The organism is Xenorhabdus hominickii, assembly GCF_002632725.1.
Classification (GTDB): domain Bacteria; phylum Pseudomonadota; class Gammaproteobacteria; order Enterobacterales; family Enterobacteriaceae; genus Xenorhabdus; species Xenorhabdus hominickii.
On the sequence record NZ_NJAI01000008.1, the window covers coordinates 59,981 to 117,651 of the forward strand.

Genomic DNA, 57,671 nt, shown 5'->3' on the forward strand with positions numbered 1-57,671 from the left:
AGAGAGAACGAATTTAACTCAGCGTACTCGAGTAAAAAGACTGAATAGAAAAACTATCAGTTATTCAAAATCCGAAGAAATGCACGATAAGGTGATAGGAACTTTTATTGAGCGTGAGTACTATTTTTGATATTCAATCTAACTATTTAATACATGACCTTTAAATCTGAAGTTTTAGTGCTGGCTGCCGTCTGTAACGAGCAAGGCACTGTTCTGATCCAGCCAGAGAAAAGCGTGAACTTAGGAACGCGAATGCTGTAATTTTTTAAACTAATAAAATATTAAGATATATCATGAGAGCACAAAAAAGATGTATGGGTTACGTTGCTATCGTTGTGGACGATTACGATAAGGCAATTGATTACTACATTAATAAATTAGGATTCACGTTGGTAGAAGATACCCCACAACCGGGTAAAAGATGGGTTGTCGTGACACCGAACCCTGAAAGCGATTGTCACTTATTACTTGCAAGGGCATCTGACGAAAGACAGAAAACATTTATTGGTAATCAGTGTGGCGGTAGAGTATTCCTATTCCTTCACACAGACGACTTTTGGCGTGATTACCATAAAATGAAAGAAAATGGTGTCCATTTTTGTGAAGAGCCACGCCAGGAAGAATATGGCATGGTGGTGGTTTTTAAAGACATTTATGGAAATCGCTGGGACTTGTACCAAAACGTCATCGCGTAATAAACAATAGTTAAAATATGGTCTGATAGTTACTGTTTTTTGGTAATTATTAGATCATTGTCAGTAAGCTTTTTTGACCAAATCTGGTAACAAATTCAAATTATGACTCTTCATGCTACTCTCTGAATGGTACATTTATTGAACGAACACCATCGCTATAACACTTATCTATTGCCGATCAGAAATATTAGTCGTCTGATATAAAGGGTCATACCTGTCAAACCTCCGCTTGTGGCAGTGTAGGCTATACTGCAACTGACAATCTATTGGATATATGATTGCCCAGTTCCTTAACCTAAAGAATATCTGGCTAAGAAACTGGCCATCATAAGTTCAAAAAACAAACTAATATTACCCTGGTGTTGGGCGAGTAAAAATTATTATTCAAAATAATGAAAATAATTTGTCTGCGTAAGGGAACATATCGCCCTGATCTCACATCCAGACAAAATATGAATTTTACCTTATATTTTATGGCCTAAATTAATACACCAGGTAAATGTTAAAATCAACATACAAAAACTCAAATGATGATTTTAATGGTTAATACATGTGTCATTATTTGATATACTATATATAAAAAACAAACCATTAAACACATAATTAATTGATATAAATGATTATTTTTTAATGGGAGCAATGTGTCCATACTCTACATAAAAATAAAAACTGAATCATTTATATACCTTATAAATAGTAAGGTTGTATGCCAGCAAATTGAATAAAAATTCATATAAACCTAATGGGTTTCAAAGTACAACGCGACGGCAAGAGAACAAAATCCCCAGGAGCGTAGGCAACTATGCGACTGGAGTGAGTGAACGTAGCCAACAAAGCTACAACTTGAAAGACGACGGGTATAATTATTTATTGTGATAATTACATTTATCATAAGTAAATATAGGGAATAATATAGAAGATAACTAAGCTATAAAAAATGAAGCAGGCTTTAGTAAAGAGGTGGCATGAGGGAAATTCCCTCATGCGGTTCATTAGTTTGCTGTTTTAACAATCCACCGGTTAAATAAATAACGTGAACCGTAAGCTGGAAAGACATTAAAAAATGCAAAGAAAATCTTAATTAATATTTGCACTACCATCATTGCAACGATTTGATTTACGGGCAGCTTTCCATAAAATGTGACAAAACAGAAAACAAAACTATCAATCACTGATGCAATAAATGTACTGAAAAATATTCTTAATGCCAAAAATCGAGAATTGGTCATATCCTTCAATTTGCACAAAATATAAGAATTGACAAGTTCAGAAACTAAAAATGACAGTGAAGAAGCAAAGATAGCCGACAGAATATGATTCATTAGAGCATTGTACTGATCATTCAAATCCCAACTTGGCATAGCGGGTAAATTTGTTGAAAGACTCAACAAAGATACAATGATCAAGTTAGAAACCAATGACATGTATATTGCTTTTCTTGCTAACCTGAATCCATAGAATTCACTAAGTAAATCAATGACTAAAAATGAAAAAGGGTAAATGAAAGTACCAGGAGTAACGATAATATCAAGGTATTCAATATAAACAGGCTTAGCTGCTGCTATGTTGCTGAATGTATAGAAAATTGTCAATAATAATGCGAGAAATGAATAAACAACCCAAGATTTTTCATTACGCTCTTCAATTTCATAAACTGAGGGGGTATTTGGAAAACTGGAATATAACTTTCTATAAAGCGACTTTATCTCATGATTGTCGAGATCATCAGCTATTTCACTCTTCTCAAGCTCCTTTATGTTTATTTTTAATACTTTTCCGGTTGATGAAATTAATACATTAGCTGTATTATCCTGGCTATTGAATCCCAGTAATTTATATTTTTTTCCCATATCCAAACCGTTCTTCCATTATATCCCCAATCACCATCAAACTATTAGAACATTCTCTATTAAATTCTTTGATATGATACTGCTGTTGTGTTGGATCGAAACATAACTTTGGATTGTTATTCTGGTAGTTACCTCTCTTAATTATTAGTAAATCTCCTGCATTATATTTACCCGGAAAATCATTTTCAAGTAAAACACCAACAACATTAGGCCCCGTTCCAAAATAATAAGTGAGTTTCCGCTCAACAATTAGAGAGCCTATTTTAATATCAAAAAACTCAGGAATAATGCATTCAGATTGCATAAATAATGGGACAGCACAGGGATTCATATTTCCTTCATAAGAGACGACAGCATCCAAACGCTCTTTTTCTTCAATATCCGTTGCTTCTATTTCACTATATGATACACCGAAGAAATTGGAGACTTTCTGTATCGTAGAAGAGTGAACGCTTTGAACTCTGCCATCCAAAATATTGTAGATAGTTGTGCGATTAAGTCCTGTTCTATCACAGATAGATACTCTTGTTTCTCCTCTGGAATCGAGCAAGTATTGCAAATTTTTTCTCAGGTGTTCCATTTTTTGTTTTTTATACATACTAACGCCTAGAAAAATATATAACTGAATAATTTATATGACATTTTAGATTAAACACTTTTTATCAGAACAATAAAGGGTGAAAAACACTCTTGTCATCAAGCAGTAAAAGTGATAACAGTTCTGCCTTGAATGGGATTATTTAATAATACAACAAAATTATTTTATCTGAAAAATATTAATTTAATAAGTTATATTTTTACGGAAATTTGGCTTTGAGAGATATGAGGTTAGAGAAGACAACGACATAAATACAAACGTTATTATTTATAATATAAAATTTAACACATATGAATTACATGAGAAAAAGATGAGTTTATCCTATAAAAATAATGAACTCTATTTAAAGGGGCTAATCGCTATGATGGAGCATCTCAGCGATCCTTGGGGAATTAAGGATTTAGAGTCCCGGCATATCTATATGAATAAAGCAGCTTACCTTTACACCAACACACCAGAAAATTTTGACGTAGAAGGTAAGTTAGACTGTGAATTCCCGACTGATTGGTCTGATGACCAGTTTTCACAAGGCCTCAAAGAACATGACCGTAGAACGGAGGAATCAAAAGATAGGGTTTCGATAATCGAAACCCATTATTGGTATGGAAAAAACAGTTTAGCGCCTTTCATCAGTGAAAAATTTCCCGTGTATAACGATGAAAAAGAATGCATTGGGATCGTCTGGAACGCTAAGCCATTGAGTAGCCTTTCTCCTTTAAAATACATTAACCGCCAAAAACCCAGCGTTCTCACTACAGAAGCAGCCACAGATCTGTTTACTCAAGGTGAGCTTGATATCATCTTCTTAATGCTGCAAAGGCGATCAAATAAGGAAATAGCCCAAATATACAATGTTAGCCATAAAACGATAGAAAATAGAGTTTATAACATCTATCAGAAGGCTGATGTCCATTCAATCCAACAATTTGAGGAATTTTGCCGTTATTTACAACTAGATAGCTATATTCCAGAACGGCTAATTGAAAAAGGTGTCCTTTTTATCTAAGAAAATCAAAGTAATAATGTAACAAATTGGAGAATATCCACGATTAATTCATTATTGATCGCTGGCATAGCATATGGGCTATTTAAGTTAGCCTGTAGACGCCTCTAAATATGGTTCATCCATGATATTGCTCCCTAAATAAGGGAGCAATATCATCTCCAATAGATTTCGAGTTACATCCTTGTTGGATGGTTTGTTAGCGGGCATGTTTTGCCACATATTCCTCACTATTAATCCATTGATGATCTTTTTCCCATGTAAATAACCACCTACGCGTTGGGCCAGCCATCACATTCAAGTAATAACTGTCATATCCCGCTAGAGTTGCTACGGGATGATACCCTTTTGGCACCATCACTACATCTTTATTATAAACCGCCATGGTTTCATCCAGAGAACGATCATCGGTATAGACCCGCTGTACACAAAAACCTTGTGATGAATTCAATCGATGGTAATAAATCTCTTCCAAATAAGTTTCCTGTGGCTCATTGTCAGTATCATGCTTGTGACTAGGATAAGAGCTGGTGCACCCTTCATCGGTATAGACTTCAACGACCAGTAAGCTATCCGCAGGTTGATCATCAGGCAGGATATTGTGGACATAACGCCGATTATTGCCATGGCCCCGCTGTTCAGCACCAATATCCAAAGGGGTAATGAGACGGGTTGAATAATTTCCTTTACTTTTTGCCTGGCATACGGCCAATTCAAGATGAGTTTCTGCAATGATTTCCATCCCTTCATTAGGAGCAATATAGACACCATAAGGCTTTTTGCGCTCAAATGGATTCATGCGATCCCCAATCTGCTCAAACCGTTGCTGAGGTGTGTTCACTGTTGCTTTCCCTGCCACCAGCACTAAGCAGGTTTCATTTTCTGACGCAGGCAATCTGATGGATTCTCCTACACTTAGTTCATAAACAGAAAAGTGGACATATCTCCAGTTTGCCGTTTCCAGTGTAATATGTTGAGTTCGTTTATCTTGGTCAGGTTCGTGGTATCTTGATAGTAATTTCGACATATAACTCACCTAATGAGAAAATTTTTTAATAGCTAAATCAAATTCGCTTCTTTGGCAAATCTTTGCAAATTACGATATCCCATCGTGGCATACGTCAACGGATGGGCAATGGCGGGGTCTTGTTCTGCTTCAACGACCAACCAGCCATCATAATGATTCACTTTCAATACTTCGAAAATAGCCGAATAATTAACACAACCATCGCCCGGAACGGTAAATACCCCGTTTAATACAGCATCAAGGAAACTGGTTTTACGGTTTTTGACATCCTTTAGTACATCTGGACGTATATCTTTGCAATGCACATGGTTGATACGCTTGCACCAACGGTTTGTCACCACCAATAGGTCATCCCCCGCAAAGGTCAGATGCCCTGTATCTAAAAGAAGGCCGACTTCTGCGCCTGTATGCTCCATCAGGTTATCTATGTCTTCTGCGCTTTCAATTACAGTTCCCATATGATGATGATAAGCAATCTGTACGCCCTGCGACTGAGTATAACGAGCGAATTCCGTCAATTTTTCCCCATATTCTTGCCAACGATCTACCGGAAATAATGGACGAAAATGTACTGGTTTGCCCTGATTGCCATGAATACAGTGTGTCACTTCGGCGAAAACCATCACGGAAGCACCCAATTCACGCAACAAGGTCAAATGCGGCTGCACGGCTACAATTTCTTCTTCGATACTACGGATTAGCAATTCACCGGAATACCAGCCAGATACCAATTTCAAATCATGAGCCGCTAAAATAGGCCCTAAAATCTGCGCCTGACGGGGAAATTTATTACCCAGTTCAAAACCTGTAAATCCCGCTAATCGTCCTTCTGTCAGGCAAGTTTCCAACGATGTTTCAGCACCCAAAGAAGGCAAATCATCATTAGTCCATGTCAAGGGATTGATGCCAAGTTGAACAGCCATGAAGGTTCTCCTGTTAGTTGAAGAATAGGTGATACTTTATTCGCTTTGTGATCCACGTTGACGCCAATAGCTAATCAAATTGTGGTAGTTAGTTTTGATTTGTAAGATAAGGCTTTCGTCATCAATTTCTTCCGCTAGCCATTTCAATGAAGGCTGACCAAATAACGTCCTTCCGACAGCAAAACCTTTGACGATTTTTTTACCCGCTGCCGCATTAAAACTTGCTTTCAAGATTGTCTCTGGCGCATCAAGACCGAGGATCACTACCCCACGGCAATAAGGGTCACGCTGTTCAATCAATGTCGCGATTTGATCCCAACTGGCTGATTGCATTGGTGGTAATTTCCACCAATCGGGTTTAATCCCAAGGTTATAGAAACGCTGAAGGGCACGTAGGTAAAGTTCATCAGAATGAGGCATGTCTACTGGCAAGATCACTTCCAGCAACAATTCATGGCCGGAATGGCAGCAAGCTGAATAAACTTCCTGTACGGTTTTTTCCTGCTCCAGACGCAAAGGATGATGATCTTCAGGATGAAAGAACACCAAACATTTCACAATATGTTCCTGAGGCCAACTAATAAGCTGAGAACCAATATCACCGTGCTCAAGACAAAGCGGGCGAGAACCCGGCAGCTCAATGGGACGTCCAATCCATAACCCCTGCCCTGTTGCAGAATTCAATACATCTTGACCAAAGCTACTGTCACATAATATTCCCGCCTGTCCTTCCAAATGAGCTTCTGTGCTAACTTCCTGACTGGCACGGAACAACAATTTTTTCAGTTGTGGTATCCGCTCAAGTTTGGCATTAACCTTACGTGCCATTTCAACAAACTGAATGCGGTGATCAAATGCCATAACACACAGTTCATCCCATTGTTTGTGTCGGCTACTAATACGGTGTAAATGGTTAAGGTGAAGATCTAAATCAGGACGCGCTATTTGTACGGTACGAACAAGATAATTATCCAGTTCAGTTTTATCTGGCATGGCTGGTGAGCAGCCATGACGAGAAACTACCAGAGCACCACAAGCATTAGCATAGGTACAAGCCTGTTCCCAACTTTCGTTATTAAGATAACCACGCAACAAGCCAGACATAAAGGCATCTCCTGCCCCTAAGACATTCAAAACTTCTACCTTGACACCTTGTACAGTGATCCCCTCATCCAAAGTGCCGGGTATACCGTCAGTAAATACAGAACATCCCAATGCTCCCCGTTTACAAACCAAGGTCGCAGCAGTCAGTTCCCGTACTCTACACAAGGCTTCAACTGTATCTGTAGAGCCACCAGCAATATGAAATTCTTCTTCTGTTCCGACAATCAGGTCAAACTGGGAAAGCACTTCCTGCAATTGTGTTGTCACTTGTTCTGAGGCGATATAGCGAGTTTCACCGTCACCAAGAGAAGTCAGTCCCCACAATACCGGACGATAATCGATATCAATGACAGTTCTGACTCCGTTACTGCGGGCATATTGCAATGCGGTCAGTACAGCATCACGGGTTTTTGGATGAGAAAGGTGAGTTCCGGTGATTGCCAAACAACGAGCAGAGGCAATGTAGTCTTCACTAAAATCATCATGCGTGAGGGCCATATCAGCACAATTATCGCGGTAAAAGATCAGCGGGAAGGTTTCGTGATCTTTAATGCCGAGCAAAACTAATGCCGTCAGACGCTCTTTGTCGGTAATTAAATGGCTGGTATCACACCCAGCCCACTCTAATTCTTCACGCAGAAAACGCCCCATGTGTTCATCACCGACTCTTGCCAGCATTGAAGACTTCAATCCCTGACGCACCGTACCGTAGGCCACATTTCCCGAAGATCCACCCAGATATTTTGCAAAACTTCCCATGTCCTCTAGGCGGGCTCCAATTTGCTGACCATACAGATCAACCGCGATACGTCCCATGCAGATAACATCAAACTTTCTATGCCGATCCATTAATTCACCTCTTACCGAATGCGGTATTTTGCTGAGCTCTTGATTTTTATGAACCCCAGATTATTTTGAGTATTGGATATCACTGTCAGCATTTAATTAATTTCAGTGACATTTACCCAACGTTTTTCTTGGTGAGAACAGAGAATCGCATCCAGAATACGTGAAACTTTCCAGCCTTCAGTAAAATCAGGCCACATGTCTTGCCCTAATGCGATGCCATCAACCAAGTCTCTGACTTCTACTGTTTTTTGATCGTTAAAACCTATGCCGTGCCCTGCGCCATTACAGAAAGGGGCATAGTCGGGATGCTCCGGCCCGACCAAAATGGTCTTGAATCCTTGACGGTTTACCGGCTCATCATGGAGATAAAGTTTCAGTTCTGCCATCCGCTCTTGTGTGAAACTCAGTGTGCCTTTAGTCCCTGTGACGACATAATTCAGCCCCATTTTACGGCCACAAGCGATACGGGATGCTTCAATGATTCCCATTGCTCCGGTATTGAAACGCACCATCACATGGGCTTGATCTTCATTTTCAACGGGGATCAAAATAGAAGAACCTGATTTCTCAGGACGCGCCTTCACGACCGTTGTCATATCGCCACAAACGGTCATGATTTCACCCACCAGATATTGCGCCATATTGATGATGTGGACAGCCAGATCACCCAATGCCCCGAATCCCGCCTGATCTTTAAAGCAGTGCCAGTGAATCGGACTCAAAGCATCAGCCATATAATCCTCGTTGTGAGTGCCATAAAAATGCACAATCTCACCAATTTCTCCATTCGCAATAATTTCTTTCGCCAGTTGTGCCGTGGGGTTTTTCATGTAATTAAAGCCGACTAACGTCTTAACGTCTGCTCGTGCCACAGCTTCTACCATCTGTTTTGCATCGTGAGAATTCAGCGCCAATGGTTTTTCACAATAGACATGCTTACCGTATTTGATGGCTTCCAGTGCCATTTCTTTATGCAGGAAATTAGGAGTACAAATATCGACAACATCGATATTCGGATCAGCAACTAATTCACGCCAATCACCTGTCGAACGTCGAAAACCCAGTGCTTTTGCCTGAACATGAGCCTGTTCCGCGCTCATATCAGCCACCATTTCACGTATCAACCGGCCCTTCAATGGGAATACTGTAGGTGCCTGTGCGTAAGCTATGGCATGGGTACGGCCGATATAACCAGTACCAATCAATCCGACTCGAATTTCTTTCATGTTCTTATTCCAGAGTGTGTCATTAGAACTCTATATTTCTCTTGCCTTTTAAATGAAATATATATTTCATTTTTTATGTTTAAAGAAACACTAATTCAATTTGTGAACCCGAAAAAGTTTGTTCTCTCATTCCACTGGGTTGGGATTACGTATCTTTTGTTGTACTTACCGTCACTGCTTTTTAAAGAGTGCCTTACCCATCAGATAGAAGACATAGCCCAGAATGCCGACAGCAAATACATAGTAAAATGCCATTACATAAGCGGGTACATTATGAGCGAGGAAGACATACATGGAGATCGCAGACAGTGTGATTAACCATCCCATCGGTTTTGCCATTGACCACGGAGTAATATCTACCTGCTCTGTATACACTTCTTGATACGATTCTGCGGGAAAAAAATAACCAATCGTCAACATGAAAATGATATTCAGGACAAACAATATGCCAACCAAATGGAAGAAGTGAATGTTGATGTTCAGAATAAAGTTACAAATGATGTAAGCCGACATGCCAAACAACAACCCTAGTTTTGCCGCAATCGGGGGAACACGTTTTGTCAACAGCCCAACCAATACTACGCTGAGGATCGGTGCATTAAAGATCCCCTGTAACTGCTGAATCAGGTAGAACAGGCCATCAGGGGCATTCGCAACCAGTGGCGCAATAATCATGGTTGCCAACGCTAACCCGATCCCCAGATATTTACCCACAGCCACAGCTTGTATTTCTGTCGCATGAGGGTTAATCCGGGGTTTGTAGATATTGACTATAAATAACGTGACGGAAGAATTCAGCCCCCCACTAAATGTTGAAAATACTGCTCCCACAACGACTGCTGCAAAGAAACCGACAAGAAATTTGGGTAGTACTAATTGAACTAATGCAGGGTAAGCGTTATCAGGATTATCTAACTGACCATTAAAGATATGGAATGCTATTACTCCCGGCAAAATAATAATGGAAGGAATAAGGAGCTTAAATATGGCACACAGCATGACGCCTTTTTGCCCTTCCGCTAAGTTCTTGGCGCCCAATGATTTCTGCACAATCGATTGATTGGTACACCAAAAGAACATATTAGAGATAATCAGCCCGGTAAATAGAGTTGAAAAAGGAACAAGGGAATCTTCACTACCAATGGAATTGAATTTCTCTGGATGAGCTTGATAGACCTCAGCCAAACCTTCCCATGCACTACCATCCCCAACATACAAAAGGGCAAAAATGGTTACCATTAATCCACCCAAAATCAAGCCAATCCCATTAATGGTATCCGAAACGGCAATGGCCTTGATGCCGCCGAAGATTGCGTAAATTGCCCCAAGTCCACCAACACCCCAAACCATGATCCAGAGTGCCGTGGTTTTATCGACATGAAGAACTTGAGACACCTGAAACAGACTTTCCAGTGCAATGGCTCCGGTATATAACACGATAGGTAATAGCGAAATCACATACATCGCCAAAAATAAAACCGATGTAATCAGCAACGTATTTTTATCAAACCGACGTTCGAGATATTCCGGGATCGTAGAAATGCCGAGTTTCAGATATTTTGGTAGGAAATAGATAGCAAATAAAACAATCGTTAGTGCAGCGATGACTTCCCAAGCCATAACAATAAAACCAGTTCTGAATGCCAAACCATTCAAACCGACTAAATGCTCTGTGGACAAGTTCATTAATAACATGGAGCTACCGATATATACACCAGTCAGAGAACGCCCACCAAGAAAATAGCCTTCTGTCGAATTGCTTAACTGTTTATTTCTCGTTTTGTAATAAGCAAACGCTGCTACCAATAAAGTGAAACCAATAAAAGAAAGAAAATCTGCCATATACTCCTCCCTCCTGATCAACTACTTTCAGGTAATAGTGTTTTTATCGTTATAATTTTATTTCCTTACCGGAACGTAGAGATTCAAGTGCCTTATCTGCGAGGTACAAGGCCTTTTCACCATCGATACCGCGGGTTTCAGGCATAGCCCTGCCAGCCATGACATCGACAAAATGATCCCATTCTGCGATATAGGCTTCACGATAGCGTTGTAAAAAGAAATGTTCAGGCTTAGCAGCAAGGCAACCTTGTTCACCCCAAAATTCAACGCTGTTTTCCTTAATATTTCCGGCTGTAAGCAAACCGTTCTCACCATGTAGCTCAAGGCGCTGATCATAGCCATAACCTGAACGGCGGCTATTAGTGATGGTCGCCATTGCCCCCGAAGGAAATTTCATAACAATAAACGCTGTATCAATATCTCCGGCTAAACCAATGGCGGGATCAACGAGATTACTGCCTTGTGCATAAATAGCACACGGCTCTTCACCCATGATGAAGCGAGCCATGTCAAAATCATGGATGGTCATATCCCGGAACATGCCGCCAGATACCTGAACGTATTCAGCGGGTGGAGGGGATGGATCACGAGAGGTAATAAGCAAAGATTCCGCTTTACCCACTGACCCCGCATCAAACAGGTTTTTCAGACGACGGAATTGAGGATCATAGCGACGGTTAAAACCAATAAACAAAGGAACCTGAAATGCTTTTACCGTAGCAAGGCATTGACGAACTCTTTCAAGATTAAGATGAACCGGCTTTTCACAGAAAATGGTTTTATTGTGACGAGCAGCCAGTTCAATCAGATCTACATGAGTATCTGTTGCTGATGCGATCAAGACGCCATGAACATCAGGATCAGCCATCGCTTCTTCGGTAGTCTGTATTTTTGTTTGATATTTCTGCGCCACCATTTCAGCACTTGCTATATGTGGATCTATCACAGAATAGAGGTGCGTTTCTTTGTGGTTAACAATGTTAACAGCGTGAACCAGCCCAATTCGTCCAGCGCCAAATAATGCAATATTGAACATGAATGCTCCTTGGATACCTTAGTATCTGCTTTGGTGTGGATAAAAATATATCAATCAAAATATTTATTTCAATTTCATATTATTTGAAAATTTTATTTTTTAGAGGTGGTTAGCATTTTGTGATGTAAAAGGAAGTTTTAGTGTTAAATTTGTCACGAAAACAGAATAATTACTAAATAAATTTTAAATTATTTTCTTTAAAAACAAAAAGTAATGAAAAACCCTCTTACAGGAGATTTGCTCAAATAACGATATAAAATAAGAAATAATCAGCAGCGCCGGATATGGAATTTTTATTTCATACCCGGCAAGCCGCTATTAAAATAGTGGGTTTTCCAGACTGAGAAGAATGATCAGACTGGGTTTAACAACAGGATCAATTCAATATTGGCGTGTTTTTTTCTCCACATAGTCCCTGATGTTTTCCGCCGCAGCAGTAATGGCAGCGTTATCAGCGATTTTTGCAGTACCTGTTCTCCACCATGATTCATAATCATGGGTCATGGTTTTTGGCAACACTTTGATATCAATTAAAGTTGCACATGACTGTGTTTGTGCATCCTGCAACGCAGCAATCAATTGCTGTTCGTTATGTACACGATAACTCTTACAGCCATAACTCTCTGCGTTTTTAGCGAAATCCACCTTGAGTAGCTTGCCATCTAACCTACCGTTAGATTGATTGCGATATCGATTTTCCGTCGCAAAACTTCCCATGCCTTGGCTCATCTGTAAGTTGTTAATGCAGCCAAACCCGGCATTATCAAACAATAACACGGTGATCTTAATATTTTCCTGAATGGCCGTTTGTAATTCGCTATTTAGCATCAAGTACGAACCATCACCTACCATCGCGTAGACCGGTTGTTCTGGGCAAGCGAGTTTTACTCCCAATGATGCCGCAATTTCATATCCCATGCAGGAGTAACCATATTCGAGATGATAAGTATCAGGTACTTTCGGTTGCCAAACTCGCTGCAAATCTCCCGGCAAAGAGCCAGACGCCCCAACAATGACGGCATTCGGTTCCAAATACTGAGCCATCAAACCAAGTACGCGGGTTTGAGTCAGATTGGTTTGCAATGTTTCACTGTACTCACCCAGTTTTTCATCTAAATGCCCCGCGATTTCCGGTATGAAATCGGCCTGATATTGAATGGAAAACAATCGATCTAACTCCTGCTGCCAAGCGACCTTGGCTTGCAAAATTTTTTGCTGCCATTCCGCATACCATGTCGTTTTTGCCAGCTCTTGTGCAATGGCATTCAACCCTTCACGGGCATCCGCCAATACGCCGACAGCATCCAGCTTACACGCGTCAAATTCCGCCACATTGATGGAAATAAATTCTACTTCTGGGTGTTGAAATAATGATTTTGAGGCGGTCGTAAAATCGGTAAAACGGGTGCCTACGCCAATGATTAAATCAGCTTCTTTAGCGAGTAGATTCGCGGCTAAACAACCAGTCGTGCCGATTCCACCACAATTCAGTGAATGTGCTGCCACAATCGCACTTTTCCCTGCCTGAGTTTCGGCAAAAGGAATATTGAATGTCTCAGCGAATTGGCGAAATGCCTCATGAGCTTCTGAATAACGCACACCACCACCACAAATCAGCAGTGGCTTTTTCTTACGCTGAATTAGTGCAACCGCTTCCTGAATTCGCGCCTGAGAAACGGGACGGCGTTCAATCTGATGAACTCGTTTTTGGAAAAAGTAATTAGGGTAATCCCACACTTCCCCCTGAACATCTTGCGGAAGAGAAATAGTGACTGCGCCAGTGTCTGCCGGATCGGTCAATACTCGCATCGCGTGGATCATGGCTGTCATCAATTGTTCTGGTCTGGAAATACGATCCCAATAGCGGGATACTGGACGGAAACAATCATTGGTACTGATCGTGCCATCACCATATTGTTCTACTTGCTGTAAAACCGGATCAGGCTGGCGACAAGCAAAAGTATCTCCCGGTAATAACAGCAGTGGAATACGGTTTGCTGTCGCTGTTGCGGCAGCCGTTACCATATTGGCTGCCCCCGGCCCGATAGAAGACGTGACAGCAAAAATTTGCTGGCGTTTCTTCTGCTTGGCAAACCCCGTAGCAATATGCGCCATACCTTGTTCATTACAACCTTGATAAATACGAAGGTGCCCCGGCGCTTGCTCCAATGCTTGCCCTAATCCCACTACGTTACCGTGACCAAATATCGTAAAAACGCCTCGAATAAAAGGGTATTCCTCCCCATCGACATGGATATATTGCTGATTAAGAAATTTGACTAAGGCCTGAGCCATTGTCATTTTTTTCGTCTTCATGGGTGTATTATTCATAGAAATAGCTACTCCATCGTTGGCATCACAAAATGGCTATCGTGATGTTCGAGACGCACACTTGCAGGCCAGCGGCTAGTGACCGTTTTCATACGAGTATAGAAGCGAACCCCATCATTGCCATGCACGTTCAGCGGCCCGAAAATAGAACGTTTCCAACCACCAAAGCTATGGAATGCCATCGGCACAGGAATGGGAATATTGACGCCGATCATACCAGCCAGAACATCTTCACTGAATTGACGAGCGGTTTCGCCATCACAGGTAAAGATAGCCGCCCCATTGCCATATTCGTGATGATTAACCAATTTCAGTGCGGTGTCATAATCCGGTACGCGAACGATGGCAAGTACGGGGCCAAAAATCTCTTCTTTATAGATTTTCATGTCAGGCGTAACGTAATCAAACAGGGTCGGCCCCACGAAATAGCCACTTTCATAACCAGCAACCTGATATCCACGCCCATCCACCAATAATTCAGCGCCCTGTTCTGCACCACTGTTGATGTAATCACAGATTTTCGCTTTATGTTGTTCTGAAATCACAGGTCCCATGTCGTTTTCTTTCCCTTCGGTAATACCGATACCTACTGACATTTGACTGATTTTTTGCCGAAGTTGTTCTACCAATTTATCCGCAATCTGATCCCCAACCGCCAAGACAACGGACAGCGCCATGCAGCGCTCTCCTGCCGCGCCAAAGGCTGCCCCCATAATGGCATTCGTAGCCACATCCATATCCGCATCCGGCATCAAAATACTGTGGTTTTTTGCTCCTCCCAATGCCTGGCAGCGCTTGCCATGGGCCGAAGCCGTGGTATAAACATATTCCGCAATCGGTGTTGAACCGACAAAACTCACGGCATGGATACGCGGGTCGGTGAGCAACACATCAACCGCTTCTTTATCTCCCTGCACGACATTAAATACCCCATCTGGCAAACCGGCCTGCTGTAATAATTTAGCCAGTTCAATCGAGAGAGACGGATCTTTTTCGGATGGTTTCAGGACAAAAGTGTTACCCGTTGCCAGTGCAATCGGGAACATCCACATCGGCACCATTGCTGGAAAGTTAAAAGGAGTAATGCCCGCACAGACACCCAGCGGTTGCATCAGAGAATGACTGTCAACCCCCATTCCCACATTAGCAGAGTGTTCCCCTTTTTGCAGATGTGGAATGCCACAGGCAAATTCCACTACTTCAAGACCGCGGGTCAATTCACCCATGGCATCAGAATAAATTTTGCCATGTTCTTCAGAAATCAGCCGAGCCAACCTATCGCCGTTTTCTTCAAGCAATGACTTGAATTTGAACAGGATCCGGGCACGTTTCAGCGGGGAGGTTTTTGACCACACTTTAAAGGCCAGATGGGCAGATTCAATGGCATACTTAGTCTCATTAACGGTGCTCAAAGCAACCTGCCTGATTTTTTGCCCTGTCGCCGGATTAAAGATAAATGACATGCGTTCACTTTGACTATCAATGAGTTGACCGCCAATAAAATTTTTAATCTGTTCCATTCTGAGCCTCTCTAAAGACAATTACGATTGAATCATTCAAGGTTAAGTCACGGTGCTACAGATATATGAAATATATGTTTCATTTTCAATGAGAATTGAAATACACTTTAATTAATGTGATCAAAACGCTATTTTTATGCAATAGCGTGATTACTCAGTGGCAACTAGAAAGACGAAGGGTATATATTTCATTACAATTTTTTATGGGGGCATTATGTCTGCTGCGTCTAACCTGAACGAACTTCAAGAACAAATACGCTCACGTTATGGTGACTTAAGTAAACGGTTGCAGCAAGTTGCAAGGTATGTGCTGGATAATACGAACAGTGTCGCATTTGATACTGTTGCCGTTATCGCAAAAGAGGCTGATGTTCCACCTTCCACGTTGATCCGCTTTGCCAATGCTTTCAATTTCAGTGGATTTAATGAAATGAAACAACTCTTCCGTATGAATCTGGTGGAAGAAACGGCCAATTATACCGATCGGGCGCGGCTGTTCAAAGAGTTGGATGGTGACCATCAATTACCGGAAGATCCGCAACACATTTTACAGGAGTTCGCCCATTCCAATGCTCAGGCCATGCAACAACTCGCAGCCCGCACTCCCGCGGAGGATTTAAATAAGGCAGTAAATTTACTGGCGAATGCGCACAATATTTACATTATCGGGCTGCGTCGTTCTTTTAGTGTCGCATCATACTTTGCTTATGCCCTGAGCCATCTGGAATGTCGTCCTCTGCTGGTGGATGGTTTAGGTGGTATGTTCCGCGAGCAAATAAGTATGATTGGCCCGAAAGATGTTGTGGTATCCATCAGTTTCACTCCGTATGCTGAAGAGACAGTCATGGTGAGCGAAAAATCAGCACAGGCAGGCGCGAAACAAATTGTCATTACCGATAGCCAAATCAGCCCACTAGCCAGTTTCAGTGACGTTTGTTTTGTAGTGAAAGAAGCACAGGTAGATGCGTTCCGCTCTCAATCCGCAACGTTGTGTCTGACGCAATCATTAGCCGTAGCATTGGCTTATCGGCAGGGAAATACCAAGTAATTGTTTATTTTTAATCAGTAATAATTTGTTTAAAATATAACAATTCGCTCAGAATCAAAAATAATTGCTTTTGAGCGAATCTCTTCCATCAGAATACTTTCTACGATTTAAATTAAAAAATATCGATATGGTGCTATGGCATCACTAATTTATCCCCCAGCTCTGAACCTGCTGCTGCAACTGTCATAATTTATGGTAAAAACCCTACTGTTATGCGTCCCTTCTTCAACAATACTGCCCTGATCCATCACCACAATTTTATCTGCATATTGGATGGAGGATAATTTATGTGCAATGACCAACATGGTTTTGTGCCGGATTAATATTGCAGATAAATCGGAGCATCACTTGGGTGATATAGAAAACTATATTCTTCTACTGTCAGAAAACAGGGCATAGCTTTTGCGCTTCACAAAATAAGTGACTATTATTTAAATAGACAGCTACTTTAAATTTACTCTTTTATGTTTTAAATTGAAGATAATAGAATTGAAATTTAAAATTTATTTATTGAATATAAGTGTATTATTGAAATTTAATATTCATATTAACGCTAAAGTTAACGCCTTTTCCAGTACGGGCATACCATCATCCATTTAATGGCATGGATAACATATTTTTGATTGAGAGCATTTTTGACTCACAATTTCCCTGCATAATCATTTGCTTCATACCCTACATCAAGATCCAGAAAATGAATTAAATGGAATAGAGATTAAAACGACTAAACTTACAATACCTCGGTTAAATATCATCATAATGATATTTTTATTATCTAAAGCAGTAGATTGAAAAAATGATTATCATTCTCAATAGGTATTAGTTTTCTTGTAGGTAATATCCAATAGATTTGGAGCTGAAACAAATAGTAAAGAATTTTTTATGATATTTGTAATACTTAAATTTTCCTACTAACAATAGCTTTTCATTTAGATTTTTATAAAAGAAAAATTTGTAATAAAAATAGAAAAACCGCCGCAATATACTGCATCAATATCTTTATGCAATTCATTACGGCGGTCTTTATACAACTAATGATAAATTACTTAATTAATACATTAATAAAGTATATATCCTTCATCTTTCAAATTACCTCTTTGTTGGCTACATTATTTCCTTATTGCCTCGATGTAATTCAAAATATGGCGGGTTTATTCAACTTACATTTCGCTTTCTTCATCCAAATCGGCTTGAGAATGATTCCCGATAGCAATAAATTCATCCAGCAACCTTAAAAGTTGAGTTAACTTTTCTGGAGAAAAGGCTTCTTCAATCGCCTTATACCCCTCATCAATCAGCCCTTTGGCCTGCTCATAGAGTTCTTGGCCTGCCGGTGTCAAAGACACATACAGCTTACGCTGATCATTCATAGGCTTCAGACGGAAAATAAGCCCATCACGCTCCATGCGCGTTAGAATGCCCGTTAGACTTGGGCGCAGGATGCAGGTGAGGCAAGCCAGATCATGAAAATCAATCGAACGGCTACTCGCAAGTACTCGAATAATACGCCATTGTTGCTCAGTTAAATTATAGCTCTTCAGAATAGGCCGAAAAAAACCCATCGCGGTTTCGCGCGCTTGAAGTAATGCAATTGTCAAGGATTCATGCATAAGTAAAGGGGACTCTTTAGTTAATAGTTAACCATTCTCTATAAATTTTAACGCGTACGTTATTTATTATAGATAACATAAACAACAAAAAGACTAACACGCTCATAATCATCCACAAAGAAAAAATATTTCAACATTAACAAATAAATAAAATTATTCCGCCATGAAAAGTTAATATAAAGTTAAACTTAAAGCCAAATGACCTCACTTAAAAATATAACAATCTGATATTTATGTAGTAAAAATAACCTCTGGCAGCCTCATGTTACATAGATCACAATTAAACTTAACAATTACGTTAACATATTGAAGATTTGCACCATATGATTTATTAATATATTAATAAACACCCAGCGATATGTCATTCAGGTTTCAAGGAGTTGTCAATGAAAGGCACTGTCTTTGCCGTTGCTCTCAACCATACTAGCCAAGTCAAACTCTGGCATGAAAAGTTTCACGAATCACCTTATAAAACACCACCTAAAACTCCAATTTGGTTTATCAAACCCCGCAATACCGTGGTGGGTTCAGGTGATGTGATCCCTTATCCTCTCGGGGAAACAGTACAAAGTGGCGCAACTCTGGCACTTGTGATAGGAAAAACCGCACGCAAAGTTTCTGCTCAAGATGCGGTTCACTACATTGCAGGCTACGCATTAGCCAATGAAATCAGCCTGCCAGAAACATCATTTTACCGCCCCGCCATTAAAGAAAAATGCCGGGATGGCTTTTGTCCGATAGGCCAAATGGTCAAGGCCAGTTCTGTGGAATCACTCGATATCGTCACTGAACTCAACGGTCAAGAAGTGGACCGCTGGTCAACCAACGATCTTATCCTTTCAGCATCAAAGCTACTGGCTGCATTAAGTGAATTTGCCACATTAAAAGCAGGCGATGCCATTCTGCTGGGAACCCCTCACCGGCGCGTGACTCTCCACCCTACCGATCACGTCACCATCAAGGCTGAAGGCTTTCCGGATTTGGAGAACACGGTTGAACTGACAGAAGGTCATCTATGAAACATGCCAAAATTCGCTATCTGGACCAAGATTTGGATGTCACGGTTGATGAGCAAGAAAATATCCTTCTGCCTGATGGCAGTACCGTAAGCAGTGACGCTATGGTATGGCTTCCACCTGCCAACGGAACCTTGTTTGCATTGGGGCTGAATTATGCTGATCATGCAACAGAGCTGGAGTTTAAGCCACCAGAAGAGCCTCTGGTATTCATCAAAGCTGCCAATAGCTTAACGGGCCACCGTCAAGTTTCCATCCGCCCTGATAATGCGGAATACATGCATTATGAAGCTGAATTAGTTGTGGTGATTGGTAAACCCGCCCACAAAATTTCCCAAGAAAATGCAATGGATTATGTTGCTGGCTATACCATTTGTAACGATTACGCAGTCCGTGATTATTTAGAGAATTACTATCGCCCCAACTTGCGTGTAAAAAGCCGCGATACGCTTACCCCGATTGGGCCGTGGATCATGGATAAAAATCACATCACCGATCCCCATAACTTGACTCTAAGAACATGGGTGAATGGTGAGTTGCGTCAGCAAGGTACAACCGCCGATTTGATCTTCAACATTCCTTTCCTGATCACCTATCTCAGCGATTTCATGACATTACAACCGGGTGACATGATTGCCACGGGAACGCCCAAAGGGCTATCTAATGTTGTTGTGGGGGACGAAGTCATTGTCGAAGTCGAAGGGATTGGGCGTCTGGTGAATCACATTATCAGCCAGCAAGAATATGAGGAGCGTTTGTCATGACCACGATTAATCATTGGATCAACGGCAAGAACGTTGGCAGTAAAAATTACTTCGAAACGATTAACCCCGCAACGGGTGACGTGCTGGCTGAAGTGGCTTCCGGCGGGCAGGAAGAGATTGATCAAGCTGTTGCTGCCGCTAAAGACGCTTTTCCAAAATGGGCAAATACTCCCATGAAAGAACGTGCTCGTCTGATGTGCCGTTTGGGAGAGTTGATCGACCAGAATGTTCCTGATATTTCAGCGATGGAAACCAAGGATACCGGCCTCCCCATTCACCAGACACAAAATGTACTGATCCCACGCGCATCACAAAACTTCAATTTCTTTGCTGAAATTTGCCAGCAAATGAACGGGCGCACTTATCCCGTCGATGACAAGATGCTCAACTATACACTGATCCAGCCTGTCGGGGTTTGTGCGTTGATCTCTCCGTGGAATGTGCCTTTTATGACAGCAACGTGGAAAGTTGCACCTTGTCTCGCACTGGGCAATACAGCTGTTTTGAAGATGTCCGAACTTTCCCCACTGACAGCCAACCGTCTGGGAGAATTGGCACTGGAAGCGGGTATTCCCTCTGGGGTGCTGAATGTGGTACAGGGCTACGGTAACACGGCGGGGGATGCGCTGGTAAGACATCATGATGTCCGCGCCATCTCTTTCACGGGGGGAACAGCGACAGGTCGCCTGATCATGCAAAATGCCGGCCTAAAAAAATATTCTATGGAGCTGGGCGGAAAATCCCCTGTCCTGATTTTTGAAGATGCAGATATTGAACGCGCCTTGGATGCTGCTCTTTTCACTATTTTCTCCCTTAATGGCGAACGCTGCACAGCAGGTTCCCGTATTTTCATTCAAGAAAGTATCTATCCCGAATTCGTCAAACGCTTTGCCGAACGCGCTAACCGGTTGCGGGTCGGCGATCCCCAAGATCCCAATACTCAAGTGGGTAGTTTGATCAGTCAACAACACTGGGAAAAAGTCTCCAATTATATCCGTCTGGGGATTGAGGAAGGGGCAACATTGCTGGCGGGAGGCCCAAATAAACCAGCCGATTTGCCTGCTCATGTGAAAAATGGTCACTTCCTGCGTCCTACCGTGATGGCCGATGTCGATAACCATATGCGTGTGGCACAAGAAGAAATTTTCGGCCCCGTTGCTTGTCTGTTGCCGTTCAAAACCGAAGAAAACGGGCTGCGTATGGCCAATGATGTGGAATATGGTCTGGCCTCCTATATCTGGACACAAGATGTCAGCAAAGTTTTGCGCCTGGCACGCGGTATTGAAGCCGGCATGGTATTCGTTAACTCCCAGAATGTTCGCGATCTTCGCCAGCCATTCGGTGGCGTAAAAGCCTCTGGTGTAGGACGTGAAGGCGGGGAATACAGTTTTGACGTATTTGCCGAAGTGAAAAACGTCTGTATCTCAATGGGAGATCACCCTATTCCTCGTTGGGGTGTCTAGGAGAATTTATGGGAAAGTTAGCGTTAGCAGCGAAAATTACACACGTCCCCTCTATGTACCTGTCCGAATTACCGGGCAAGCATCACGGTTGCCGACAAAGCGCTATTGATGGACACAAAGAAATCAGTCGTCGTTGCCGTGAAATGGGCGTCGATACGATCATTGTGTTCGATACCCATTGGCTGGTTAACAGTGCCTATCATATTAACTGTACGGACCATTTCTCCGGCATCTATACCAGTAATGAATTGCCGCATTTTATCCGCGATATGACCTACGAATACGACGGTAATCCTGAACTTGGCCGGATGATTGCAGAAGAAGCTCGCCAGATGAGTGTTCGGGCACAATCACACGAGATCCAAAGCCTGAAACTGGAATATGGCACACTGGTGCCAATGCGCTATATGAATAGCGACCGCCATTTCAAGGTGATTTCAATTTCTGCTTTTTGCACTGTCCACGCGTTTGAAGACAGCCGCAAACTGGGAGAGGCGATTTTACGGGCGATTGAGAAATACGATGGCACAGTTGCAGTGTTGGCAAGTGGTTCGCTATCCCACAGTTTTATTGAGGATCAACGCGCTGAAGGGGGGATGAACAGTTATACCCGTGAGTTTGATGAACAGATGGATCGCCGTGTCGTGCAGCTTTGGAAAGAAGGCCAATTTAAGGAATTTTGCAAGATGCTGCCTGAATATGCGCAATATTGCCGTGGTGAAGGCAATATGCACGATACCGTGATGCTGCTTGGCCTGCTCGGCTGGGACAAATATGACGGTAAAGTGGAGTTTCTGACGGAGCTGTTCGCCAGCTCAGGAACAGGGCAAGTTAACGCGGTTTTCCCATTACCAGACCATGCTGTTTACAAATGAATCCCGTACCTGACAGGAAAAAACCATGCCACACTTTTATACTGAATGTACCGAAAATATCCGTGAATCCGCCAAGTTGCCGGAATTATTTGCCAAAGTGAATCAGGCGCTGGCCGATACGGGCATTTTCCCTCTGGGCGGTATCCGCAGCCGTGCCATTTGGTTAGATACGTGGCAAATGGCTGATGGTCAACAAGATTACGCGTTTGTCCATATGACATTGAAAATCGGTGCCGGGCGTAGCCTCGAAGATAGACAAAAAGTCGGAGAAATGTTGTTTGCTTTAATTAAGGCACATTTTACCGATTTGATGGCTCAGCGTTATCTGGGGCTTTCCTTCACCATGGAAGAGCTCGATCCTACGCTGAATTACAAATCCAATAACGTGCATGACCTGTTTAAGACAAAAGAATAACGACTATAGATGGCATAATTAGGCACATTGCAGTTCACCTTTTTGTTAAGTAAAGAGGAAATCATGACAAATCATCTGGATACATCACTACTGCGCCAACAGGCTTATATCAATGGTCAGTGGGTTGATGCAAAAAATAAGGCGACTTTTGCAGTCACTAATCCCGCCAACGGTGAAATAATTGTCAATGTCAGTGATGTCGGCGCCGAAGAGACACAATATGCCATTGAAGCTGCCCACAATGCCCTTCCTGCATGGAAAGCACTGACCTCCAAACAACGCAGCCAAAAACTCAAGCAGTGGTTTCACCTGATTATGGAAAACCAAACTGCTTTAGCTGAAATTATGAGTGCTGAACAAGGCAAATCACACCAAGAAGCAATGGGAGAAATCGCTTATGGTGCTAGCTTTATCGAATGGTTTGCGGAAGAAGCCAAACGTATTTATGGCGAAACCATTCCTTCTCCAATGCCGGGTCGTCGCCTCTCCACTATCAAACAACCGATTGGTGTCGTTGCTGCGATCACACCGTGGAATTTTCCTAATGCGATGATCACCCGTAAAGTTGGTCCTGCTCTGGCTGCGGGTTGTACTGTGGTACTGAAACCTGCGGCTGAAACGCCTCTCTCTGCGCTGGCTCTGGCCGTATTAGCAGAACAAGCGGGCATTCCGGCGGGCGTTTTGAACATCGTAACCGGAGTGGATGCCAAAACGATTGGCAAAGTTCTGACTTCAAGCCCTATCGTACGCAAACTTTCGTTTACGGGGTCGACTCGTATTGGCAAATTATTAATGGCACAAAGCGCGGATACCGTAAAAAAACTCTCCCTCGAATTGGGAGGCAACGCGCCCTTTATCGTGTTTGATGATGCTGACCTTGATGCCGCCGTGGAAGGAGCTATGAGCGCTAAGTTCCGTAATAGCGGGCAAACTTGTGTTTGTGCCAACCGTATTCTGGTACAGGAAGGTATTTATGACGCTTTCGCGGAACGTCTGGTACACGCGGTTAAACAACTTAAAGTCGGGCCTGCCAGTGACAGGGCATCACAACAAGGGCCACTGATTAATCAGGCGGCAGTGGAGAAAGTGCAAGCGCATATCAGTGATGCAGTTTCCAACGGTGCTCGTATTCTGGCTGGCGGTAAATCTCATGCACTCGGTGGCCAATTCTTTGAGCCAACGGTATTGGCGGATGTTACTGAATCCATGCTTGTTGCCCACGAAGAAACATTCGGCCCATTGGCGCCGCTGCTCAAATTCCGTGATGAAGAAGAAGCGATTCGTATTGCTAATAACACGGAATTTGGTCTGGCTGCTTATTTCTATTCCCGCGATATTGGCCGGATTTACCGTGTAGCGGAAGCGTTGGAAAGCGGTATGGTAGGCATCAATGAAGGGATAATTTCCAACGAAGTTGTTCCATTTGGTGGTATCAAACAATCGGGGCTGGGGCGCGAAGGTTCACGTTACGGGATCGAAGATTATCTGGAAGTGAAATACCTCTGTTTCGGAGGATTAGAAGCTAAAGGAGCTTAACTCTCTATGCTACAGCAAGACGTCGTATCACAGCTTGCACGCCGTTTACATCAGGCAGAAAAAAATCGTGAGCAAATCCGTCAAATCTCATTGGACTATCCAGAGATAACGATTGAAGATGCTTACGCCATTCAGCGTGAATGGGTAAATTTAAAAATCACGGAAGGTCGGGTTCTCAAGGGACATAAAATCGGCCTGACGTCTAAGGCCATGCAAGCCAGTTCGCAAATCGATGAACCGGATTATGGTGCCCTGTTGGATGATATGTTTTTTCAAGATGGCAGTGACATTTCTTGCGAACGCTTTATCGTGCCGCGTATTGAGGTTGAGCTGGCCTTCGTACTGGCAAAACCGCTGAGTGGCCCAAACTGCACGTTATTTGATGTATATAACGCGACAGATTATGTCATTCCGGCACTGGAGTTGATCGATGCTCGCTGTCATAACATTGATCCCGACACCCAGCGGCCGCGTAAGGTGTTCGATACAATTTCTGATAATGCCGCCAATGGCGGTGTCATTATGGGAGGAAGGCCGATCAGACCGGATGAACTGGATCTGCGTTGGGTCAGTGCTCTGCTCTATCGCAATGGTGTGATTGAAGAGTCCGGCGTAGCGGCTGCGGTTCTCAATCATCCCGCCAATGGTGTGGCGTGGCTTGCCAATAAACTGGCACCACATGGTGTACAACTTGAAGCGGGTCAGATCATTCTGGCAGGTTCTTTCACCCGGCCAGTTCCTGCCCGCAAAGGTGATACCTTTCATGTGGATTATGGTGTCTTAGGCTCTATTAGTTGCCGTTTTGTTTAGAGTCCGCGGTCTTAAAGAAGTCGTCATGTAACAACAGGAAAAATAAGCCGGAAATAAGGTGAAACCATGGATCTGTTAACAAATAGATTTAAACAAGCACTGAAAGCTGGGCATCCACAAATCGGGTTATGGCTTGGTCTATGCAGTGGATACAGCGCAGAAATTTTAGCAGGTACGGGATTTGATTGGCTATTGATTGATGGTGAACATGCCCCCAATGATATCCCCACTATTCTTGCCCAGCTACAGGGCATTGCCCCCTATCCAAGCCAGCCTGTTGTTCGTCCCGCCTGGAATGATCCCGTAATGATCAAACAGTTGTTGGATATTGGTGCCCAAACATTGTTGATCCCGATGGTTCAGAATGCGGAACAAGCACACCAAGCTGTTCGGGCAACGCGCTATCCACCTGCGGGTATTCGTGGCATCGGCAGTTCGCTGGCGAGGGCTTCACGCTGGAACCGTATTCCTGATTATCTGTCCCGTGCTAATGACGAAATATGTGTGTTAGTACAGGTAGAAACACGCGAAGCACTGCAAAATCTGCCAGAAATAGCGGCAGTGGAAGGTGTTGATGGCGTGTTTATCGGCCCCGCCGATCTCAGTGCCGATATGGGACATACAGGCAATCCGCAACATCCTGACGTTAAAGCCGCGATTGAACAGGCCATAGGTCAGATCAAAGCAGCGGGCAAAGCAGCGGGTATTTTAATGACTCATATTGATTCGGCGGAGCACTATCTCAATCTGGGTGCATCGTTTGTTGCCGTAGGTGTTGATACGACTTTGCTCATCACGGCAGCTAACACGTTAGCCGCGCATTTTGGCAAAAATCAGGGGCAAGGCACATCATCCCCCAACGTTTATTAAGCACTCATTACTGACCAAGCACTACGGCCTATTACCCTATATCCGCCCTCTTTCGAGGGCGGATATATAGTGCAAATATTGAACGTGATATCTGCCATTACAGTTGAATTTTCTAATAATGCATTTCCTAATAACGTATCTCCTAATAACTATAAAAAAAGGGAACGACAATGAGCATTTCACCTGACACAAATTCACAATCAGACAATCCGCCCGCCTCCCCCAAAAAACTTACCGTTCAGCAACAAAGTGTCATCAATAAATTATTTCGACGCCTGATTTTATTTCTATTTGTTTTGTTTGTGTTCTCTTTTCTCGACCGCATCAATATTGGTTTTGCTGGTTTGACGATGGGAAAAGATCTCGGCTTAACATCCACAATGTTTGGTCTGGCAGCCACGCTATTTTATGCCACTTACGTGATTTTCGGCATTCCCAGCAATGTGATGCTGGGTATTGTGGGTGCCCGCCGCTGGATTGCCACTATTATGGTGTTGTGGGGCATTGCCTCGACGGCCACCATGTTTGCCACTGGCCCTACGAGCTTATATATCCTGCGTATGCTAGTCGGGATCGCGGAAGCTGGCTTTTTACCGGGTATTTTGGTCTACCTGACTTATTGGTTTCCGGCCTACTATCGCGCTCGTGCTAATGCGCTGTTTATGATCGCCATGCCCGTAACAATGGCCTTTGGCTCACTGATCTCCGGTTATATTCTGGAAATGGACGGCATCTGGAATCTGCATGGCTGGCAATGGCTGTTCTTGCTGGAAGGCTTTCCTTCCGTACTGCTCGGTTTTGTTGTCTGGTTCTATCTGGATGATTCGCCAGAAAAAGCCAAGTGGCTGACTCAAGAAGATAAGCAATGCCTTCAGGAAATGATGGAGAGCGATAAGCTTTCGCAAATACAACCCAATGAGAATACCCGACAACAAACCAGCTTATGGCGCGAGGTATTTACTCCCATTGTGCTGATGTATACCTTCGCTTATTTCTGCCTTACCAATACCCTCAGCGCCATTAATATCTGGACGCCCCAAATTATGCAGAGTTTCAATCAGGGAAGCAGCCATGTTGTCATCGGCATTCTAACTGCTATTCCACAATTCTGTACGATTTTGGGCATGATTTACTGGAGCCGCCGTTCAGATCGTCTGCAAGAACGAAAAATTCACACTACCCTACCTTATTTATTCGCCGCTACAGGCTGGATTTTAACTTCCCTGACCGATAACAGCATGGTGCAACTGCTGGGGATCATTATGGCGTCTACCGGATCGTTTACAGCCATGACCATATTCTGGACAACACCGGATCAATCCATCAGCTTGCGCGCCCGTGCAGTGGGGATCGCCGTGATCAATGCCACGGGAAATGTGGGTTCGGCTGTCAGCCCGTTGCTGATTGGCTGGCTGAAAGACCAAACCGGCAGTTTCAACGCGGGGCTTTATTTCGTCGCTGGATTACTGATCATCGGTGCATTAATGGTATTACTGATCCCGATGAAATATGCAAAACCACAATGGAGTGAAAAAAATGACAGCCGCTCATAATACCAGCAGAGCTATCATTGCCAATATCGACATCAGTAAGAACTATGATGAAACACAGGGTTCGGATGATGTTCACTACCAAACTTTTGGCCGTATGGCTGCTTTCTTTGGCCGTGATATGCAAGCACATCGCCATGATGGTTTTTTCCAACTGCATTATCTGGTCACGGGGCGGATTGAACTACAACTGGATGAGCTACGTTATTCTGTACAGGCACCTTTGTTTATTTTGACTCCACCTTCCGTTCCTCACGCTTTTTTTACACAAGAAGATACCGATGGTTATGTGCTGACAGTACGCCAAGAATTGATTACTCCACTACTCAGTTCGCTCTATCCGACTCATCGTGAACTGGTTGATATTCCTGCCATCTGCCTTTCTGTCGCGGATAAACCCGAAGAACTGGAAACATTCAATCACTATTGGGCATTGATCGGACGCGAATCTGCCAATCAATTTGCCGGACGTGAACAATCGCTGGCATTTTTGGCTCAGTCATTGTTTACTTTTCTTCTGCGCAGCATTCCCCTTGATGACCACCGTTCCGGTGGTGTTAGGGGTGAACTAAAACTATTTCAGCGTTTTAACCAGTTGGTTGATCAACATTACCATCAACATCTTGCCGTACCGAAATATGCTGAACAATTGGGGGTTACGGAATCTCGTTTGAAAGATATGTGTCGGCGGTTTGCCAACCGACCACCAAAAAGATTAATCTTTGATCGGCTGTTACGAGAGGCTAAACGGCTATTGCTGTTTAGTGACAGTCCGGTGTTCGAAATAGCCTATCAGCTTGGGTTTAAAGACCCGGCTTACTTTGCCCGATTTTTTAATCGCTTGGTGGGGTGTTCGCCAAGTGTTTGGCGGGAAAGGAATGGGGTTAGGGAAAATAAATAATCTGTATGCCATTTATAAATAATTAATACTGCACTAACGTAAGCTTTAAGATAAGAAAAATTGCACTTGTTTAATAAAATAGGAGCGTGATTATATCTATATTAACGCTTCATTATCTCATTTTGGTTAAAAAATCCATTTAAGGGGAAATTGATTTTACACTATCGTTATGGAGGTAATACTCCCAGACGTGGTTGCACTATTTTATAACTGATTTATAGCTGAGCCACAGTTTATAGCTGAGTCATAGCTGGAATAGTTGTTTCGTAACCATTTCCTGCCTGCATAGTCAGGCATAAAAACAATTATTATCAAAACACAAAGCCCATCACATTTACGCAATAAATCATCTGCTTTTACCGAAAAGTACCCGCAAACCTTCCGAAAATCTCTTCAAGAGAAACGATTTAATCGCTTCAATCAAACAGTACAAGAAACATAAAATTAACACCTAATCCCCATATGGATAACAAATCAAAATAAGGGGATTTTTCGGAGCATGAGGTAGCCATGAAAATAGAAGATTTGCGTACCGATCATAAACGCCCGTTTACCAGCAAAGAATATTTGAATTCGCTTCAGGATGGCCGTGAAATTTATATCTACGGTGAACGTGTTAAAGATGTCACAACGCATCCGGCTTTTCGTAATGCCGCTGCTTCGGTTGGCCAACTGTATGATGCCCTTCATGCACCAGAAACCCACAATACCCTCTGTTGGGATACCGATACTGGCAATGATGGCTACACACACAAATTTTTCCGTTTTGCTACCAGCGCCGATGATATCCGTCAACAACGTGATGCCATTGCTGAATGGTCGCGCCAAAACTACGGCTGGATGGGGCGCTCACCTGATTATAAAGCTGCATTTTGCTGCACATTGGGCGCTTATCCTGAGTACTATGGACAATTCGCTGACAATGCACGCAGTTGGTATAAACGGATTCAAGAGAGCTGCATCTATTTCAATCATGCGATAGTTAACCCCCCCATTGATCGTCATAAGCCAGCAGATCAGGTCAAAGATGTTTTTATCCAAATTGAAAAAGAAACTGATGCAGGGATTATCGTCAGTGGTGCCAAAGTCGTCGCAACGAATTCGGCACTGACCCACTATAATTTTATCGGTTTTGGCTCTGCACAGGTTATTGGAGATAATCCCGATTTTGCCTTAATGTTTGTAGCTCCAATGGATGCCAATGGCGTTAAATTAATCTCTCGCGCCTCTTATGAACTGGTCGCTGGCGCTACCGGTACGCCTTTCGATTACCCTCTTTCCAGTCGGTTTGATGAAAATGACGCGATATTGGTGATGGATAAGGTGTTAATTCCGTGGGAAAACGTGTTAATTTATCGTGATTTTGATCGCGCCCGAAATTGGGCAGTACAAAGCGGATTTGCCCGACTGTTTCCCATGCAAGCCTGCGTGCGCCTTGCCGTTAAACTGGATTTCATCACGGCACTGCTGCAAAAAAGCCTTGAATGCACAGGTGTAGTAGATTTCCGGGGTGTTCAGGCCGATTTAGGAGAAGTCGTCGCATGGCGCAATCTGTTCTGGTCATTGACAGATGCGATGTGGGCTGAATCCAAGCCGTGGGAAAATGGCGCTTATCTGCCAGATACTCAAGCGATTCAAACTTATCGCGTTATGGCACCTATGGCATACACAAAAATCAAAAATATCATTGAAAGTAATGTCACTAGTGGCTTGATTTATTTGCCATCTAGTGTACGTGATATGAACAACCCTGAGATCAATAAATATCTTGAAAAGTATGTCCGTGGCTCTAATGGTATTGACCATATAGAGAGAATTAAAATTTTGAAATTAATGTGGGATGCCATTGGCAGTGAGTTCGGCGGTCGCCATGAATTATATGAAATCAATTATGCTGGCAGTCAAGACGAAATTCGCCTGCAATGTCTGCGCCATGCCTATGGCTCCGGTAATATGAAGAGAATGACAGAATTGGTGGATCGCTGTCTCTCTGACTATGATCTTAATGGCTGGACTACCCCCCATTTACACAATAACCATGATATTAACTTGTTAGATAAGCTGCTGAAATAAATCAGTAGCAGGAGGCCTATTATGTCTATAGAAAATGAACATCGCTTACGTTTTAGAGATGCGATGGCAAGCCTTTCCGCTGCGGTGAATATCATCACCACGGATGGCCCGGCAGGGCGCTGCGGTATGACTGCAACGGCGGTGTGCTCGGTGACAGATACACCTCCGACTCTGATGATATGTATAAATCGTAATAGTGCTATGAACCCGGTTTTTCAAGAGAATGGTCAGTTGTGTGTCAATATCCTGAACCATGAACAGGAGTTGCTGGCCCGCCATTTCGCTGGCATGACCAAAGCCAGTATGGAAGAGCGTTTTGGCTGGGATATTTGGCAAAGTGGTTTATTGGGGCAACCAATGTTAAAAGGAACACTTGCCAATCTGGAAGGAAGTATCCAACAAGTACAGGAAGTCGGTACACATTATGTTTATTTAGTAGAAATAAAACAGATTATGGTCAGGGAAGACGGCCACGGTTTGATTTATTTTAAGCGTGATTTTCATCAAGTGATGGATAAAATCCTAGCTGTGGCGGTTTAATCCCCCTCATAAAAATTCAATTTCTCAATAATGAAGGCTCGATAACAACGAGTCTTCATTGCCATCTATCTCCGTCGTCTTTCAGGTTAACTATATCGGATTATCTATGCTTCTGGAGTTTCGTTCCCACGCCATAAGCGCTGCCTCTTGAAATCCATTGGGTATATTCCCAATTGCTTATAAATACTGCACTGTTGATAAATCAATCACAAATAATTAATTTTATTCATTCACAATTAAAAAACCTCAATTTGCAACACAAACTTACAACACAAAACAAAAGAGACAACCACCAAGAACGAATTTTTTTGCGGCTACAATGCAATTCTAATCCTGTTAGGTACATAATTAACTGATAAATATTTAATCAACAAAAAGCTAATTAAAGTAAGTCAAATTTATACAGCCTTTATTATAAAATAAAAATTTAATATATAGATAGAGCTGATGAAATGCGATAAACACATTGTTCCCTCTACAGCCCCACCAACAAATAACACGCCATTTTGATTCAATACCAACCACATTGATTTATTTACGAACACTTAACACATACATTAATAATTTTTGATATTAATTCAGTGAATATTTTGTCACATTTGACGTTATTTTTGGTGTTAGTGTGATCAACCATTGAGAAGATATCAAATCAGTATATTAACCTTCCTTCCTTTACGATCACCTGAATAAATAAACAAAAGCACAACATATACAATACATTACATCACAAATATGTTAACAGAAATATAGTCATCTGGATGTATTGTCCATCAAAATGAGAACTAACAGAGGCATTCACTATGAATAAAACCACTCCGGTCGGTTTATGGGATCAACCAAAACCCTTTTTTATGATCTTTTTTGTGGAACTATGGGAACGGTTTGGTTTCTACGGCGTTCAAGGCATTCTTGCCGTTTATTTCGTTCACCAACTCGGTTTTTCAGAAGCACAAGCTTTTATCACTTTTGGGGCATTTACTGCACTGGTTTACGGCCTGATTTCTATCGGTGGTTATGTTGGTGATCACTTACTAGGAACAAAACGCACCATTATTCTGGGTGCCATTGTAATGGCAATCGGCTATTTCATGATTGGCCTGTCTATCATGCATCCTGACCTGATTTTTTATGCATTGGGAACCGTCTCTGTCGGTAATGGCCTTTTCAAAGCCAACCCAGCCAGCCTGCTGGCAAAATGTTACCAGCCACAAGACCCACGTTTGGATGGTGCATTTACGCTATTCTATATGTCCATCAATCTTGGTTCTCTGGTTTCTCTTTCTCTTGCTCCCGTCATTGCTGCAAAATATGGTTATGCAGTCACCTATAATATCTGTGGTATTGGTCTGATTATCGCCCTGCTGGTTTATATCGCCTGCCGCCGTATGGTGCATAACATCGGTTCAGAACCCGATCATGCTCCGGTAAACTATGCAATTTTGCTCATGGTTCTCATCGGTACAGTAATCACGATTGGCATCTGTACCTGGTTACTCCGCAATATAAAAATTGCCAATATCGCCCTGATGGTGATTTCCGCTGTTGCCGTTTTCATTTTCTTCTGGCAGGCATTTAAACAAGATCGCATTGGCCGTAATAAAATGTTCGTGGCATTTATTCTGATGCTTCAGGCTATCGTATTTTTCATCCTGTATAACCAAATGCCCACTTCCCTCAATTTCTTTGCCATCAATAACGTGCATCACCAAATTTTGGGTTTTGATATCAATCCAATAAGTTTTCAGGCGCTAAATCCATTCTGGATTATCGTTGTTAGTCCAATATTGGCAGTTGCTTATACCAAGTTGGGTGCCAAAGGCAAAGATTTTTCCATGCCAACAAAATTCACCTTCGGCATGTTTCTGTGTTCTCTGGGCTTCTTGACAGCCGCAGCTTCAGGTCTATTTGCCGATGAGAATGGCATAACTTCCCCGTGGTTTATTGTGCTGGTTTATCTGTTCCAAAGTGTCGGCGAATTGATGATTAGTGCTCTGGGGCTGGCAATGGTAGCTGCGTTTGTTCCTAGCTATTTGACTGGCTTTATTCTGGGTATGTGGTTCCTGTCACAAGCTGCTGCATCAATACTGGGCAGTTATGTGGCAACCTTTACTGCCGCACCAGAAGGCGTGACTGATCCCCTGCAAACTCTGCCAATTTATACTGGTGTATTCAGTAAAATCGGGATTGCCACTCTGGTTGTTGCCGTGATTATGGCGTTCATGGTGCCATGGCTGAACCGTATTATGAAAGAATAACTGAAAGCTTAATCAGCCTGATTCTATTTGTTTCTATAAATCTACTTGTTCCTATAAATTAGTAGACTGCCCCCATAGGGCAGTCTAAAAAAACTGTCTGCTATCGATACAAATTACAGCACATCAACCGCATTCAGTTCTTTAAAGGCCTGTTCCAGACGAACAATCATGGAAGCCTGACCAGCACGCAGCCAAACGCGTGGATCATAGAATTTCTTGTTAGGTTTGTCCGCACCTTCTGGGTTACCCAACTGGCCTTGTAGATAGCCTTCATTCTTTTTGTAATAATTCAGAATACCTTCCCAAGTCGCCCACTGGGTATCGGTATCGATATTCATTTTAATAACACCGTAGCTGACCGCTTCCTGAATCTCTTCTGCCGTAGAGCCGGAGCCACCATGGAAGACAAAATCCAGGCTGTTATGTGGCAGGTTGAATTTTTCAGATACGTAATCCTGTGAGTTGCGCAGGATTGTCGGAGTCAGCTTAACATTACCCGGCTTATAAACACCGTGAACGTTACCAAAAGAGGCTGCGATAGTAAAACGTGGGCTGATCGCGTTTAATTTTTCATACGCGTAAGCGACGTCTTCTGGCTGAGTGTACAGGGAAGAACTATCCAAATGACTGTTATCAACGCCATCTTCTTCACCACCAGTACAACCCAGTTCGATCTCCAGCGTCATATCGATTTTCGCCATACGTGCCAGATACTGGCTGCAAATCTCAATATTTTCTTCCAGAGACTCTTCTGACAGGTCGATCATGTGGGAAGAGAACAGTGGCTTGCCTGTTTGTGCATAGTGCTTTTCACCTGCATCCAGCAGACCATCAATCCATGGCAGCAATTTACGTGCACAATGGTCGGTATGCAGGATAACAGGCACACCGTAGTGTTCTGCCATCTGGTGAACATGGTGAGCACCAGAGATAGATCCCAGAATTGCCGCTTGCTGGCCTTCTGCTTTCAGACCTTTTCCTGCGAAAAATGACGCACCACCATTGGAGAACTGGATGATTACTGGAGCACGTACTTTTGCTGCTGTTTCCAACACTGCGTTGATGGAGTCAGTACCTACGCAGTTAACTGCCGGCAAAGCGAAGTTGTTTTCTTTGGCGATGGCAAAGACTTTTTGAACATCATCACCAGTGATGACACCCGGTTTTACGAAATCAAAAATTTTAGACATGTTACGTGGTCCTGTATTGATATTGAACAGGCAGTAAACACTGCCTGCTAGCACAACTTAGTTACTGTTAGCACGTTCTTCCAGCATCACAACGGCGGGCAGTTTTTTACCTTCAACGAATTCAAGGAAAGCACCACCACCAGTAGAGATGTAAGAAATCTTGTCAGCAATTTCAAACAGATCGATTGCTGCCAAGGTATCACCGCCACCGGCAATAGAGAAAGCATCGCTCTCAGCAATCGCGCGGGCAACAATTTCAGTTCCTTTACGGAAGTTAGGGAATTCAAACACACCCACAGGGCCATTCCACAGAATGGTTTTCGCATTTTTCAGGATTTCAGCCAGACGTTCTGCAGAAGCATCACCTAAATCCAAGATCTGCTCTTCGTCTTTAATTTCGCTAGTGGATTTCAGAGTTGCTTCCGCAGTTTCAGAGAATTCAGTTGCAACGCGAACATCGTTAGGTACTGGAATATCACAACTTTCCAGCAATTTTTTCGCTTCTGGAATCAAATCATCTTCGTACAGAGAACGACCTACATTATGGCCTTCTGCTGCAACGAAAGTATTGGCAATCCCACCCCCCACAATGAGCTGATCAGCAATCTTGGACAATGAATCAAGAACAGTCAGTTTGGTTGAAACTTTAGAACCACCGACAATCGCTACCATTGGACGAGCAGGACTGTGCAACGCTTTGCCCAGTGCTTCCAGCTCCCTGGATAACAGAGGGCCGGCACAAGCGATCGGTGCAAATTTAGCAACGCCGTGAGTTGAGGCCTGAGCACGGTGTGCTGTACCAAAAGCATCCATTACATACACATCACACAATGCTGCATACTGTTTCGATAACGTTTCATCATCTTTTTTCTCACCTTTGTTGAAGCGCACGTTTTCCAGAACAACCAATTCGCCTTCCGCCAATTCAACGCCATCCAGATAATTTTTTTCCAAGCGAACAGGAGAAGAAAGTTTTTCTTTCAGGTAGTCAACGACAGGTTGCAATGAGAACTCTTCGTTGTATTCTCCCTCAGTCGGGCGTCCCAGGTGAGAAGTAACCATGACTTTGGCTCCCTGATTCAACGCAGACTCGATCGTCGGCAAAGACGCACGAATACGCGCATCAGAGGTAACTTTGCCATCTTTCACAGGCACATTCAGATCAGCACGGATCAGTACACGTTTGCCCGCCAGATCTAAATCAGTCATCTTAATTACAGACATGGTGAATCCTCTCATTGATTCTCTATAAAATTACTCAACCTTCCGCTGTATGCCGTTTGTCAGTAACATCCGGCACAACAGAAGATTATTTGAAACCCGTAGCAGCCATTGCCAACGTTGTATCAAGCATACGATTAGCAAAGCCCCACTCGTTATCACACCACACAAGGGTCTTAATCAGATGTTTTCCGCTCACCCTTGTTTGTGTGCCATCGACAATGGCACTGTGGGGATCGTGGTTAAAATCCATTGAAACCAATGGCAAATCAGTGAAATCCACTATACCACGAAATGAACTTATCGCTGATTTTTGCAGTAGTTGGTTGACATCACAGACACTAACGGCAGTACTGACTGTCACACTCAAATCAATCGCTGTCACATTGATGGTAGGTACTCGAACGGAAATGGCCTCAAACCGATCACTGAATTTGGGAAAGATACGTGTGATCCCCGCAGCCAGTTTTGTGTCAACAGGAATGATGGATTGACTGGCAGCCCGGGTTCGACGTAAATCACGGTGATAAGCATCAATCACAGGCTGATCATTCATGGATGCGTGGATGGTTGTCACCGTCCCAGATTCAATATTGAATGCATCATCCAACACGCTGATGATCGGAATAATGCAGTTAGTCGTACAGGATGCATTGGAAACTATGCAGTCTTCCGCCCTTAGCAATTCGTGATTCACACCATATACTACGGTTGCATCCAGACCGTTTCCTCCCGGATGAGAAAACAAAACTTTTTTAGCGCCACTGGCGATATGAGCTTCACCATCTACTCTCTCACCATATTTGCCCGTACAATCAAGTACAATATCAATACCTAGCTCTTTCCACGGCAAAGATGAGATATCGGGTTGATGAAACAACCGTATACTGTCATCTCCTACTTGCAGCAAATCGTTATTCAGGCGTACATCCCATGCAAAACGCCCATGACTGGAATCGTATTTCAATAAGTGAGCAATGCCTTCCGCATCCGCCAACTCATTAATAGCGATCACCGAAATTTCAGCTCGACGCCCAGATTCGTAGAGAGCACGCAGAACACTACGCCCTATTCTCCCGAAACCATTAATCGCTACGTTGATTGTCATGTTACTCCCTGAATTTCTCTGTAGTCACGCAACCGCTTAGGATAACTGAGCAACAGCAGATTGTACGGATGATTCATCACAAAATTAACCAGATTGTGACAGACAAGACATTTTATTCGCCTAAACTGAAACGGTTCAGCTAGTGTGGAAGCAGATTACGAGAAAAAAAGCACGATGGCAAGCGCCATTAACAACATAACAAAGTCAGAATTGGATAAAAAAAAGCGCATTCGCTCAGAAATTGATGCGAATGCGCTTGCAGTTTCGTTTGCCGATTATTTCAACAGGGCTGCCGCTTTGGCAACAATGTTTTCAACGGTGAAACCGAACTCTTTGAACAGAGCATCTGCAGGTGCAGATTCACCGAAAGTACTCATACCAACGATAGCGCCATTAAGGCCAACATATTTGAACCAGTAATCAGAAATACCCGCTTCGATAGCAACACGAGCAGAAACTGCTGCTGGCAGTACTGCTTCACGGTATTCTGCATCCTGCTTGTCAAATGCGTCAGTGGATGGCATGGAAACAACGCGAACCTGACGGCCTTCTGCACTCAGTTGATCGGCTGCTTTCACTGCCAATTCAACTTCAGAACCGGTTGCAATCAGGATCAATTCAGGCTGGCCTGCGCAATCTTTCAGGATGTAAGCCCCTTTCTCGATATTCGCCAGTTGCTCAGCAGTACGCTCTTGCTGTGCCAGATTTTGGCGGGAGAAAATCAGGGAAGTTGGGCCATCTTTACGCTCAATTGCATATTTCCAAGCAACCGCAGACTCAACTTGGTCACATGGACGCCATGTGCTCATGTTTGGTGTCACACGCAGGCTGGCGATCTGCTCAACAGGTTGGTGAGTCGGGCCATCTTCACCGAGACCGATAGAGTCGTGGGTATAAACAAAAATGCTGCGGATTTTCATCAACGCGGCCATACGAACTGCATTACGGGCATATTCCACGAACATCAGGAATGTCGCGCCATAAGGCACAAAACCGCCATGCAGAGCGATACCATTCATAATGGCAGACATACCGAACTCACGCACACCATAATGAATATAGTTACCATCCTGAACTTCGTTCAGTGGTTTAGAACCAGACCACATGGTCAGGTTACTTGGTGCCAGATCAGCGGAACCACCCATGAATTCAGGCAGAACTTTACCAAATGCTTCCAGAGCATTTTGCGATGCTTTACGGCTGGCAATAGAAGCTGGGTTTTGTTGCAGGTTTTCAATGAATGCTTTGGCATCGGCTGCCCAGTTTGCTGGCAATTCACCGCTGGTACGGCGGATAAATTCTGCTGCCAGTTCTGGGTGGCCTTTCGCATATGCTGCAAATTTCTCTTCCCAAGCGGCTTCTTTAGCTTTGCCTGCTTCTTCCGCGTTCCAGCCAGCATAAATGTCCTGAGGAACTTCAAACGCAGGATGTTCCCAACCCAGCGCCTTGCGGGTTGCTTCGATTTCAGCGTCACCCAGCGGAGCACCGTGACACTCTTCTTTACCCGCTTTATTTGGTGAACCAAAACCAATCACTGTCTTGCACATCAACAAGGATGGTTTGCCAGTTTCTTTGCGTGCTGCTTCGATAGCCGCAGCAATAGCTGCTGAGTCATGACCATCTACACCACGGATAACATGCCAACCATAAGCTTCAAAACGTGCAGCGGTATCATCAGTAAACCAACCTTCGACTTCACCATCAATGGAAATGCCATTGTCATCATAGAAAGCGACCAGTTTACCCAGTTTCAGTGTACCCGCTAAAGAGCAAACTTCGTGGGAGATCCCTTCCATCATGCAGCCATCACCCATGAATACATAAGTGTGATGATCAACAATATCATGACCAGGACGGTTGAATTGTGCTGCCAGTGTGCGTTCTGCGATAGCAAAACCCACTGCATTAGCAATACCTTGACCTAATGGACCTGTCGTTGTTTCTACGCCTGGAGTGTAGCCATATTCAGGATGACCGGGGGTTTTGGAGTGCAGTTGACGGAAATTTTTCAGATCATCGATAGAAACATCATAACCCGTCAGGTGCAGCAAGCTGTAAATCAGCATAGAGCCGTGACCATTAGATAACACGAAGCGGTCACGATCAGCCCAGTTAGGATTCGTCGGATTATGATTCAAATAATCACGCCACAGCACTTCGGCAATGTCAGCCATTCCCATTGGTGCGCCAGGATGCCCTGATTTTGCTTTCTGCACAGCATCCATGCTCAAGAAGCGGACAGCATTAGCAAGGGTTTTACGAGTGGTCATTCTTTACTCCAGTCGGATAAAAGCGTTAGTGAATTAAGAACTAATTTTCGCAGCGCAGCACACAAACCGCAATCATTAATGCCAGATATGGAAAACTATCTTAATTTCCGTTTAGCATCAGTTCTTTGATTTACACCGTTGTTTTGACGCATTTTTAGATCAATGCTGACAACTTAAGGTGAGCTTGCGCAAACGGGGATAATTTTATATCGCGACTTGCGCAATAAGAAACTGCGTATTAGACACGATACTCAATGGGTTAATCAAGGTTAAAAATGTGAGTTTTCCTGTTAGATTAGCAGCATGATATATAAGCAATAAACTTCAAATGGCTCCGCGACGACAAGACGATAATTCTCAGCAGCAGTTACTGATTCAAAGTGCGATAAATGCCATAATTTTCATTATCAAAACAAACAAGATTCACTTGTAATATATTTTGATTGATAGACAAGCTCGAATGAATCGCTGCCAAAGCAATTTCAGCCGCCAGTTTTTTTGGAAAACAATAAATACCGGTACTGATATTCGGGAAAGAGACTGTTTTAATATTGTACTGTTCAATAAGATCAAAGCAGCTTAAATAGGCTTTTTTCAGTAATTCCGGTTCATTATTTTCTCCTCCATTCCAGCGTGGCCCAACGGTATGGATCACATATTTTGCAGGTAAATTTCCTGCTCGGGTAATCACTGCATCACCGACATCACAACCACCTTGCCTTGCCCTAATTTGCACACATTCTTCTAGAATGGATTTTCCACCCGCACGGTGAATGGCACCATCAACACCGCCACCACCCAATAGGGAAGTATTGGCTGCATTAACAATCGCCTCAACGGCAATTTTGGTGATATCACCTTGAATGATATTGATTCTGTTATTTTTCATATTATTGTATTATTTTTCATCATCGTTTATTTCACACTGATAACTCAAAATGTCAAAATCCAACCTTACACTTAACTCAATATCAGATCCAATCATCACATTATTAGATTCCATCAACACAAAACATGATGAGCTTATTAATTTACTCCATGATTGTGCCGAAAGTGATGCCTCTATCGGATTTATTACCCCACTGGGAGCGAAAGAAGCTGCACAGTATTGGCAAGATGTCGAAACAGACTTGGAATCCGGTCATCGACTACTGTTAGTTGCGCAGGCAAATGAAAAAATCGTAGGTTCAGTGCAACTTTCCCTCTGTAAGAAAAAGAATGGGCTGCACCGTGCGGATGTAGAAAAGCTAATGGTACACACGGCCTACCGCCAGCGTGGGATTGGAAAAATATTGATGGATGAGCTGGAACAACTGGCAAAACAACATCAACGCTATTTGCTAGTACTGGATACACGAACTCACGATCCAGCTTCTATGCTTTATCGAAAATGCGGCTTTATTGAAGTCGGACAAATCCCCAATTTTGCCATCAATTCCAATGGCGAATTTTCAGGGACAACTTATTTCTATAAGTTAATTTGAAATTTTTATCATTATCTGAAACAGAAAAACCCCGAGTAAAAAACTCAGGGCTTATAAATTCTGGCGGTGCGGACGGGACTCGAACCCGCGACCCCCGGCGTGACAGGCCGGTATTCTAACCAACTGAACTACCGCACCGCATGGCGTTCTGGTTGAGAACGAGGTGGATAGTACGGTTCCCAATACAATCCGTCAATCGCTTTTTATAACAAAATGGTTCGCTTGCACAGTTTTTCACCTTAACAATGTATTTTCCCCATCTTGCTACTGATTCTTTAATGAAGCTGTTCAGATTTTGAGCGCCACAGACAGCTTCCTCCTTTCTTTTCTACCAGATCTAAACGGGATTCATGCTGAATGAGTTCCTCATCAGAAGCATAAACAATTTTCAAACCCGCCTGAGGTCGGCTGACTTGCTGTATTTCTGCAACCTGTGCGCTGCCTGAAACTTCCCCTTCCATCGAAAAGGCCAGCGATGTCTGGCCACCAGTCATTGCCAGATAGACATCTGCCAAAATTTCGGAGTCAAGCAATGCCCCATGGAGAGTACGTTTCGCGTTATCAATATGATAACGATCGCATAGCGCATCAAGGTTATTACGCTTGCCTGGGAAAAGTTTCCTTGCCAGCATCAAGCTATCCGTGATGGTACAAAATTCGGCTGTCGGCGGGATATTGCGGTTCAATTTACTGAACTCATAATCCATAAAGCCGATATCAAACGCCGCGTTATGAATAATCAGCTCCGCGCCACGGATAAATTCAATGAATTCGTCGGCAATATCGGCAAATTTAGGTTTATCCTGCAAAAATTCATCGCTGATACCATGAACTTCAAACGCTTCCGGATCAACCAGACGTTCCGGTTTTATGTAAATGTGAAAATGGCGCCCCGTCAAACGACGGTTGATGACTTCCACTGCACCAATCTCAATGATGTTATGCCCCTCATAGTGAACACCCAGCTTGTTCATACCGGTTGTTTCGGTATCGAGGACTATTTGACGGGTAATTCCAGTGCTCATAATGTTTTTTTGTGTCAGACTTAGAGTTTTGATTGAAGATGATATAGGAAGAGTCTACCAAAGATGAACAAACAGGTAGAAATTTTCACCGATGGTTCTTGCCTCGGTAATCCCGGCTCCGGTGGATATGGTGCTTTACTGCGTTACAATCAGACCGAAAAAACGTTGAGTAAAGGTTATTTCCGCACCACCAATAATCGTATGGAGTTAATGGCCGCCATTGCCGGACTAGAAGCGCTCAAGCAACCATGCAAAGTCATTTTAACCACTGACAGCCAGTATGTCCGTCAAGGAATTACCCAATGGATACATAACTGGAAAAAACGTAATTGGAAAAAAGCAGACAAATCACCTGTAGTTAATGTCGATCTCTGGCAACGGCTTGATAAAGCTATTTTGCCCCATGATATTGATTGGCGCTGGGTTAAAGGGCATACCGGCCATCGGGAAAACGAATTGTGCGATGAACTGGCTCGCACAGCGGCAGGCTCTCCAACTCAAGCCGATGATGGCTATATCGAAAATGAAAGCTAAACGGTGAAAATTAATCTCGTCGGTGAATATTTTTTACAGCTCCCAATACATTGCTGAACTTCGGTTTCAATAACGCCGGTCGCATGGGATTCAACGTCAAAGGTATTGTCCGCTTGCGGGCAATAATCACATTCAGGCAACCAAAAATAGACAAGGTACGATTACAAAAACCTTGTCCCCCCTGCCACGGTAAGACATGGAAATTGGCATGATGAATAATTTCATAATTGAGAAGACGGAGCCAATCCCACTGACGAAGCATGGAAAACATTTGGGCATTATGCGATTTCCGACGAACAATAGGTGAAATCATGTCCCTGACACCTAATAAACTCACTGGATTGAAACCACTGAGAATCAACCATCCGTCATCAATCATAATTCTGTCCACTTCTCTTAACAGCCAATGAGGATCAGCACTATAAGTCAGCATATGTGCCAACAAACAGGCATCCACAGACTTGGCCTCAAAAGGAAGGTGATGAGGATCAGCAATGACGTTCATGTTTTCCCCATGTAATCCCACATTAACCTGATGGCTTATCAAACAAGAACGGCTGTCAATTTCTGCACTTAAATTACCGATTTTCACTAAATGAAAACCAAAAAATTTCGACCACCACGGTTCCAATTGACGTTCCAGAGCAACACGGTAATATTCTCCCCACGGTAACTCAGCCCAAGATTCAGGGGGAGCCATCTGCTTGATTAAACGTGCTGATTGCATGTCATCTTCCTTCCAACCGACTATAAACATGAGGCATATCATGGAGCTTATCAGGATACCCGCTCTTTCAGATAACTACATTTGGTTACTTTGTGATGAAGACAAACATTGTGTCATTGTCGACCCTTCGGAATCACAACCCGTTATGGACATTTTAGCAGTAAACCAATTTATTCCTGTTGCTATCTTAGTGACACACCATCATTACGATCATGTAGGTGGTATTGCTGGACTGCTCAAACAATATCCTGAATTACCCGTATATGGCCCCGAAGAGACCAAAAATAAAGGCACAACTCACATCGTCCATGAACATGACCTCATTACATTCAATAATTTTTCATTCCAGATTATAGAATTACCCGGCCATACACTTGGTCACATAGCATTCTATCAAGCTCCCTATTTATTTTGTGGAGACACCCTGTTTTCTGGCGGCTGTGGACGACTATTTGAAGGTACAGCCGAACAAATGTTTTCTTCTCTTGAGAAAATTGCATCGCTACCCAATGATACTTTGATCTGCTGTGCTCACGAATATACTGCGGCAAATATGGCTTTCGCAAAGGCAGTATTACCCAATAATCAAACTATTCAGGATTATTATCAAAAAATCATTAATCTACGTGAAAAGGATCAAGCTACAGTGCCAACAACTTTACAAATAGAGAAAAAAATTAATGTTTTCTTAAATTGCCACGATATTGATTTACAAAAAAATATCGGCATTAAACCTAATTCAATACCACTTTCTTCTATTTTTCAGCACTTAAGGTCTTATAAAGATCAATTTTAATTTTGTTGGGTTGTCTTCTGCGTAATAGGTAAGTATGATCGCTCACCTTTTAGGCAAACATCAAAAGAGAACATGAAGACAAAAGCGATTTTATTCGCCTCCGTTCTGCTTGCCGGGTGTCAGTCGAGCTTGCAACTCAAGGCTCCCTCCCAGCAAGAAACACAGAGGATGTCTTCAACGAATCAGAAAACAGGCGATATTGCAGACCCAAAAAATGCAGCGATCTGGAAGGAGAGTCCGATAGCCCAACTAGATTTGTGGGGACATATCCGTGATGAGTTGAAGATGGAAATTCCTGACAACAGCAAGGTGCGTGAACAACAAAATTACTACCTGAAACACAAGAGCCATCTCCAAAATGTGACATTACGCGCAGAGCCATACATCTATTGGATAGTTGATCAGCTTGATAAGCGACATATGCCAATGGAATTGGTCCTTCTGCCTATAGTGGAGAGTGCTTTTAATCCTCATGCAACTTCTTATGCTCAGGCTGCTGGTTTGTGGCAAATCATCCCCAGCACAGGCCGCCATTATGGTTTGACGCAGGATAAGTGGTACGATGCCCGCCGTGATGTAGCAGCATCAACGACAGCCGCATTGGATATGCTTGAACGTCTGAACACGCGATTCAATGGAGACTGGCTATTAACCATCGCCGCTTACAACAGTGGTGAAGGTCGGGTGATGCGCGCAATCAAAGACAATACCCTGAAGGGAAAACCGACAGATTTTTGGTCATTGTCACTGCCACGAGAAACGATGCACTACGTTCCCAAAATATTGGCTTTGAGCAATATCATTCGTCACAACGAAACATATGCTTTCAAACTACCCAAGCCTAATACGCAGAATGCACTGGCTAAAGTTGACGTGGGACAACAAATTACATTGTCACAAGCGGCTGAATTATCTGGATTATCGTTGGCATCGATTAAAGCCTATAACCCTGGTTATAAACGAGACATGACTTCCCCTCATGGGCCACATTACATCATGCTGCCAAAAGAGCACATTAACCAGTTTAAAACTTCCTTGACTGACGAAAGTGTCTTGGCAAAGATCCGTCTGGCAGTTGCAAAAAACTCTCGTAAGCTACACCAACAAAGCCTGTATACAGTTCGATCAGGGGATACATTGTCAGCCGTTGCAAAGCGCTTCAATACCTCGCACCGCGAATTGCAAAAATTGAATAGTTTGAAAACTGCTGATCGACTTAAGATCGGACAAGTATTGCGAATCGATAACAAAGGCCCTATTACCTACCAAGTACGTAAAGGCGATTCTTTTTCCAGCATCGCCAAACTTCACGGTGTACACCTTAACGACCTGATGGACTGGAATAAAAACATCAAACTTAAAGACATGAAACCCGGCCTGGCGCTGACAGTTTATCTTCATTAAGTTTATTTAATGTGTGTCATACACAATCAATCTCCCTGTCTTACAGGATAGGGAGAACCTCTCCTCTCCTGTTCACGATTGCATTTTAAAATTTCCGATAAACATATACCCAATGTTCGTAAGCATTATAGTTTTACAAAGGAAAATATTATTGATTTTTATGATAATAAAATTTTATATTTTTTGGTATTTTAAATAACCAATAGAAATGCAATTTGAAATATTAAGGATATAAATTGTCATTATTCAAATCAAATACAAACAATCCCCATGATATTTTTACCGAAATAAAAGAATATCTCCTACTTCCCTCAGGTTTTCAATTCGATGATGAACCCTATCGTGAAACAGAAAGTCGTGATTATAGTGCCATGCGATTTAAATTGAATGGTAAAGCTATAGTCTTTCGTCAGGCTAAAACAACTCCCAATAAACAGGGGCAGTTTGTCACCCTCTGGAAGCGGCTTACACCAGATTCAGAAATAATACCTTTTGAGCAAAATGATGGCATTGATTTCTGTTTAATCGCGACTTTTCTGGGAAACCATAAAGGTATTTTTCTATTTGATTCACATATACTGATGAAAAAAGGGATTTTTTCAACTCCCATCAAAGAAGGCAAGAGAGCCATACGAGTTTACCCTACATGGATATCCCCTAGTTCAAAACAAGCCATCAACACACAAAAATGGCAATCTTTGTACTTTATAAAATTCGACAATCAAACAACCACCATTGAGATATTCAAAAATATGATTTTAAGTTATTAGCATCAAAATAGTTATATTTAATTATTTCTTTACAAAAAACATTCGACATATAAAATAAAAAAACAGATGAATTATCATTTGTTTTTATTTAGAGATATAGTTATCATTACAATTTAATAAAAATAATTTCCAAATCTGTCATAAATAATAAGGCAGTAACATATATATAAATGGATATTTTGTCACGACAGAAATTAAATCTAAAGATAATATAAATCTCGATATCATTGTAAAAAAATAAAAAATATGCAACAAAATACATTGTTAGAATCTGGTTAAGAAATATTTTTCATACAACAATTCAGTGAAAATCTATGTTCATTTATCATGTGGAAAAATTATTGATCATGAATCATTTAAAAAACACTTTGAGTGTGAGTATACTCAGTATTACCTATCTTTAAATTTAACCGATATCGTATAAATTTTCACTACAGATATTCTTTAATCTCATAAAAAAATTCTATTATTTAAAGGTATTTAATGAAAAAAACTGCAATTTTTCTGGCTTTAATCTCAGGAGCAACATTTCATCCAGCACTAGCCGCAGAAAAAAACATTGACCTTAAAAATTTCACTGCCGTTAATGCACAAAAAGGCATTAAGCTGATGATCCAATGTGCTGAAACCCCTTCAATAAAAGTTAAAGGCACAAATTCCGCCATAAACAAACTCTATATTAGCCAAGATGGCAATACACTTAATTTAATTAACGAAGCGGCCAAGAAAGATAATGTTCTGTCTCAAGCCGTTAAGATTACCCTATACACTAATCAACCACTGAATAATCTGACAACTAAAGCAGGAGTGAAAGTAACTATACCCGCTTGTGCTGTCGATAGTGAACAACTGGAAGTATCAGGTGAAATGGGCAGTAAAATCAATATTGAAGGTAAAACTAAACACCTAGATCTTGTACTCAATATGGGTGCAATGTTTAATGAATTACCTCAAAATTTCAGCGCTGATTCTGCCAAAATACATTTAAGCATGGGAGCAAAAGCATTTCTCTGCAATATACCTAAAATCACTGGCAATCTCACAGCAGGAACCCAGATCGCCGTAAATAAACAAGCGGTAGTCAAAACAACAGATAATTTTGCCAGCGAAATTTTAAGAACGTCTTGTGATTGAAACTGTATATACCCAATAGAGTTAAATTGCAGCTTTGCTGGAAAAGCTGCAATTTTAAAAAATAAATGTTATGCCCATTAATATCTCCAATATTATTAAGGAAGCAAACGTGGTCAATCGCATAAATTATGACAATCTTCCCCAAGTGAAAGGCCCTTACGTACATGCAACAAAACATCAAGGCCTGTTATATGTGTCAGGCCTAACTGCATTGGGTACAGAATCACAGTCTCATGATGTTAAATCACAAACTCTTACCATCCTCCAACAACTCACATCCATTCTTAAACAAGAAAAGCGTCATAAATCTGATTTGATAAAACTGACTATTTTCGTTAAGGATATTAATCAGCTTCCCTTTATCCGCCCTCTGCTGTTTAACTTTTATGAAGGTAATTTACCGGCTTGCTCTTTAGTTGAAGTATCAAATCTTATCCATCCCGATTTGAAGATAGATCTTGAATCTATTATTGCGCTAGCGTTTGAATGATAAGTGAATGCCCCTCATCTTCATTCAAACGAAATACACTGTCTGCTTTCATATCATTACTCATCACGGCCTGAACCCAAACTGTGCCATCTGCCAATTTTACTGAGGAGAGAATAATCCCTGTTCGGCGCCAGCCAGTACCTAACTGCCACTCTAATTCATCGCCAGCAGCGGGAAGGTAACTGGCGCTTCCTGCCAGCCAATACATAGACCTTTTATTCACGCCACGGTATTTGGTACGCGCAATGGTTGCCAATCCCATATACATACCTTTTTCAAAACTGATACTGTCTTTAATTGCCTGAAGATTAGTCGCCTGTGGAATAAGCTGGGCACAGGTCTCTGCCTCAATAACCGGGTAGCTGGCTTCAATTTCCAACGCCAACCATTGCTGACTGCCATTTAACGACAAATGAAGTTTTTCCACTAATTTTGTTGCCATCACTCGATCTGTTACTAATAAAAATCGCTCTTCTGGTAATGAAAAATAAAGGAGAGTGGTGGAATCATGTTGAATAACCTCACACTCATCATCCGGCAGAGTAGAGAAAAATTCAGATAGCGCTACACGGCAGTCTGTACCAGCCACCCCCAAAAGAAAGCTATCTTTATCCTCAGCCAACGTGATTTTGGAAAAGACTGCATATTTTTTTAATTCAGCAAGTTGAATATCAAGAAGATTACGACGCTGAATATAGGCGAATCCTCTGCCACGATGAAACAATCTCAGGGTACTCAACATCTTCCCTTTCGCATCACAATGAGCAGCAAGTATATGCTGATTTTCACCAAGAGCATTAATATCCGCAGTCACCTGACCTTGCAAATATTTCTGGCTGTCATCACCAACAGCAGTGACAAGAACCCAATCATCAAGCGCTATTAATGACAAAGGAAGAGAAGCAGAAGGAAGAGGAAGGGATGAAGAGAATGGAAATAATTGCGAAAGAAAAATTGGGTACACCATAGAGACTCCTACCTATAATCAGATTTCATGAGATATAAAATTTATCGTTCTGTCATTCATGTTATAAACAGAAGCTCCAATCACTACCGCTAACAAGGCAGTTAATACCTCTAACCTTTCAAGCTGCCTCTTTATCGCCTCCCATACAGCTTGAAACCTCTTGGGTGTCTTTGACTATGTTTTAAGCTTTTTTCTCAAATGGCTCGCAATTGCTGTTGCTAGCAACCCCCCAATAACAGTGATGTGTTCAAAGGCAAAATAGAGTGAGGTTTTAGCGTATTCACCAGAAAAATGCCAAAAGGTGTGGACAATAAAAATAGTCAGTAAAAGAAAAACAGATAACGCTGCTGTGCCAAGCCAGACAACGCGATCCAACAAGATCAATATTGACCCTAAAAGCAAAACAATCGCTGATGCAATATTAAAAAACCAATCTGGATGTAAACCTGCAGCCCTCATTTCCGCCAAACCACCGTCAAAATCAATCAGTCTGGCAAGCCCTGATGAAATGAAAATAAACAAAAGAAATATTCGGGTGACAGCCCAAAACCAGGAACTCTCCAGTATATTTTCAACAAACCGATTCATAATATATCCTAATGATTTTTATATAAAAAACACAAAATTTTTTCCGGTTGACAATTACACCGCATATACACTATAAAACCTCAAGTTAACTTGAGGTCAAGCGATATGGCGAAAGATAAAGGGACTGATTTCAATAGAGCTTTAACTATTGGTGAAGTGTCAAAACGTAGCGGAGTTGCAATATCGACAATTCATTTTTACGAATCGAAAGGATTAATCAAGAGTTCACGCAATCAAGGTAACCAACGCCGTTTCCCTTCCGTTGTGCTGCGTTATATTGCAATTATCAAAGCTGCACAAGGTACTGGTATCCCTTTAAAAGAAATACAGGAAGTGTTAAGTCAATTCCCACCGAATAGTAAATTGACGATAGAACAATGGCGAAATCTCTCTTTACAATGGCGGGATACATTGGATAAACGAATTAATAGACTAATCCGACTACGCGATAATCTGGATAGTTGCATCGGTTGCGGATGTCTATCGCTAGCAGATTGCCCTTTACGCAATCCGAATGATATTTTAGGGAAACAAGGGTCAGGGCCGAAAATTTTGGATAGAGACTGAAAAAAACCGCCAGAGCATACCATTCCATACGTAAAATCCATAAAGTTAAACCTCGTTTAATAAGCGTATAAAGTAGTCAGCTATCCTGATATATATGGTAATTAAAGCATAAATAATGGTATTTTAATAAATTAACTAAGTAAACCTCTACTCAGTTCATTTTAATCCTACATTCCCTGATGACCTGAAAATCATTCACTGCACCTATTTCTGTTTGCTGAGACTTATCAACAAACTGTTGAGAAGGCGGATAGTTAAAAGCAGTACAGCATTTCAATGAATACCACCATTTATTGGTGAGCTAATAAAAGGAGAAAGCAATGCCTAAACACACACACGCAGACCTGATAATGGAGTATGCAAAAGCGGCACAGGAAACAGAGAAACCTTGGGAGCGCTTTCAATTATTCGATACAATTGATGAAAAATGGTATGACTGCTCAGGCCAACCGTTATTTGAAGAAAGCATAAAATATCGCCTCAAACCCCGCATTATCAAAATTGGTGAGTTTGACGTACCGGAACCGGTGAGAGAACCCTTATCAAACGAGCAAGAATACTATGTTCCTATTCTTGAAGGGGGAAAACTATATGGAGAATTAGTTTGGGGTAATGATGATATTGATAATAGGATATTGCACCGGGGTTTAATCCACTTAGACGCGGAATCTGCCAAACTCCACGCCAGTGCACTCATTTCGCTGACCTCTAAGTAACGAAACTCCCTACTTGAGAGATAATTACTGATACAACATGGTACTCACATTATTTTTTGTTAATAATAGAATGACCACACTCTAATCTGTAAAAATAGATTTAGCGTTAATGAAATGAATATCAAATCACTGTTAAAAACTTGAGTCCAGATATTAGTCAATCCAACCGAGTCAAAAGCCCCTTTCGGGGCTAACTCAGGTTAATGTCCTAACACTTCCTTTATTTCCTGCATAGCAGGTGATGTTTCTATATTTTTTGCTGCTTTTTGTAATGTTGGAGCAACGGAGGTAAAACATTTCTTATCAATTTTTTCACAGCTAGAAAAATCATTAGATTGCTCACCCACAACTTTTGCCAATGCTATGATAGAAATAATACCTTCTGATGTATTTTTATCGCCATTAATCGCTTTATTAACATACTGTTTTTGCTTATTAATGAAATCATTTTTTGCTACATCAACAGGACTACAGTTACTCACAGTAGGAGAACCGAGCATCACACCATTGCCTTGACAAAAGAAAGTGACTTTTTGATTCTTGTTTAAATCGATCGCAGTATCTCGATACTGTTTCTTAAACCTAATGTGAACACTATTAAATAGGTCATTTGTTTTTAAGGTTACAACAGGAATATCACCCAAACTTGAATCAATAGACGACACAATACCAGTAATAACTAAGTCCTTATCTTTGTATGTCCTATCGCCTCTGGCTTCATTTTCAGCATAATTTTGCTGCAACTCCTTGGCTGTTACAAAAATAACATCAGGTTTAATCATGGAGTTTCCACCAGAGAAGGCCGTATTAGCATCATTTTCAATAAGGGAATTGATAAATTCAGCTTCTTTTTCTGTCAATGAAATTGATTTCTTACCACTAGAAGAATTAGAGGAAACGGAAACATCTCCTGATGATTTATCTTCGCCCTTACCAGCAATAAACCCAATTACGATTAGAACAACAAATACTATCCCAATCCACTTCAATACTTTTTTCATTTAGATACCTATATGCATTTAATTAGCTAACTTTAACTTTGTATATTTAAACACCTAAAATTGAGTTTGGTTACTGTTATTTCATACAGTTATTTATTCCCTTAGAAATTAGTTTTCAGCAAACAAAGTACTCACTTTCGCATAATCAGTGTGTTCAGGCTCATATTATATGATATTATCCATATATTGTTCTTATTTTTTTCATTAAAATATTTTAATATATCGTTTATAATTAAAATCATTTTGGTTAATTATTGTTTTATTGCTATTAGTAGCCGTAAAATATGCAACTGTTTGACCGATTACAAAACCATCGATAGGCTCAATTGTAATCATGTTGAGCATAGCAGCCTCTCTGATTGATGAATAATGTGATGTACTCGATTATAAACTCAAGCTCGCAATGAGAGTCTGTGGTGTGGAAGGGACAATGCTATCTTTCAGATTTTATGGCATGATCTATTACCATAAGGTAAGGTTATATACTAAAAAACTTATCATGGAATTTATTAGACAAAGTAGGGTTAGCCCCAATGACACCAATTGCACTAGTTACATTGAATAGGGTGCCTTACCCTATATGTTTATCATCATATAAAGCCGCATAGATTAGCTCTATGTTTTGTTATAAAATTAATTTTAGATTACCATTGGTTAGCTAAAATGATAAATAAACCAACAAAAAAGCCCTGATAGGGATTGTTTAGTAAGAATTCATTCTTTCGCATTTTCCGAGTACTGCATTTATCTTCCTCAGCATTAATCACCTCATATACTAATCAACCGGCTTCAAATATAACCATTCTGCTTGCAGAAAATACAATAGTGTATCGACCACCAAAACTAACTGATGGCATGGGGTACTGCTATAGCTACTCGGGGAATGGATACAGAAATATTTTCTTTAGTTTCATAAGGTAACTAATTATTAAGTATTATTCGATTGTTATTGGGTGGAGATGGGTTTAGGCGTTGTTGCAATTATGTTGTTTTTATTGGAGGTGGTTATGGCTAGTAACAAAGCAACCGAGAAATTTTATTCATTGATAACTACCACTAATAACGATGGAACTCGATTATTACAATAAGATACTGATTCATCAGCGGGAATAATCATTTTGTTTGTTAGAATAAACAATGTATCACTATTACTTGATGCACTTCACGCCAAAAGCTCACACCTGTTGTACCTATATTCCTTAGGCTTTGTAAGTAACACTGATAATCCTCATACTCATTTTTTATACCAGAAAAAACTTGAGTACAAACTAAAGCAGGAGGACCAATGAGACCTCAGATACAAAATCAACAACGCTATAGTCCCGTGCCTAGAGATGTTTCTCTACCTAATACAGCTCCCCTCAGATTAAGGAATACACCATCTCCTATTGAGCTTGAGCATTTTATGACACATTTTGAAGAATCAGTGAAGGGGTATAAGAAGACTAGGCTGTGTCCCTTAATTAAATAATCGCCTGTAAAAGAGTCGAATACAGCCTAATTTCACCATGGACAGAAGTTTCGTGCGGTTTTTTCGTAACGTGTTGCAATACACGCCGATTTCCTTTGAGAAAACCGAAACAGCATTCGACAATATTACGGTCATGATAAGCCTGTTCATCAAATTTCGGGCGGCCATTAGTGCTGCCTTTTTCATTGATTTTATACGAAATATACATTAAGGGACACAGCCTAACACCAAACGAATCATTTTCTTTTGTAAATTTTTAATTTACGAGATAATTATTAATTGTTTTAATTTTAAAAAAATCACATAGTTAAAATGAAATAAAATCTATTTTGTCAAATTTTATGTATGATCTATTTCTGCACATCCAATAAAAATACAAATAGCAATAAATGTTAGTAATAAATGTCACTTGACAAAAATTGTCATATTATGACAATTTCATTAACTGTTTTATTGATTTTTTATCATGGCTTTTCAAGTAAATAAATTATTTATTTTCAACGCGTTAATTATAAAAATATTTTTATTGTTCAATGCTAAGGCGTACGAGCAAATAAAGAAATTCTATATAAACTAACGGATTTTACGCCAAGGAGAATGTAATGAATAAATTTAAACTTCCTAATTATGACGTAATTAACTATGAAAAAATCACAAATTGTACCTCTTACTCAATATCAAAAAGAAATTTACTATGAGGCTCAACGTAATCCAGAAAGCAGCCAATTCACTTTATCTGTAATGAGGATATTAAAAGAAAATATTAACCTTAAGAAACTTTTTTATTCAATTAATAATGTTCTTAGCTACGATGTTACATGCCAATTGCGTATCGTTGAACAAGCAGAAGGTTTGAGTCAACAGATACAAGATATTACAGTTAATCAAACGGAATTCATTGATGCTGAAGGTGAGAATGTTACTGTATTTTTCAATAAATGGTCAGAGAGAATTTTTAATCTGGATGACAAATCGCTCCTTGAGGCTGCTTTGGTACGAAATCTACAAAATGGCTGCATTGCTATTTTTCTTCGTGCTCACCATATTGTTTGTGATGGCTGGGGAATAAACCAATTAGCAGAAAAAATTCTCCAACATTATCAAAATAATGATATTAATCAGGTGATTTCGTATGACAATTCTGAGGAATATATTTCAGCTATAACCGGGCAAGAAATAATTTTGTCACAACCAGAAATAGAACAACAAATAACGGAGTTGGCTATATTTACACAACGCCATGAACCTGTTTTTTTTAATCGAGGAAAGAAAGTTAACCTCTCTCGCTTCATGCACCACCGATATATATTGGCTAAAGCTGAAGTTGAGAAAGCTATGTCTCAAGAAACTAATCCCTATCAAGTAGTTATGTCTGCGATAGCTATTTTATTGTCACGGATACATAATAATACCCAGTTAACAATAGGTGTTCCTCTGCTGAACCGTCGTATTAATCAACTCAATGTTGCTGGCCAGTGGGCTAATACTCTGCCACTTGCTATTGAGGTAAAAGCAGATGATATCCTTCTTGACCTAGCGGCTCGTATTAAAACAGACACCACAAAACTGAAAACTTTTGAGCATATTCCTCTCGGACGCCTGCTTAAGGCTATAGGAACAACAAAACGTCAATGGTTCGATGTCACTATATCTTATAACTACTTACCTATAGTGGATACTTTTTGCTATTCCTATAAAAATAAAGATAACTATGCCGCTGCTCATGAAGATGATGCAATTGCGATCCATATGAATACTTATGGGGACAATAATGATGTCGTTATTGATATCACCGGAGCTGTAGATGTTTTCGATGAAAATTACACTTTTGAAACATTTACTACTTCCTTAGAGCGTCTTATCGAACAATTTATTGCATCACCAACACAAACTGTCTCGGAAATAAACCTATCTTCGGCAGAAGAAATGGCTCAATTGGTTCTTTTTGAGCAAGGTCCCATTGCCGAATTTTCAAAGCAAGATACTTTGTCAACGTTATTTGATACTCAGATTTCATTACACGGGAAAGCAGTAGCTATCGTAAATTCTGACGATCAACCTACTCTTACTTATACTCAGTTCCAGATCCGTATAGACAATATGGTTACTGTTTTACTGAAAGAGGGGGTGCGAAAGGGAGACATAGTTGCAATCTTAATGGATCGTAGCACAGATATGTTAACAGCCATTTTTGCTGTATTAAAAGCAGGTGCTGCTTATTTACCCATAGATTCCAATTATCCGCAAGAGCGGATTGATTATATGTTGAATGATAGTGGTGTCAAAGTCATCATATCCGACAAACTTAATCAGTCTTTACTCACTGAATCTTATATTGTAATTGACGGTAATAACATTTCTGCTCAAGAAAATATAAAACAGCCCAATTTATCTACAGCCGATTCCCTTGCATATATGATTTATACATCAGGCTCCACTGGGCAACCTAAGGGAGTTATGATCGATCACTATTCAGTGGTAAATAGGATTGAGTGGATGCAGGAACGTTATCCACTGGATAATACCGATGTGATACTACAAAAGACACCGATTTCATTCGATGTATCCGTCTGGGAATTATTTTGGTGGTCTATCTCTGGGGCATCTGTCCATTTATTACCACCAGGTGCTCACAAAGATCCATTAGAGATAATAAAAGCAATCAATATACATAATGTTACTACATTGCATTTTGTCCCCTCTATGCTCCAGCCTTTCTTGGATATTTTAGAAGCTGAACCTGAATTGGTGGATAAATTAACTAGCTTACGCCGTGTGTTCGTCAGCGGTGAAGCACTCCCTCCTACACGGGTTAATCAGTTCCGTAAAATTTTTTCCAGCTTTGGTTTAAATGCACCAGCCCTGATCAATCTATATGGTCCAACAGAAGCAACCGTAGATGTATCGTATTTTGAGTTTCTTCCTGAAAATAATGAAGTTATCAACCGGGTCCCCATTGGTTTTCCGATTAATAATATTTCACTGAGGATTATGTCCCCGCATGGTACCCGACAATCAATAGGAATTGCAGGTGAACTGCAGATCAGTGGTATTGGATTAGCTCGTGGCTATTACAATAAGTCAGAATTAACTGACGAGAAATTCATTTGGGATAGAGAGCAGCGCTGGTATCGCACAGGAGATTTAGCAAGATGGTTATCTGATGGTAGCATCGAATATCTGGGAAGAATTGATAATCAAGTGAAGATTAGAGGAAACCGCATTGAATTGGGGGAAGTGCAAAACACTCTCGAACGTATTCCTGGAATTACCCAAGCTGAAGTATTACCACAAAAGAACAATAATGACGATACTTACCTTTGTGCATACTATGTTACAAATAACCTGAGTTTTACTTCTGAGAAACTGCGTAAAATTTTACTGGAATTTTTACCCGATTTCATGGTTCCACTGAAATTCTTTCAGGTTCCTTCCATTCCTATTACCCCAAACGGTAAAGTCGATCGTGAGGCTCTTCGCACATTTGTTAAAAAAGAAGTTTCAAGTAAACATGATGATGCGCGGACTGAAACTGAATATAAATTGGCAGAAATTTGGAAACGTGTATTAAAGATTGCACAACTCAGTGTGCAGGATAATTTTTACACATTAGGAGGTGACTCCATCTTAATGTTGAAAGTTCGTTCGGAAGCTGAAAAGGCAGGAATGAATGTGACTCTTTCTGAGTTATCACAACATTTGACAATAGTTGAGTTGGGTCAACACATTGGCATTAGTTATAAAGCTCAAAGAACCGTTGAATTATCCCCTCTTGAACTTATCAAAGAAAAAGAGCGAGCGAAACTTTCTCAATATGCTGATGCATTTCCTGCAACTCAGCTCCAACTTGGCCTGATATATCATAGTCAGCAGAGTAAAGGCTCAGCCACTTATAAGGATGTTTTCCGCTATACGATGAAAGGAGAATGGAAACCTGACATTTTTCGTAAAAGCGCAGTGGCAACTATCCAACGTCATCCTGTTCTTCGTTCACACTTTAATTTGGCTGATTTCAGCGAGCCCTTGCAAGTCATTAATCACAGTATCGGGTTTGATCATGCAATAGAAATTAAAGATCTTAGTTTATTGGCATTGGTTGAATCTGAACAATACATTAAAGAGTACATGAAAAAAAGAAGTTGTCAGGACTACCATTTTGATCATTCACCTCTGTATCACATCTGTCTGTTCAAAACCATAGACACTATAGAGATGATATTTAGTTTCCATCATGCCATTCTGGATGGGGGCAGCGTGGCAAATTTGATACGTGAATTATTCTCCCGTTATCTTAATGATGGTATGTATTTTTCTGAAACTGATGTACTTCCATCACCTGCTCTGTATATACAAGATGAACTTCACGCATTACAAGATCAGGAACACAAAACGTTCTGGCAAGAAATGTTTAATGGACTTCCCCGAACACAATTCCCTAGCTACCGATTATATGAAAGTTTGCCAAAAAATCGTATTTT

At 41.6% G+C, this 57,671-nt stretch carries 48 protein-coding genes, 1 tRNA gene and 2 pseudogenes (1 of these 51 cut by a window edge); 27 read left to right on the forward strand and 24 right to left on the reverse strand.

The window, feature by feature from the left end; translation table 11 throughout:
• Positions 1–130, forward strand: a 130-nt coding sequence (locus Xhom_RS21195) for an IS1 family transposase (protein ID WP_244590775.1), incomplete at its 5' end; no start/stop codon positions are given.
• A 163-nt stretch (positions 131–293) separates the two neighbouring features.
• Positions 294–695 carry a VOC family protein gene (locus Xhom_RS21205; protein ID WP_069318357.1) on the forward strand — a complete coding sequence of 134 codons (402 nt, stop codon included), beginning with the start codon at positions 294–296 and terminating at the stop codon, positions 693–695.
• A 992-nt stretch (positions 696–1,687) separates the two neighbouring features.
• Here Xhom_RS21205 and Xhom_RS21210 read toward each other — a convergent pair.
• Positions 1,688–2,545, reverse strand: a complete 858-nt coding sequence (locus Xhom_RS21210; protein ID WP_069318356.1) for a queuosine precursor transporter — start codon at positions 2,543–2,545, stop codon at positions 1,688–1,690.
• On the reverse strand, positions 2,529–3,143 hold the full coding sequence (locus Xhom_RS21215) for a helix-turn-helix domain-containing protein (protein WP_069318355.1): 615 nt from the start codon (positions 3,141–3,143) through the stop codon (positions 2,529–2,531). Before Xhom_RS21215 ends, Xhom_RS21210 begins: the two co-directional genes overlap by 17 nt.
• Before the next feature lie 310 nt (positions 3,144–3,453).
• Between Xhom_RS21215 and Xhom_RS21220 the strand changes: the two genes are divergently transcribed.
• Positions 3,454–4,149: a helix-turn-helix transcriptional regulator gene (locus Xhom_RS21220; RefSeq protein WP_069318354.1), complete on the forward strand. Its 696-nt coding sequence runs from the start codon at positions 3,454–3,456 to the stop codon at positions 4,147–4,149.
• Between the two features lie 196 nt (positions 4,150–4,345).
• On the opposite strand, the gene iolB is transcribed toward Xhom_RS21220, so the two are convergent.
• From iolB to Xhom_RS21260, 8 genes are all read right to left on the reverse strand, one after another.
• Positions 4,346–5,173, reverse strand: coding sequence for a 5-deoxy-glucuronate isomerase (iolB, locus tag Xhom_RS21225; RefSeq protein ID WP_069318353.1), 828 nt, complete (start codon positions 5,171–5,173; stop codon positions 4,346–4,348).
• 32 nt (positions 5,174–5,205) lie between these two features.
• Complete coding sequence (gene iolE, locus Xhom_RS21230) at positions 5,206–6,096, reverse strand: myo-inosose-2 dehydratase (protein ID WP_069318352.1); 891 nt, start codon at positions 6,094–6,096, stop codon at positions 5,206–5,208.
• Between the two features lie 36 nt (positions 6,097–6,132).
• On the reverse strand, positions 6,133–8,049 hold the full coding sequence (locus Xhom_RS21235) for a bifunctional 5-dehydro-2-deoxygluconokinase/5-dehydro-2-deoxyphosphogluconate aldolase (protein ID WP_069318351.1): 1,917 nt from the start codon (positions 8,047–8,049) through the stop codon (positions 6,133–6,135).
• Between the two features lie 92 nt (positions 8,050–8,141).
• Entirely contained in the window at positions 8,142–9,275 is a 1,134-nt protein-coding gene (locus Xhom_RS21240; RefSeq protein ID WP_069318350.1) for a Gfo/Idh/MocA family protein, read from the reverse strand.
• Between the two features lie 171 nt (positions 9,276–9,446).
• Positions 9,447–11,117 carry a solute:sodium symporter family transporter gene (locus tag Xhom_RS21245; protein ID WP_069318349.1) on the reverse strand — a complete coding sequence of 557 codons (1,671 nt, stop codon included), beginning with the start codon at positions 11,115–11,117 and terminating at the stop codon, positions 9,447–9,449.
• Between the two features lie 49 nt (positions 11,118–11,166).
• Positions 11,167–12,153: an inositol 2-dehydrogenase gene (gene iolG / locus Xhom_RS21250; protein WP_069318348.1), complete on the reverse strand. Its 987-nt coding sequence runs from the start codon at positions 12,151–12,153 to the stop codon at positions 11,167–11,169.
• Between the two features lie 381 nt (positions 12,154–12,534).
• Positions 12,535–14,469, reverse strand: a complete 1,935-nt coding sequence (gene iolD / locus Xhom_RS21255) for a 3D-(3,5/4)-trihydroxycyclohexane-1,2-dione acylhydrolase (decyclizing) (protein WP_099139843.1) — start codon at positions 14,467–14,469, stop codon at positions 12,535–12,537.
• 23 nt (positions 14,470–14,492) lie between these two features.
• Positions 14,493–16,004 carry a CoA-acylating methylmalonate-semialdehyde dehydrogenase gene (locus tag Xhom_RS21260; RefSeq protein WP_069318346.1) on the reverse strand — a complete coding sequence of 504 codons (1,512 nt, stop codon included), beginning with the start codon at positions 16,002–16,004 and terminating at the stop codon, positions 14,493–14,495.
• A gap of 214 nt (positions 16,005–16,218) precedes the next feature.
• Between Xhom_RS21260 and Xhom_RS21265 the strand changes: the two genes are divergently transcribed.
• A complete protein-coding gene (locus Xhom_RS21265; RefSeq protein ID WP_069318345.1) occupies positions 16,219–17,052 on the forward strand; it encodes a MurR/RpiR family transcriptional regulator in 834 nt (277 codons plus the stop codon).
• Positions 17,053–17,201: 149 nt separating this feature from the next.
• On the opposite strand, the pseudogene Xhom_RS49790 reads toward Xhom_RS21265, so the two are convergent.
• Together Xhom_RS49790 and hpaR are read right to left on the reverse strand one after the other, a co-directional pair.
• Positions 17,202–17,375 (reverse strand): annotated as a pseudogene (locus tag Xhom_RS49790) (hypothetical protein); the annotation flags it as partial.
• Between the two features lie 837 nt (positions 17,376–18,212).
• Positions 18,213–18,662 (reverse strand): homoprotocatechuate degradation operon regulator HpaR, encoded by a 450-nt coding sequence (hpaR, locus tag Xhom_RS21270; RefSeq protein WP_069318344.1) that lies wholly within the window; start codon positions 18,660–18,662, stop codon positions 18,213–18,215.
• A 386-nt stretch (positions 18,663–19,048) separates the two neighbouring features.
• On the opposite strand from hpaR, the gene Xhom_RS21275 reads away from it, so the two are divergent.
• The 13 genes from Xhom_RS21275 to dtpB all read left to right on the forward strand — a co-directional run bounded on the left by Xhom_RS21275 (position 19,049) and on the right by dtpB (position 33,730).
• Positions 19,049–19,681 carry a fumarylacetoacetate hydrolase family protein gene (locus Xhom_RS21275; RefSeq protein ID WP_069318343.1) on the forward strand — a complete coding sequence of 211 codons (633 nt, stop codon included), beginning with the start codon at positions 19,049–19,051 and terminating at the stop codon, positions 19,679–19,681.
• A complete protein-coding gene (locus tag Xhom_RS21280) occupies positions 19,678–20,442 on the forward strand; it encodes a fumarylacetoacetate hydrolase family protein (protein ID WP_069318342.1) in 765 nt (254 codons plus the stop codon). Before Xhom_RS21275 ends, Xhom_RS21280 begins: the two co-directional genes overlap by 4 nt.
• Positions 20,439–21,905 carry a 5-carboxymethyl-2-hydroxymuconate semialdehyde dehydrogenase gene (hpaE, locus tag Xhom_RS21285; RefSeq protein WP_069318341.1) on the forward strand — a complete coding sequence of 489 codons (1,467 nt, stop codon included), beginning with the start codon at positions 20,439–20,441 and terminating at the stop codon, positions 21,903–21,905. The genes Xhom_RS21280 and hpaE overlap by 4 nt, the downstream gene beginning before the upstream one ends.
• Before the next feature lie 8 nt (positions 21,906–21,913).
• Positions 21,914–22,780: a 3,4-dihydroxyphenylacetate 2,3-dioxygenase gene (gene hpaD, locus Xhom_RS21290; protein ID WP_069318340.1), complete on the forward strand. Its 867-nt coding sequence runs from the start codon at positions 21,914–21,916 to the stop codon at positions 22,778–22,780.
• 25 nt (positions 22,781–22,805) lie between these two features.
• Positions 22,806–23,195 (forward strand): 5-carboxymethyl-2-hydroxymuconate Delta-isomerase, encoded by a 390-nt coding sequence (locus Xhom_RS21295; RefSeq protein WP_069318339.1) that lies wholly within the window; start codon positions 22,806–22,808, stop codon positions 23,193–23,195.
• 63 nt (positions 23,196–23,258) lie between these two features.
• The gene (locus Xhom_RS21300) at positions 23,259–24,731 is read left to right on the forward strand and encodes an NAD-dependent succinate-semialdehyde dehydrogenase (protein ID WP_069318338.1); all 1,473 of its coding nucleotides are present in this window, start codon (positions 23,259–23,261) and stop codon (positions 24,729–24,731) included.
• A gap of 6 nt (positions 24,732–24,737) precedes the next feature.
• Entirely contained in the window at positions 24,738–25,541 is an 804-nt protein-coding gene (gene hpaH / locus Xhom_RS21305; RefSeq protein WP_069318337.1) for a 2-oxo-hept-4-ene-1,7-dioate hydratase, read from the forward strand.
• 66 nt (positions 25,542–25,607) lie between these two features.
• Positions 25,608–26,411 carry a 4-hydroxy-2-oxoheptanedioate aldolase gene (gene hpaI, locus Xhom_RS21310; RefSeq protein WP_069318336.1) on the forward strand — a complete coding sequence of 268 codons (804 nt, stop codon included), beginning with the start codon at positions 25,608–25,610 and terminating at the stop codon, positions 26,409–26,411.
• Positions 26,412–26,581: 170 nt separating this feature from the next.
• Positions 26,582–27,964, forward strand: coding sequence for a 4-hydroxyphenylacetate permease (hpaX, locus tag Xhom_RS21315; protein ID WP_069318335.1), 1,383 nt, complete (start codon positions 26,582–26,584; stop codon positions 27,962–27,964).
• Positions 27,948–28,862 carry a 4-hydroxyphenylacetate catabolism regulatory protein HpaA gene (gene hpaA / locus Xhom_RS21320; RefSeq protein WP_069318334.1) on the forward strand — a complete coding sequence of 305 codons (915 nt, stop codon included), beginning with the start codon at positions 27,948–27,950 and terminating at the stop codon, positions 28,860–28,862. Before hpaX ends, hpaA begins: the two co-directional genes overlap by 17 nt.
• Positions 28,863–29,372: 510 nt before the next feature.
• Positions 29,373–30,935, forward strand: coding sequence for a 4-hydroxyphenylacetate 3-monooxygenase, oxygenase component (gene hpaB / locus Xhom_RS21325; RefSeq protein WP_069318333.1), 1,563 nt, complete (start codon positions 29,373–29,375; stop codon positions 30,933–30,935).
• 21 nt (positions 30,936–30,956) lie between these two features.
• Positions 30,957–31,475, forward strand: a complete 519-nt coding sequence (gene hpaC, locus Xhom_RS21330; protein ID WP_069318332.1) for a 4-hydroxyphenylacetate 3-monooxygenase, reductase component — start codon at positions 30,957–30,959, stop codon at positions 31,473–31,475.
• Between the two features lie 800 nt (positions 31,476–32,275).
• Complete coding sequence (dtpB, locus tag Xhom_RS21335) at positions 32,276–33,730, forward strand: dipeptide/tripeptide permease DtpB (RefSeq protein WP_069318331.1); 1,455 nt, start codon at positions 32,276–32,278, stop codon at positions 33,728–33,730.
• A gap of 113 nt (positions 33,731–33,843) precedes the next feature.
• Here the strand turns inward: dtpB and fbaA are convergent, their stop codons facing one another.
• The 5 genes from fbaA to Xhom_RS21360 all read right to left on the reverse strand — a co-directional run bounded on the left by fbaA (position 33,844) and on the right by Xhom_RS21360 (position 40,408).
• A complete protein-coding gene (gene fbaA, locus Xhom_RS21340) occupies positions 33,844–34,920 on the reverse strand; it encodes a class II fructose-bisphosphate aldolase (protein WP_069318330.1) in 1,077 nt (358 codons plus the stop codon).
• 57 nt (positions 34,921–34,977) lie between these two features.
• Positions 34,978–36,144, reverse strand: a complete 1,167-nt coding sequence (pgk, locus tag Xhom_RS21345; RefSeq protein ID WP_069318329.1) for a phosphoglycerate kinase — start codon at positions 36,142–36,144, stop codon at positions 34,978–34,980.
• A gap of 85 nt (positions 36,145–36,229) precedes the next feature.
• Entirely contained in the window at positions 36,230–37,249 is a 1,020-nt protein-coding gene (gene epd, locus Xhom_RS21350) for an erythrose-4-phosphate dehydrogenase (protein ID WP_069318328.1), read from the reverse strand.
• Positions 37,250–37,524: 275 nt separating this feature from the next.
• A complete protein-coding gene (gene tkt / locus Xhom_RS21355) occupies positions 37,525–39,519 on the reverse strand; it encodes a transketolase (RefSeq protein ID WP_069318327.1) in 1,995 nt (664 codons plus the stop codon).
• 367 nt (positions 39,520–39,886) lie between these two features.
• Positions 39,887–40,408: an O-acetyl-ADP-ribose deacetylase gene (locus Xhom_RS21360; protein WP_069318326.1), complete on the reverse strand. Its 522-nt coding sequence runs from the start codon at positions 40,406–40,408 to the stop codon at positions 39,887–39,889.
• Between the two features lie 49 nt (positions 40,409–40,457).
• Between Xhom_RS21360 and Xhom_RS21365 the strand changes: the two genes are divergently transcribed.
• Positions 40,458–41,003: a GNAT family N-acetyltransferase gene (locus tag Xhom_RS21365; RefSeq protein ID WP_084023281.1), complete on the forward strand. Its 546-nt coding sequence runs from the start codon at positions 40,458–40,460 to the stop codon at positions 41,001–41,003.
• Positions 41,004–41,064: 61 nt separating this feature from the next.
• Here Xhom_RS21365 and Xhom_RS21370 read toward each other — a convergent pair.
• Positions 41,065–41,141: transfer RNA gene (locus tag Xhom_RS21370), tRNA-Asp, on the reverse strand.
• A 137-nt stretch (positions 41,142–41,278) separates the two neighbouring features.
• Positions 41,279–42,028 (reverse strand): DNA polymerase III subunit epsilon, encoded by a 750-nt coding sequence (gene dnaQ, locus Xhom_RS21375; protein WP_069318325.1) that lies wholly within the window; start codon positions 42,026–42,028, stop codon positions 41,279–41,281.
• Between the two features lie 63 nt (positions 42,029–42,091).
• On the opposite strand from dnaQ, the gene rnhA reads away from it, so the two are divergent.
• Positions 42,092–42,562 (forward strand): ribonuclease HI, encoded by a 471-nt coding sequence (gene rnhA / locus Xhom_RS21380; protein WP_069318324.1) that lies wholly within the window; start codon positions 42,092–42,094, stop codon positions 42,560–42,562.
• Positions 42,563–42,572: 10 nt separating this feature from the next.
• On the opposite strand, the gene Xhom_RS21385 is transcribed toward rnhA, so the two are convergent.
• Entirely contained in the window at positions 42,573–43,289 is a 717-nt protein-coding gene (locus tag Xhom_RS21385) for a class I SAM-dependent methyltransferase (protein WP_069318323.1), read from the reverse strand.
• Positions 43,290–43,329: 40 nt separating this feature from the next.
• On the opposite strand from Xhom_RS21385, the gene gloB reads away from it, so the two are divergent.
• The 5 genes from gloB to Xhom_RS21410 all read left to right on the forward strand — a co-directional run bounded on the left by gloB (position 43,330) and on the right by Xhom_RS21410 (position 47,883).
• Positions 43,330–44,085 carry a hydroxyacylglutathione hydrolase gene (gloB, locus tag Xhom_RS21390; RefSeq protein ID WP_069318322.1) on the forward strand — a complete coding sequence of 252 codons (756 nt, stop codon included), beginning with the start codon at positions 43,330–43,332 and terminating at the stop codon, positions 44,083–44,085.
• Between the two features lie 72 nt (positions 44,086–44,157).
• Positions 44,158–45,489 (forward strand): murein transglycosylase D, encoded by a 1,332-nt coding sequence (gene mltD, locus Xhom_RS21395; RefSeq protein ID WP_069318321.1) that lies wholly within the window; start codon positions 44,158–44,160, stop codon positions 45,487–45,489.
• Between the two features lie 236 nt (positions 45,490–45,725).
• Positions 45,726–46,259, forward strand: a complete 534-nt coding sequence (locus Xhom_RS21400; RefSeq protein WP_198148730.1) for a MepB family protein — start codon at positions 45,726–45,728, stop codon at positions 46,257–46,259.
• 483 nt (positions 46,260–46,742) lie between these two features.
• The gene (locus Xhom_RS21405) at positions 46,743–47,393 is read left to right on the forward strand and encodes a GIN domain-containing protein (RefSeq protein ID WP_069318320.1); all 651 of its coding nucleotides are present in this window, start codon (positions 46,743–46,745) and stop codon (positions 47,391–47,393) included.
• A 109-nt stretch (positions 47,394–47,502) separates the two neighbouring features.
• Entirely contained in the window at positions 47,503–47,883 is a 381-nt protein-coding gene (locus Xhom_RS21410) for a RidA family protein (protein ID WP_069318595.1), read from the forward strand.
• Here the strand turns inward: Xhom_RS21410 and ygfZ are convergent.
• Entirely contained in the window at positions 47,861–48,850 is a 990-nt protein-coding gene (gene ygfZ / locus Xhom_RS21415) for a tRNA-modifying protein YgfZ (protein WP_069318319.1), read from the reverse strand. The genes Xhom_RS21410 and ygfZ overlap by 23 nt on opposite strands.
• A gap of 174 nt (positions 48,851–49,024) precedes the next feature.
• Positions 49,025–49,438 (reverse strand): DoxX family protein, encoded by a 414-nt coding sequence (locus Xhom_RS21420; protein ID WP_069318318.1) that lies wholly within the window; start codon positions 49,436–49,438, stop codon positions 49,025–49,027.
• Positions 49,439–49,543: 105 nt separating this feature from the next.
• On the opposite strand from Xhom_RS21420, the gene soxR reads away from it, so the two are divergent.
• Complete coding sequence (gene soxR / locus Xhom_RS21425) at positions 49,544–50,005, forward strand: redox-sensitive transcriptional activator SoxR (RefSeq protein WP_069318317.1); 462 nt, start codon at positions 49,544–49,546, stop codon at positions 50,003–50,005.
• 320 nt (positions 50,006–50,325) lie between these two features.
• Positions 50,326–50,721: a hypothetical protein gene (locus Xhom_RS21430; RefSeq protein ID WP_069318316.1), complete on the forward strand. Its 396-nt coding sequence runs from the start codon at positions 50,326–50,328 to the stop codon at positions 50,719–50,721.
• Positions 50,722–50,921: 200 nt separating this feature from the next.
• Here the strand turns inward: Xhom_RS21430 and Xhom_RS21435 are convergent, their stop codons facing one another.
• Both Xhom_RS21435 and Xhom_RS21445 read right to left on the reverse strand, forming a co-directional pair.
• The gene (locus tag Xhom_RS21435; RefSeq protein WP_069318315.1) at positions 50,922–51,722 is read right to left on the reverse strand and encodes an OB-fold protein; all 801 of its coding nucleotides are present in this window, start codon (positions 51,720–51,722) and stop codon (positions 50,922–50,924) included.
• A gap of 1,459 nt (positions 51,723–53,181) precedes the next feature.
• Positions 53,182–53,395: pseudogene (locus Xhom_RS21445) on the reverse strand (IS5/IS1182 family transposase); the annotation flags it as partial.
• 440 nt (positions 53,396–53,835) lie between these two features.
• Between Xhom_RS21445 and Xhom_RS21450 the strand changes: the two are divergent.
• Positions 53,836–57,671 carry the 5' portion of an amino acid adenylation domain-containing protein gene (locus Xhom_RS21450; protein WP_069318313.1) on the forward strand. It continues 3,328 nt past the right edge of the window, so only the first 3,836 of its 7,164 coding nucleotides appear in the window; it begins with the start codon at positions 53,836–53,838; its stop codon lies off the right edge, out of view.

Bases quoted from the DNA above. Each gene is read 5' to 3' on its own strand.
- Xhom_RS21205 (WP_069318357.1), top strand. From the start codon at position 294: ATGAGAGCACAAAAAAGATGTATGGGTTACGTTGCTATCGTTGTGGAC.
- Xhom_RS21210 (WP_069318356.1), bottom strand. From the start codon at position 2,545: ATGGGAAAAAAATATAAATTACTGGGATTCAATAGCCAGGATAATACA.
- Xhom_RS21215 (WP_069318355.1), bottom strand. From the start codon at position 3,143: ATGTATAAAAAACAAAAAATGGAACACCTGAGAAAAAATTTGCAATAC.
- Xhom_RS21220 (WP_069318354.1), top strand. From the start codon at position 3,454: ATGAGTTTATCCTATAAAAATAATGAACTCTATTTAAAGGGGCTAATC.
- iolB (WP_069318353.1), bottom strand. From the start codon at position 5,173: ATGTCGAAATTACTATCAAGATACCACGAACCTGACCAAGATAAACGA.
- iolE (WP_069318352.1), bottom strand. From the start codon at position 6,096: ATGGCTGTTCAACTTGGCATCAATCCCTTGACATGGACTAATGATGAT.
- Xhom_RS21235 (WP_069318351.1), bottom strand. From the start codon at position 8,049: ATGGATCGGCATAGAAAGTTTGATGTTATCTGCATGGGACGTATCGCG.
- Xhom_RS21240 (WP_069318350.1), bottom strand. From the start codon at position 9,275: ATGAAAGAAATTCGAGTCGGATTGATTGGTACTGGTTATATCGGCCGT.
- Xhom_RS21245 (WP_069318349.1), bottom strand. From the start codon at position 11,117: ATGGCAGATTTTCTTTCTTTTATTGGTTTCACTTTATTGGTAGCAGCG.
- iolG (WP_069318348.1), bottom strand. From the start codon at position 12,153: ATGTTCAATATTGCATTATTTGGCGCTGGACGAATTGGGCTGGTTCAC.
- iolD (WP_099139843.1), bottom strand. From the start codon at position 14,469: ATGAAGACGAAAAAAATGACAATGGCTCAGGCCTTAGTCAAATTTCTT.
- Xhom_RS21260 (WP_069318346.1), bottom strand. From the start codon at position 16,004: ATGGAACAGATTAAAAATTTTATTGGCGGTCAACTCATTGATAGTCAA.
- Xhom_RS21265 (WP_069318345.1), top strand. From the start codon at position 16,219: ATGTCTGCTGCGTCTAACCTGAACGAACTTCAAGAACAAATACGCTCA.
- hpaR (WP_069318344.1), bottom strand. From the start codon at position 18,662: ATGCATGAATCCTTGACAATTGCATTACTTCAAGCGCGCGAAACCGCG.
- Xhom_RS21275 (WP_069318343.1), top strand. From the start codon at position 19,049: ATGAAAGGCACTGTCTTTGCCGTTGCTCTCAACCATACTAGCCAAGTC.
- Xhom_RS21280 (WP_069318342.1), top strand. From the start codon at position 19,678: ATGAAACATGCCAAAATTCGCTATCTGGACCAAGATTTGGATGTCACG.
- hpaE (WP_069318341.1), top strand. From the start codon at position 20,439: ATGACCACGATTAATCATTGGATCAACGGCAAGAACGTTGGCAGTAAA.
- hpaD (WP_069318340.1), top strand. From the start codon at position 21,914: ATGGGAAAGTTAGCGTTAGCAGCGAAAATTACACACGTCCCCTCTATG.
- Xhom_RS21295 (WP_069318339.1), top strand. From the start codon at position 22,806: ATGCCACACTTTTATACTGAATGTACCGAAAATATCCGTGAATCCGCC.
- Xhom_RS21300 (WP_069318338.1), top strand. From the start codon at position 23,259: ATGACAAATCATCTGGATACATCACTACTGCGCCAACAGGCTTATATC.
- hpaH (WP_069318337.1), top strand. From the start codon at position 24,738: ATGCTACAGCAAGACGTCGTATCACAGCTTGCACGCCGTTTACATCAG.
- hpaI (WP_069318336.1), top strand. From the start codon at position 25,608: ATGGATCTGTTAACAAATAGATTTAAACAAGCACTGAAAGCTGGGCAT.
- hpaX (WP_069318335.1), top strand. From the start codon at position 26,582: ATGAGCATTTCACCTGACACAAATTCACAATCAGACAATCCGCCCGCC.
- hpaA (WP_069318334.1), top strand. From the start codon at position 27,948: ATGACAGCCGCTCATAATACCAGCAGAGCTATCATTGCCAATATCGAC.
- hpaB (WP_069318333.1), top strand. From the start codon at position 29,373: ATGAAAATAGAAGATTTGCGTACCGATCATAAACGCCCGTTTACCAGC.
- hpaC (WP_069318332.1), top strand. From the start codon at position 30,957: ATGTCTATAGAAAATGAACATCGCTTACGTTTTAGAGATGCGATGGCA.
- dtpB (WP_069318331.1), top strand. From the start codon at position 32,276: ATGAATAAAACCACTCCGGTCGGTTTATGGGATCAACCAAAACCCTTT.
- fbaA (WP_069318330.1), bottom strand. From the start codon at position 34,920: ATGTCTAAAATTTTTGATTTCGTAAAACCGGGTGTCATCACTGGTGAT.
- pgk (WP_069318329.1), bottom strand. From the start codon at position 36,144: ATGTCTGTAATTAAGATGACTGATTTAGATCTGGCGGGCAAACGTGTA.
- epd (WP_069318328.1), bottom strand. From the start codon at position 37,249: ATGACAATCAACGTAGCGATTAATGGTTTCGGGAGAATAGGGCGTAGT.
- tkt (WP_069318327.1), bottom strand. From the start codon at position 39,519: ATGACCACTCGTAAAACCCTTGCTAATGCTGTCCGCTTCTTGAGCATG.
- Xhom_RS21360 (WP_069318326.1), bottom strand. From the start codon at position 40,408: ATGAAAAATAACAGAATCAATATCATTCAAGGTGATATCACCAAAATT.
- Xhom_RS21365 (WP_084023281.1), top strand. From the start codon at position 40,458: ATGTCAAAATCCAACCTTACACTTAACTCAATATCAGATCCAATCATC.
- dnaQ (WP_069318325.1), bottom strand. From the start codon at position 42,028: ATGAGCACTGGAATTACCCGTCAAATAGTCCTCGATACCGAAACAACC.
- rnhA (WP_069318324.1), top strand. From the start codon at position 42,092: ATGAACAAACAGGTAGAAATTTTCACCGATGGTTCTTGCCTCGGTAAT.
- Xhom_RS21385 (WP_069318323.1), bottom strand. From the start codon at position 43,289: ATGCAATCAGCACGTTTAATCAAGCAGATGGCTCCCCCTGAATCTTGG.
- gloB (WP_069318322.1), top strand. From the start codon at position 43,330: ATGGAGCTTATCAGGATACCCGCTCTTTCAGATAACTACATTTGGTTA.
- mltD (WP_069318321.1), top strand. From the start codon at position 44,158: ATGAAGACAAAAGCGATTTTATTCGCCTCCGTTCTGCTTGCCGGGTGT.
- Xhom_RS21405 (WP_069318320.1), top strand. From the start codon at position 46,743: ATGAAAAAAACTGCAATTTTTCTGGCTTTAATCTCAGGAGCAACATTT.
- ygfZ (WP_069318319.1), bottom strand. From the start codon at position 48,850: ATGGTGTACCCAATTTTTCTTTCGCAATTATTTCCATTCTCTTCATCC.
- Xhom_RS21420 (WP_069318318.1), bottom strand. From the start codon at position 49,438: ATGAATCGGTTTGTTGAAAATATACTGGAGAGTTCCTGGTTTTGGGCT.
- soxR (WP_069318317.1), top strand. From the start codon at position 49,544: ATGGCGAAAGATAAAGGGACTGATTTCAATAGAGCTTTAACTATTGGT.
- Xhom_RS21430 (WP_069318316.1), top strand. From the start codon at position 50,326: ATGCCTAAACACACACACGCAGACCTGATAATGGAGTATGCAAAAGCG.
- Xhom_RS21435 (WP_069318315.1), bottom strand. From the start codon at position 51,722: ATGAAAAAAGTATTGAAGTGGATTGGGATAGTATTTGTTGTTCTAATC.